This window comes from Nonomuraea sp. NPDC050680 (assembly GCF_040654555.1).
Classification (GTDB): Bacteria; Actinomycetota; Actinomycetes; order Streptosporangiales; family Streptosporangiaceae; genus Nonomuraea.
The window spans coordinates 1-57,671 of the sequence record NZ_JBFAIF010000020.1 but is presented as its reverse complement, the minus strand read 5'-3'; the positions used below and the strand labels follow the sequence as shown (position 1 = coordinate 57,671).

The 57,671-nt window shown below is 68.7% G+C and carries 48 protein-coding genes and 4 pseudogenes (1 of these 52 running past the window's edge); 34 read left to right on the top strand and 18 right to left on the bottom strand.

All coding sequences use genetic code 11. From position 1 onward, the window contains the following. Both AB0H88_RS41375 and AB0H88_RS41370 read right to left on the bottom strand, forming a co-directional pair. On the bottom strand, window positions 1-401 hold the start of the coding sequence (locus tag AB0H88_RS41375) for an alpha/beta hydrolase (protein ID WP_357654058.1). The gene continues 1,210 nt to the left of window position 1, outside the view; the window shows 401 of its 1,611 coding nt (coding positions 1-401); the start codon lies at window positions 399-401; its stop codon lies beyond the left edge, outside the window. A gap of 113 nt (window positions 402-514) precedes the next feature. Next, on the bottom strand, window positions 515-1,162 hold the full coding sequence (locus AB0H88_RS41370; RefSeq protein ID WP_357654057.1) for a hypothetical protein: 648 nt from the start codon (window positions 1,160-1,162) through the stop codon (window positions 515-517). Between the two features lie 131 nt (window positions 1,163-1,293). Here AB0H88_RS41370 and AB0H88_RS41365 point away from each other — a divergent pair, with 131 nt between their 5' ends. Next, on the top strand, window positions 1,294-1,905 hold the full coding sequence (locus tag AB0H88_RS41365; protein ID WP_357654056.1) for a TetR/AcrR family transcriptional regulator: 612 nt from the start codon (window positions 1,294-1,296) through the stop codon (window positions 1,903-1,905). 63 nt (window positions 1,906-1,968) lie between these two features. Beyond that, window positions 1,969-2,157 (top strand): annotated as a pseudogene (locus AB0H88_RS41360) (IS5/IS1182 family transposase); the annotation flags it as partial. A gap of 375 nt (window positions 2,158-2,532) precedes the next feature. Here AB0H88_RS41360 and AB0H88_RS41355 read toward each other — a convergent pair. From AB0H88_RS41355 to AB0H88_RS41345, 3 genes are all read right to left on the bottom strand, one after another. Beyond that, window positions 2,533-3,099 carry a hypothetical protein gene (locus tag AB0H88_RS41355; protein ID WP_357654054.1) on the bottom strand — a complete coding sequence of 189 codons (567 nt, stop codon included), beginning with the start codon at window positions 3,097-3,099 and terminating at the stop codon, window positions 2,533-2,535. An 85-nt stretch (window positions 3,100-3,184) separates the two neighbouring features. After that, the gene (locus AB0H88_RS41350) at window positions 3,185-3,352 is read right to left on the bottom strand and encodes a recombinase family protein (RefSeq protein ID WP_357654053.1); all 168 of its coding nucleotides are present in this window, start codon (window positions 3,350-3,352) and stop codon (window positions 3,185-3,187) included. Window positions 3,353-3,394: 42 nt separating this feature from the next. Next, window positions 3,395-4,048, bottom strand: a complete 654-nt coding sequence (locus AB0H88_RS41345; protein WP_357654051.1) for a TetR/AcrR family transcriptional regulator — start codon at window positions 4,046-4,048, stop codon at window positions 3,395-3,397. A 93-nt stretch (window positions 4,049-4,141) separates the two neighbouring features. Between AB0H88_RS41345 and AB0H88_RS41340 the strand changes: the two genes are divergently transcribed. From AB0H88_RS41340 to AB0H88_RS41320, 5 genes and pseudogenes are all read left to right on the top strand, one after another. Further along, window positions 4,142-5,371 (top strand): amidohydrolase family protein, encoded by a 1,230-nt coding sequence (locus AB0H88_RS41340; RefSeq protein WP_357654050.1) that lies wholly within the window; start codon window positions 4,142-4,144, stop codon window positions 5,369-5,371. After that, window positions 5,368-6,222: an alpha/beta hydrolase-fold protein gene (locus tag AB0H88_RS41335; protein WP_357654049.1), complete on the top strand. Its 855-nt coding sequence runs from the start codon at window positions 5,368-5,370 to the stop codon at window positions 6,220-6,222. The genes AB0H88_RS41340 and AB0H88_RS41335 overlap by 4 nt, the downstream gene beginning before the upstream one ends. After that, window positions 6,212-7,519, top strand: coding sequence for an FAD-dependent oxidoreductase (locus AB0H88_RS41330; protein WP_357654048.1), 1,308 nt, complete (start codon window positions 6,212-6,214; stop codon window positions 7,517-7,519). The genes AB0H88_RS41335 and AB0H88_RS41330 overlap by 11 nt, the downstream gene beginning before the upstream one ends. Window positions 7,520-8,752: 1,233 nt before the next feature. Then, on the top strand, window positions 8,753-9,211 hold the full coding sequence (locus tag AB0H88_RS41325) for a J domain-containing protein (RefSeq protein ID WP_357654047.1): 459 nt from the start codon (window positions 8,753-8,755) through the stop codon (window positions 9,209-9,211). Window positions 9,212-9,269: 58 nt separating this feature from the next. Further along, window positions 9,270-9,410: pseudogene (locus AB0H88_RS41320) on the top strand (Hsp70 family protein); the annotation flags it as partial. A gap of 53 nt (window positions 9,411-9,463) precedes the next feature. On the opposite strand, the gene speB reads toward AB0H88_RS41320, so the two are convergent. Further along, window positions 9,464-10,447, bottom strand: coding sequence for an agmatinase (speB, locus tag AB0H88_RS41315; protein ID WP_225301984.1), 984 nt, complete (start codon window positions 10,445-10,447; stop codon window positions 9,464-9,466). A 187-nt stretch (window positions 10,448-10,634) separates the two neighbouring features. Here speB and AB0H88_RS41310 point away from each other — a divergent pair, with 187 nt between their 5' ends. The 3 genes and pseudogenes from AB0H88_RS41310 to AB0H88_RS41300 all read left to right on the top strand — a co-directional run bounded on the left by AB0H88_RS41310 (window position 10,635) and on the right by AB0H88_RS41300 (window position 12,553). After that, window positions 10,635-11,678 carry a serine hydrolase domain-containing protein gene (locus tag AB0H88_RS41310; protein WP_357654046.1) on the top strand — a complete coding sequence of 348 codons (1,044 nt, stop codon included), beginning with the start codon at window positions 10,635-10,637 and terminating at the stop codon, window positions 11,676-11,678. Between the two features lie 238 nt (window positions 11,679-11,916). Further along, window positions 11,917-12,153: pseudogene (locus AB0H88_RS41305) on the top strand (M20/M25/M40 family metallo-hydrolase); the annotation flags it as partial. Window positions 12,154-12,271: 118 nt separating this feature from the next. Beyond that, the gene (locus tag AB0H88_RS41300) at window positions 12,272-12,553 is read left to right on the top strand and encodes a M20/M25/M40 family metallo-hydrolase (protein WP_357654045.1); all 282 of its coding nucleotides are present in this window, start codon (window positions 12,272-12,274) and stop codon (window positions 12,551-12,553) included. Here the strand turns inward: AB0H88_RS41300 and AB0H88_RS41295 are convergent. Continuing rightward, complete coding sequence (locus AB0H88_RS41295) at window positions 12,529-13,374, bottom strand: M55 family metallopeptidase (protein WP_357654043.1); 846 nt, start codon at window positions 13,372-13,374, stop codon at window positions 12,529-12,531. The genes AB0H88_RS41300 and AB0H88_RS41295 overlap by 25 nt on opposite strands. A 114-nt stretch (window positions 13,375-13,488) precedes the next feature. Here AB0H88_RS41295 and AB0H88_RS41290 point away from each other — a divergent pair, with 114 nt between their 5' ends. The 11 genes from AB0H88_RS41290 (at window position 13,489) to AB0H88_RS41240 (ending at window position 29,664) form a co-directional block, all read left to right on the top strand. Beyond that, the gene (locus AB0H88_RS41290; RefSeq protein WP_357654042.1) at window positions 13,489-15,117 is read left to right on the top strand and encodes a helix-turn-helix domain-containing protein; all 1,629 of its coding nucleotides are present in this window, start codon (window positions 13,489-13,491) and stop codon (window positions 15,115-15,117) included. Window positions 15,118-15,270: 153 nt separating this feature from the next. Continuing rightward, the gene (locus tag AB0H88_RS41285) at window positions 15,271-16,818 is read left to right on the top strand and encodes an ABC transporter substrate-binding protein (protein WP_357654041.1); all 1,548 of its coding nucleotides are present in this window, start codon (window positions 15,271-15,273) and stop codon (window positions 16,816-16,818) included. Next, on the top strand, window positions 16,815-17,843 hold the full coding sequence (locus tag AB0H88_RS41280; protein WP_357654040.1) for an ABC transporter permease: 1,029 nt from the start codon (window positions 16,815-16,817) through the stop codon (window positions 17,841-17,843). The genes AB0H88_RS41285 and AB0H88_RS41280 overlap by 4 nt, the downstream gene beginning before the upstream one ends. 14 nt (window positions 17,844-17,857) lie before the next feature. Continuing rightward, a complete protein-coding gene (locus tag AB0H88_RS41275; RefSeq protein ID WP_357654039.1) occupies window positions 17,858-19,717 on the top strand; it encodes a dipeptide/oligopeptide/nickel ABC transporter permease/ATP-binding protein in 1,860 nt (619 codons plus the stop codon). Next, a complete protein-coding gene (locus AB0H88_RS41270) occupies window positions 19,714-20,514 on the top strand; it encodes an ABC transporter ATP-binding protein (protein ID WP_357654038.1) in 801 nt (266 codons plus the stop codon). Before AB0H88_RS41275 ends, AB0H88_RS41270 begins: the two co-directional genes overlap by 4 nt. A gap of 215 nt (window positions 20,515-20,729) precedes the next feature. After that, window positions 20,730-23,825, top strand: coding sequence for a serine hydrolase (locus AB0H88_RS41265; protein WP_357654037.1), 3,096 nt, complete (start codon window positions 20,730-20,732; stop codon window positions 23,823-23,825). Further along, window positions 23,822-24,616, top strand: coding sequence for a GNAT family N-acetyltransferase (locus AB0H88_RS41260; protein WP_357654036.1), 795 nt, complete (start codon window positions 23,822-23,824; stop codon window positions 24,614-24,616). The genes AB0H88_RS41265 and AB0H88_RS41260 overlap by 4 nt, the downstream gene beginning before the upstream one ends. 2 nt (window positions 24,617-24,618) lie before the next feature. Further along, window positions 24,619-25,746 (top strand): o-succinylbenzoate synthase, encoded by a 1,128-nt coding sequence (gene menC, locus AB0H88_RS41255; protein ID WP_357654035.1) that lies wholly within the window; start codon window positions 24,619-24,621, stop codon window positions 25,744-25,746. A gap of 24 nt (window positions 25,747-25,770) precedes the next feature. After that, on the top strand, window positions 25,771-27,321 hold the full coding sequence (locus AB0H88_RS41250) for a GMC oxidoreductase (RefSeq protein WP_357654034.1): 1,551 nt from the start codon (window positions 25,771-25,773) through the stop codon (window positions 27,319-27,321). 30 nt (window positions 27,322-27,351) lie between these two features. Next, on the top strand, window positions 27,352-28,779 hold the full coding sequence (locus AB0H88_RS41245; RefSeq protein WP_357654033.1) for an aldehyde dehydrogenase family protein: 1,428 nt from the start codon (window positions 27,352-27,354) through the stop codon (window positions 28,777-28,779). A 183-nt stretch (window positions 28,780-28,962) separates the two neighbouring features. After that, on the top strand, window positions 28,963-29,664 hold the full coding sequence (locus AB0H88_RS41240; protein ID WP_357654031.1) for a hypothetical protein: 702 nt from the start codon (window positions 28,963-28,965) through the stop codon (window positions 29,662-29,664). Here AB0H88_RS41240 and AB0H88_RS41235 read toward each other — a convergent pair. After that, window positions 29,579-30,217 (bottom strand): DUF4158 domain-containing protein, encoded by a 639-nt coding sequence (locus AB0H88_RS41235; protein WP_357654030.1) that lies wholly within the window; start codon window positions 30,215-30,217, stop codon window positions 29,579-29,581. The two genes, AB0H88_RS41240 and AB0H88_RS41235, sit on opposite strands and share 86 nt — an antisense overlap. A 335-nt stretch (window positions 30,218-30,552) precedes the next feature. Beyond that, window positions 30,553-33,279, bottom strand: a complete 2,727-nt coding sequence (locus tag AB0H88_RS41230) for an AAA family ATPase (protein WP_357654029.1) — start codon at window positions 33,277-33,279, stop codon at window positions 30,553-30,555. Window positions 33,280-34,008: 729 nt separating this feature from the next. On the opposite strand from AB0H88_RS41230, the gene AB0H88_RS41225 reads away from it, so the two are divergent. The 6 genes from AB0H88_RS41225 to AB0H88_RS41200 all read left to right on the top strand — a co-directional run bounded on the left by AB0H88_RS41225 (window position 34,009) and on the right by AB0H88_RS41200 (window position 41,766). After that, window positions 34,009-35,046, top strand: coding sequence for an MBL fold metallo-hydrolase (locus tag AB0H88_RS41225; RefSeq protein WP_357654028.1), 1,038 nt, complete (start codon window positions 34,009-34,011; stop codon window positions 35,044-35,046). Between the two features lie 279 nt (window positions 35,047-35,325). Then, window positions 35,326-37,650, top strand: coding sequence for an FUSC family protein (locus tag AB0H88_RS41220; protein WP_357654027.1), 2,325 nt, complete (start codon window positions 35,326-35,328; stop codon window positions 37,648-37,650). 404 nt (window positions 37,651-38,054) lie between these two features. Next, window positions 38,055-38,969 (top strand): MBL fold metallo-hydrolase, encoded by a 915-nt coding sequence (locus AB0H88_RS41215; protein WP_357654026.1) that lies wholly within the window; start codon window positions 38,055-38,057, stop codon window positions 38,967-38,969. Between the two features lie 21 nt (window positions 38,970-38,990). Beyond that, a complete protein-coding gene (locus tag AB0H88_RS41210) occupies window positions 38,991-40,481 on the top strand; it encodes a carboxylesterase family protein (protein WP_357654025.1) in 1,491 nt (496 codons plus the stop codon). 44 nt (window positions 40,482-40,525) lie between these two features. Continuing rightward, on the top strand, window positions 40,526-40,909 hold the full coding sequence (locus tag AB0H88_RS41205) for a Rid family hydrolase (RefSeq protein ID WP_357654023.1): 384 nt from the start codon (window positions 40,526-40,528) through the stop codon (window positions 40,907-40,909). 161 nt (window positions 40,910-41,070) lie between these two features. Further along, window positions 41,071-41,766, top strand: coding sequence for a hypothetical protein (locus tag AB0H88_RS41200; RefSeq protein WP_357654021.1), 696 nt, complete (start codon window positions 41,071-41,073; stop codon window positions 41,764-41,766). A gap of 460 nt (window positions 41,767-42,226) precedes the next feature. On the opposite strand, the gene AB0H88_RS41195 is transcribed toward AB0H88_RS41200, so the two are convergent. The 6 genes from AB0H88_RS41195 to AB0H88_RS41170 form a co-directional block, all read right to left on the bottom strand. Next, on the bottom strand, window positions 42,227-42,970 hold the full coding sequence (locus tag AB0H88_RS41195) for a DUF6461 domain-containing protein (protein ID WP_357654020.1): 744 nt from the start codon (window positions 42,968-42,970) through the stop codon (window positions 42,227-42,229). Window positions 42,971-43,188: 218 nt separating this feature from the next. Continuing rightward, complete coding sequence (locus tag AB0H88_RS41190; RefSeq protein ID WP_357654019.1) at window positions 43,189-45,852, bottom strand: hypothetical protein; 2,664 nt, start codon at window positions 45,850-45,852, stop codon at window positions 43,189-43,191. Between the two features lie 10 nt (window positions 45,853-45,862). Next, window positions 45,863-47,416 carry a hypothetical protein gene (locus AB0H88_RS41185; protein ID WP_357654017.1) on the bottom strand — a complete coding sequence of 518 codons (1,554 nt, stop codon included), beginning with the start codon at window positions 47,414-47,416 and terminating at the stop codon, window positions 45,863-45,865. A gap of 1 nt (window position 47,417) precedes the next feature. Continuing rightward, on the bottom strand, window positions 47,418-47,924 hold the full coding sequence (locus AB0H88_RS41180) for a hypothetical protein (protein WP_357654016.1): 507 nt from the start codon (window positions 47,922-47,924) through the stop codon (window positions 47,418-47,420). Between the two features lie 9 nt (window positions 47,925-47,933). Continuing rightward, entirely contained in the window at window positions 47,934-49,202 is a 1,269-nt protein-coding gene (locus tag AB0H88_RS41175) for a CHAT domain-containing protein (RefSeq protein WP_357654015.1), read from the bottom strand. Window positions 49,203-49,505: 303 nt separating this feature from the next. Further along, complete coding sequence (locus AB0H88_RS41170) at window positions 49,506-50,876, bottom strand: hypothetical protein (protein ID WP_357654014.1); 1,371 nt, start codon at window positions 50,874-50,876, stop codon at window positions 49,506-49,508. A 250-nt stretch (window positions 50,877-51,126) separates the two neighbouring features. Between AB0H88_RS41170 and AB0H88_RS41165 the strand changes: the two genes are divergently transcribed. Next, on the top strand, window positions 51,127-51,477 hold the full coding sequence (locus AB0H88_RS41165) for a DUF4158 domain-containing protein (RefSeq protein WP_357654013.1): 351 nt from the start codon (window positions 51,127-51,129) through the stop codon (window positions 51,475-51,477). Here the strand turns inward: AB0H88_RS41165 and AB0H88_RS41160 are convergent. Together AB0H88_RS41160 and AB0H88_RS41155 are read right to left on the bottom strand one after the other, a co-directional pair. After that, a complete protein-coding gene (locus tag AB0H88_RS41160; protein ID WP_357654195.1) occupies window positions 51,381-51,839 on the bottom strand; it encodes a hypothetical protein in 459 nt (152 codons plus the stop codon). The genes AB0H88_RS41165 and AB0H88_RS41160 overlap by 97 nt on opposite strands. Window positions 51,840-51,888: 49 nt before the next feature. Continuing rightward, on the bottom strand, window positions 51,889-52,260 hold the full coding sequence (locus tag AB0H88_RS41155; RefSeq protein WP_357654012.1) for a hypothetical protein: 372 nt from the start codon (window positions 52,258-52,260) through the stop codon (window positions 51,889-51,891). A 256-nt stretch (window positions 52,261-52,516) separates the two neighbouring features. Here AB0H88_RS41155 and AB0H88_RS41150 point away from each other — a divergent pair, with 256 nt between their 5' ends. From AB0H88_RS41150 to AB0H88_RS41130, 5 genes and pseudogenes are all read left to right on the top strand, one after another. Continuing rightward, window positions 52,517-53,257, top strand: coding sequence for a DUF6193 family natural product biosynthesis protein (locus AB0H88_RS41150; protein ID WP_357654011.1), 741 nt, complete (start codon window positions 52,517-52,519; stop codon window positions 53,255-53,257). 39 nt (window positions 53,258-53,296) lie between these two features. Next, window positions 53,297-54,211, top strand: a complete 915-nt coding sequence (locus AB0H88_RS41145; RefSeq protein WP_357654010.1) for a recombinase family protein — start codon at window positions 53,297-53,299, stop codon at window positions 54,209-54,211. 80 nt (window positions 54,212-54,291) lie between these two features. Then, entirely contained in the window at window positions 54,292-54,441 is a 150-nt protein-coding gene (locus AB0H88_RS41140; protein ID WP_357654009.1) for a hypothetical protein, read from the top strand. A 63-nt stretch (window positions 54,442-54,504) separates the two neighbouring features. Then, on the top strand, window positions 54,505-55,551 hold the full coding sequence (locus AB0H88_RS41135; RefSeq protein ID WP_357654007.1) for a tyrosine-type recombinase/integrase: 1,047 nt from the start codon (window positions 54,505-54,507) through the stop codon (window positions 55,549-55,551). A 194-nt stretch (window positions 55,552-55,745) separates the two neighbouring features. Then, window positions 55,746-56,276: pseudogene (locus AB0H88_RS41130) on the top strand (DUF6247 family protein); the annotation flags it as partial. Here AB0H88_RS41130 and AB0H88_RS41125 read toward each other — a convergent pair. Then, entirely contained in the window at window positions 56,249-56,443 is a 195-nt protein-coding gene (locus tag AB0H88_RS41125) for a hypothetical protein (RefSeq protein WP_357654006.1), read from the bottom strand. The pseudogene AB0H88_RS41130 and the gene AB0H88_RS41125 sit on opposite strands and share 28 nt — an antisense overlap. Window positions 56,444-57,145: 702 nt before the next feature. On the opposite strand from AB0H88_RS41125, the gene AB0H88_RS41120 reads away from it, so the two are divergent. Beyond that, window positions 57,146-57,556 (top strand): ThiF family adenylyltransferase, encoded by a 411-nt coding sequence (locus AB0H88_RS41120; protein ID WP_357654188.1) that lies wholly within the window; start codon window positions 57,146-57,148, stop codon window positions 57,554-57,556. The last annotated feature ends 115 nt before the right edge of the window (window positions 57,557-57,671 follow it).

Genomic DNA, 57,671 nt, shown 5'->3' with positions numbered 1-57,671 from the left:
AATCGGGCGAGCACCGTGGGCGAGAAGGCGCCAGGAGTGCCAGCTGTTTTGGGCAGATTACGCAGTGTTTCGGTGGCGGGAACCCCGGGCCCGCCCGGGTTGAAGATCAGGCTGCCGATGCGCTGGTCGGGATCAGTGGCCCGGTGCCGCATGACCGCGAGCGGGATCTGCGCGCCATCAGGCTCGGTGTATTCCTGCGGCACCTTGATCGTGGCGCATTCAAGGTTCTTCCCGCACGCGCTCCAAGTGAGCGGGTCCGGGGAGGGGGCCGAGGCCGACGTACCCGCTGCGGACGTGCTGCGCGGGCCCGGGCCGCCGGACGAACACCCGGTCAGGACCATGAGGGCTGTGGCGAACGCCGCCCCGTACCGGGCGGCGGGCTTTGGCCTCAACTGGATCATGCTGATCTTCCTTTCACCGTACGCGTGTCATTCCGTGCGGCCGGGCCGTGCCGGTCGCGCAAGAAGCCAGCCGAAGAGGGCTGACGTGGTCGTGCCTTCCTCACTTCCAGGGGTCAGTGACCGGCCGTGTCGAGCAGAGAGGAGTAGCGCAGGCGGAGCGCGCGCTCCATGCTCGCCAGAACGGCCCCAGCCCCCAGTGCGAGGTTCAGCCAGATCGGCAGGTGTATCGGCGATTCGAACGTTCCGACCCGCTGCGTGACGGGAGGAATGTGAGAGACAGGTTCAGCAAGCTGCAACAGGTTCAGGCCCACACCGATGACAAGCAGCAACACCGATCCGATGCCGATCGCCCGGCTCAGCCCCGGATGGCGGGCACCGAAGCGCGCCCGCCGTCCCTCCGCCGAGGCCGGGTCGGGCGTGAGCTGACGCGGCTGTCCGCCCAAGGGGCGGTAGTGGCAGCGCCTGATGCCGTAGTTGCTCATCGCCACCTCGATGGCACCCCCGTCGACAGGAAAGACCGCGGGCAATTTCGACTCGGCCACGTACCTGCCGTCCAGGAACAGATGCGCCCGGATCTTGCTGTTGTCCAACCGCGCCCAGTGCCGTACGTCGACGGCGTGCAGGCGGGCGTGCCCACCGGCGCCGGGAAGCCGTAGCCAGAACAGGGAGCGCAGGGGGAGCTGCCACAAGCGGAACGGCTGCAGTTCCCTGCCGTCTCCCGGCTTGAGGCGCTTCGATGCCGTCCACTGCTTCCAGGCCATGCTCCGCCCTCTCCTTCACACATCAGCCGCAACATCACTAGTACAGCGTGTTAGAAAAAAGGCTAGCACACTGTACTAGTACGGCGTGCTAGTACAGTAAGAGGGCTGGGAGAAGTGAGGGAGAGCGGACCATGGAAACACGCGAGAAGATCCTCCAGGCCGCTGCGGAGATGATCGCCGAGGACATGGCGGCGAAGCTGAGCGTTCGAGCGGTCGCCGCGCGTGCGGGAGTGAGCACCGGCTCGCTGAGGTTCCACTTCCCCACCCAGCGCGACCTGCAGGACAGCTTGCTCGCACGGATCTACGAAGACCTGCTGCCCGGCGACCCGATCCGGGACCGGACACTGCCGCCCCGCGAACGGCTGCTGAACTGCCTACGGCAGGTTCTCGCACCGCTCGGCACCACCGAAGACGCGCGAACCGCATGGGGCACGATCTATCGGACCTTCATCGAACCCGAGCCGACCGAACAGGTACGCGCCGCGTACCTCGGCCATGAGCGGGAGGCGGAGCGCCGCGTCGAACACTGGCTGACCGTGCTCGCCGAGGAAGGCGCCCTGCCCCCGGGAGACCACACCCGCAAGGTCAGGTTCCTTCTCACCGTCCTCAACGGACTCTCGGTCGAACGCGCCCTGCCCACCCGCGAATCCGTCCTCATCGCCGAGATCGAGACCCTCAACGCCGCCGTCGACCATGTCCTCTCCACCGGCCCCGCACCACCCGCCGGGCCGACTGGGCCGTGAACCGAACCACCCACCCCTCTGCACCGGTTCCACCCGACGGTTAGGGGCGCGAGAGCACAGCGAATCAGCGAGTCCACCGCCCGCGCCTGCACCAGCGCGGTCATCCACCTGCTCGCCCGGCGCGCGCCGGGTCTGCTGAAGGTCCTGCGCGAGGCCGACCCCGACTTCATCCTGCTGTACGGCACCTTCGCCAAGTGCGACCGGGTCGGCGGCTCACGCGCGGACTGCTCCCACAAGCACCGCCGGCACGGACGACAAGATCGTGATCTTGGATGTACGGCCGATCACGGAAAGTGGGCCAGACCCACTTTTCTTTTACATGGCCACGGACAGTCGCGAGCAGTGGCCAGCGTGTGCGCACGGCGGGTTGCGGGGCGTTTCTGACCCTGCGCCGGGCCTTCCACGACACCCCCACCGCTCGACCCGCCGACACCGAGACAGCCTGACGAGATCACGGCCCATTCTGTAGGGATTTCCGGCCTGGAGCTTCGATGTCAAGCTGCGAGGTGTCGGGATCGGTATGACCAGGCGGTGGTTTGGTCGTAGTGGCTGCGGGTCTTCAGACAGCCGTGAAGGATGCCAACGAGGCGGTTGCTGACTTGTCTGAGCGCTGCGTTGTGCCCGAGGTCACGGGCGCGGAGCTCGTCGTAGTAAGCGCGGACCTCGAGGTCGTGCAGGACGGCGCAGGAAGCTTGGAGGCGAAGGGCGTCGACGCGCCGGTCGTTGTGCACGAACCGGGCGTGAACGGTGCGCCTCTTGCCGGATTGGCGGGTGATCGGGGAGGTTCCGGCGTAGTTCGTGCGTGCCTTCGCGCTGGCTGAGGATGACCTCAGCGTCCGGGTGCTGACCAAAATGCGCCTCGACCTCGCCTTCGAGTGTCTTGATCTCGGCGTTGAGGGTGGTGATGACCGCGGCCAGGGCCCGGACTGTCGAGGCACAGGCGTTGGTGACCAGGTCGGCCTGGCCGAGTTGCTCGGAGCGCAGCCCGTTCTGGATGGCCTCGGCTTTGGCCTGGATGTCCCGGCGACCCTTGAGCGCGGCGCCGATCTGACTGATCGTGAGCTTGGCCGCGGTCGCGGGGGTAGGCGCCTTGACCAGCAGCCGCAACACTGCCTCGGAGGTGAGGCCAAGGGGCTTGTAGGCCTCCAGCGCGGCGGGGAAGTAATCGCGCAAGGCGACCCGCAACCGCAGCATGTGACGGGTGCGTTCCCACAACAGCGTCTGGTGGGCCCGCGTGACGACCTTGACCGCCTCGGCGACCTCAAAGTCCCAGCCACCTTCAGCAACTGTTGGCGGCGGGTGCGGACCATGTCAGCCAGCGCGTGGGCGTCGCCCTTTGCGCTCCACCGGTGGCCTCGCGGCGCTTGGCGGCGGTCATGCCCTCGGACTGGCGCTCGGCTCGCAGTTCCAGTTCGTATTCCGCGGCCGCGGCCAGGACCGCGAACATGAACCGGCCCTCTTTGGGGCCCAGATCGAAGTTCGCTTCATCTCATGCACCATGACGATCACGCGCCGGTGCGGGACGGCCTGCTTGAGGGTGCGGGCGTACTCCATCGCCTGAGTGAACACCGGCCGCGTTGCCGGGGAGCATGCGCAGGATCAAGTCGACGGCGTCCTCCGAGTGGACTCCTGGAGTCAGGACTTCCTGTAAGAGCAGGCCGCGGATCGCGGCAACGGCGACGGTGGCCATGGTCAGCGCTTCCCCGGTGTCGTGCCCTTCGCGTTCCGCGAGTGAGGCCAGCATTTTGGTCAGGTCGTCGAGCGAGTCGATGAACTCGCGGAAGTCCTCCGGCCTGTACGCGGCCAGTCCTACGACGTGGAAGAAGCCGCGGACACGTGACAACTGCTCCGGGCGCGTGTAGGTCCGCCAGATCGCCACAACGAGGTTGGCGAAGGTGTCCTGCTGGGCGGCTGCGAAAAGGGCCTCGTTGTCACGAGATCGCTGTGCCTTGAGCATGGCCGCCAGGACGCCCGGGAGTGACCCGAAGTGGTATCGCAGGAGGGCGTGGCTGGTCTCGGTCCGGGCGGCGATCTCGCGGAGCGACACCTCCGGTGAGGGAAGGGCCTCGTCGAAGGTGTCGAGGAGCCGGGCCAGGAGGCGCTCGCGTGCGTCGCCTTTGCGTTCCGTGGTTGACAGGATCACTCCTACAGTTTATCCATTGGAAAAGATTTCTGGCGGCGCCGTGTTGCTTCGTACATGGTCGCAGTCAGCTCGCGACGGCGGAGGGAACGACTCGTGGGACGTTTGCAGGTGGTCGGCGCGGCGGTCGCCGACGGGACGGGGCGCGATCCCATAGACGTCGGCGTCACCGTCGAAGACGGGCGGATCACCCAGCTCGGGGCCTCCGGTGGCGAACCCGGCGAGCGGCTCGACGCCGGGGGACTGACGATGACGCCCGGCCTCATCGACGCGCACGTTCACCTGGGCCTGTCGAGCCCGATCCAGCCGCAGTTCTCGTTCCAGATCAGTGCCGCCGAGATCGCGGCGGACATCTTCGCCACGGCCGGCGCAGCGCTCGACGCCGGCTTCACGACCGTCCGGGACACCGGCGGGATCGACGGTGGCGTCGTCACCACGATCGCGAAGGGCAAGGTCAGGGGACCGCGCGTCCTGTCGTGCGGACCGGTGCAGTGCCAGATCGGTGGGCACGGCTACTACGGAGCCGACTGGGAACCCACCGAGCTGTGGAGCGGCCATCACCTTCCGGGTCTGTGTGCCCTGTCCATGATGTCGGGCAACGCGGACGAGCTGCGAGGCAACGTACGTGAGGCCTTCCGCCGCGGAGCCTCCTTCCTGAAGCTCTGTGTGACCGGGGGAGTGGTCAGCGCTCACGACCGGCTGACCGACACCCAGTTCACCGTGGAGGAGATCGCCGTCGCTGTGCAGGAAGCCGCGGCACGGGGCACTTACGTGACGGTTCACGCCCACAACAATGAGGGCATTCGGAACGCGGTCGAGGCCGGGGCGCGCTGTGTCGAGCACGGCACCGACCTCGATGAGCCCACGGCCACCTTGATGGCCACGCGCGGGGTCGCCCTTGTGCCCACGTTCGCCGTCGTCGAGCGACTGCTGCACGACCCCGCGGAAGCCGGCCTCGGCGAGTCGGTCCGCGATCGTGCGCTGGGTGTCCGTGAGCGGATGACCGAGGCGCTCGCTGTCGCCAAGGAGGCCGGAGTGCGGATCGGGCTGGGTTCCGATCTCATCGGTCCGGCTCAGGACCGTCGCGGCAAAGAACTCAGCCTCCGCGCAGCCCTCGAGACGCCGATGGAAGCGCTCGTGGCGGCGACCCAGACCAACGCCGAGATCCTCGGCCTGTCCGGCCAGGTGGGTGTCATCACTCCCGGCGCGCAGGCAGACCTCGTTCTTTGGAACGGCAACCCGCTCGAAGATCCAGAACTGTTCTCCGACCCCACCAGCGCCGTCCTCGTAATCCAGGCTGGCCAAATCGTAAAGGACCTCAGATGAGCACCATGTGGCAGGGCTGCCTCGCCCACACCGACTACTTCGAGATGCGCTCCAGCGGTGGGCACGACTACGGCGTCTGGGTCACCACGCCACCGCGCTACGACCCTGCCGCGGCGCAAGCGCCTGTCGTGTACGTGCTCGACGGCAATTGGGCCGTGGGAATGACCGCCCCACTCATCGTCACGCAACTGGACCCCATGCAGTCGATTCAGCCCTACGTCCAAGTCAGTGTGGGTTACGCAGGCGAGGAGGCAGAGCACTGGGAGCGGTTGCGCAACCGCGATCTCGTGCCCCCCGGCGAACCCATCGCGAAGGAGTACATCGATGCGGTGGAGATGGGGGTCGAAGCGGGCATGATGACTCGCGAGCAAGCCGACGCCTACCTCGCTGAATTGAGCGACAGCCGCGGGGATATGTTCCTGAACTTCCTTACCGACGACCTACACCCGCGGATCGAACGCGACTACGGCACAGCCTCGAGCGGTCACGGCCTCTTCGGCTATTCCTACGGCGGACTCTTCAGTCTCTACGCCTGGCTCACCAATAGCACCTTCTTCGAGAGCATCGGCGCGGGCAGCCCCGGCATTGTCGGTGCAGACAGTCAGGTCTTCGCTCGTCTTCAAGCGATGGGTGACACCCTGCCTGCTACCAAGCTTCACGTGACCTTCAACGACCGAGAGATCCTCGGAGACATGGCGGTCTACCAGAATCTCGCGAAGAACGCGGCCACGTTCCTTCACCGCCTCACCTCACGCAGCGGATCCGTCACCAGCGCACTCATGCACGAAACGCACGTGACCGGCCTGCAGGCCTCGTTCCTCAGTTATCTCAGGACCTGCCGTGCCCGGTAAGCGCACGGACGTCGTGGTGATCGGGTCGGGGGTGATCGGCGCGTCGGTCGCCTTGGAACTCGCCCGCCGTGGCTGGCAGGTGACGGTGGTCGACAAGGCCGGGGGCGCCGGCCACGGCTCCACGAGTGCGTCCAGCGCGGTGGTGCGGTTCAACTTCTCCACCGCCGCGGGCGTCGCCACCGCCTGGGAGGCGCACTTCGGCTGGAGGTCGTGGACGGAGCACCTTGGCCGCGACGTCGGGCCGTTGGCTCGGTACGTACGGTGCGGGATGGCGATGCTGGACGTGGACGTGGCTCCTCGGTCGGTGTACCTGCCGTTGTTCCAGAACGCGGGTATCCCGTTCGAGGAGTGGACGAGTGCGGACCTGTCGGAGCGGATCCTGGGTATCGACGTCGGCAGGTACTGGCCACCGAAACGTATCGACGACGACGAGTTCTGGGCCGAGACCGAAACCACGCTGGGTGCCGTGTACACACCTGATGCGGGGTTCGTGAACGATCCGCAACTGGCGGCGCAGAACCTGGCCGCCGCCGCGCGGGCACACGGTGCCGAGTTCCGGTTCCATACGTCGGTGCGCGGGATCGAGCGGGCTCATGGCCGGGTCACCGCGGTGACACTCGCGGACGGGAGCAGGATCCCCTGCGGCGTGGTGGTCAACGCCGCAGGCCCATGGTCGACCCGCATCAACGAGCTGGCCTCGGTCGGATCCGACTTCACCGTGGGATGCCGGCCGTTACGGCAGGAGGTCGCGCACGTCGCGGCCCCCGCGGGTTTCGGCGCCGACAACCGCGCCGGGATCTGCGTCGCGGACATGGACCTGGGTATCTACCTGCGCGGTGAGGCCGGCGGGGGACTGCTGGTGGGTGGTACGGAACCGGAATGCGACCCGCTGCAGTGGGTGGACGACCCGGATGCCGTCACCGCGCATCCGACGACGGCGGTGTTCGAGGCCCAGGTGACGAGGGCTGCGCGACGGCTACCGGCGTTGGAGATACCGAATCGGGCTCGCGGGGTCGTGGGAGTCTACGACGTCGCCGACGACTGGACGCCGATTTACGACCGTACAGAGCTGGACGGGTTCTACGTCGCCATGGGGACGAGCGGCAACCAGTTCAAGAACGCGCCGGTCGTCGGCAAGTTCCTCGCCGCGATCATCGAGCAGACCGAGAACGGCGTAGATCACGACGAACGGCCGGTACGATTCGTCGGCGAGCACACCGGCCTGGCCATAGACCTTTCGGCGTTCTCCCGCAAGCGTCCCCGCGGCACCGAGAACTCGGGCACAGTCCTGGGCTGATGCGCCTTCTTGACATCTCGTCCACTGATGTCATCCGCCTGGGATTCGTCGGCTGAATCCGTACGGTGTCGGTTGTGGCGCGTCCAGGACCGTCCGCAGTGGAGATCCATGAGGAGCCATAGCCGGTGCAGGACCTTGCCCGGCGACAAGGTCAGAAGCGCCCACGGGCAGCAGTCGCACTGCGGCGAACGTGTTCGTGACGGTGAGACAAGCCAGGCGAAGAGGCACGGTCGATCATTCTGCCGCTTGTTTTACACATGCGCTCCTTAGCACTCAGGTGCTGCTCGATCGCGGGCCATCGGGGCAGCTCGCCGTGCTCAGTCTGTCGTGGGCGCCCGGGTTACCCGGGGGGTTGGTGCCCGATCCGGCGACGATGACGCTGACCTTCGCGGACGCCACGTTCCAAGCTTCGCTGGCCGTCGCGTGGAAGACCGCCGGAGGTTCCTCGAGCGGTGCCGTTCTGCGCGTCGAAGTCCCGTTCGGGCTGCGGTTGATCCGCGCCACCGTCGAGGGAGCCGCCTACCGGCTGATACTGCAAAGCGCCGACATGCTTCTGGTCCTGCGCGTTCCGCCGCCACCCGCACATTGCTGGCAACCGCGCCGAAGGGCTCGGGCGAGTTCAGCGAGGCGTGCCGCCCCTTTTCAGGGTCCGATGTGGGTGAGCAGGGCGAGCAGTTGGAGCAGGCCGTAGGCGGCCGCCATCGTTATCGAGACAGTCCCGACCGCTGCAGTGGACCCATGGACTGGTGGGCGTTATGAAGGCCGTTGCCTGGCCCGAGTCTCCGGGGCCGGGCAACGGCCTTCGCGACGGGTGTGACGCTCAAGTGGCGAAGCCAACGGCGCGAATCGGTGCGATGGAGTCATGGCTGTTGACACATCGGCCGAACTCGGTGACCTGTGCTCTGAGTAATCCCGCGGCTTCGCGGTTACGGGACGGCCCACCAGCGGCTGTCACATGACCCAAGCCTCCCGATCCGAGGAACAGGTCCGGAGGAGTGCCTGGACTCCCGGAGGAGGCGTCGACGCTCCCGATTCTGCTACGAATGGTGAATTTGATGCGCATGGTGATCAGGAGGTTTTCCCTGCACAGCTGTGCGCTGCTATAGCATTCATATCGAGGTTCCGTTCATACCTGCAGGTCGCAGCGCATCCAGCTGATGTCTGCGGCGCAGGAGATGAGCACGGTGGCTGTACGGTACGGCGGCAAGCAGCCCCGGCGGAACCCTTACGGGGGTGCTCGGTGTGGAATCGTCGGCCTCTGCGGAGCAGATCACCTCCGCGTACCGCCGACTGGTGCGCGTCCTGCATCCTGAGGTTCGCCCCGCCGGGCCGGCGGAACGGGAACGGTTCGCTGAGGTGATCGATGCCTATGCCGTGCTGCGCGACCCCGCCCGGCGCGCAGCCTACGACGCCACGCGCGGAGGCGGCGCCCGACTCGAAGGGCGTCCTGTTTCTGTCCGGGTCACCCACACGCCGGACCTTGGCCTCGACGTGTCCGCGCGCGCCGGCCGCCGGCGTGTTCCTGCTCACGCGGCTGATGTGGCGGTCGTGATCGTGGAGCGTTCTTCTGCTGTTGCGCCGTTGGAACATGTGCTGCTGCGGATGGGCGCCACCCGGTGGGGCCTGACTCGCAGGGATACGCGTGAGGTGCCGCGGCTCGGCTGGCCCACGGCGCGCCTGTGGTGGCGGTGAACCGCGCAAGGCGGAGTTGGTGCCATGAGGAGGAGGGCCGCAAGGAAGGAGGCCGGTGATGACCCGACCCGTCGGTATCGACCTGGGCACGACGAACTCGGTCGTGTGCGTGCTGGAAGGCGGTGAGCCGACCGTTGTCACCAACACCGAGGGCTCGCGGACGACCCCTTCGGTGGTCGCGTTCGCCAAGAGCGCTGACAAACGGCGTGCCCGCCATCGAGATCGCGGCCCGGACTGGGGCCGTTCCGATGACTACCTTCCCCGGGCAACCATGGCCAGGAGGTCGAACGTGAGGCCGGCGGCGGCCAGCGCGGTGATCTGAGCGTGGTCGTAGGCGGGTGAGACCTCGACGACATCCGCACCGACGATGTCGAGGTCCGCGAGGGAGTACAGCAGCAGCTGAAGCTCCCGGGTGCTCAGTCCGCCGGGCTCAGGGGTGCCGGTCGCGGGCGCATGGGCGGGATCGAGCACGTCGATGTCGATGCTGATGTATACCGGCCGGTCAGCCACTCTCTCCCGGAGCCGGTCGGCGGCGTGCTCGATGCCGCGCCGCGCGACGTCGAGTGTGGAGATCGTCGCGAATCCCAGCTCCCTGTCGTCCTCCAGATCCTTGGCGGCCGGGGTTGTGTGGCGGATGCCCACATGGGCGCAGTGGTTCACCGCCAGCAGTCGCTCCTCGGTGGCCCGGCGGAACGGAGTGCCGTGAGTGAGCCGCGCACCGAACATGTTGTCCCAGGTGTCGAGATGGGCGTCGAAGTGGATGAGTGCCACGGGGCCGTGGTGCCGATGGGCGGCTCGCAGCATCGGGAGGGCGACGGTGTGGTCGCCGCCCAGAGTGATGATCCGGTCAGCACTTCGATAGAGCCGCTGAGCGGCCGACTCGATCTGACTCACCGCCTCAGCGATGTCGAAGGGAGTCACGCCGACGTCACCGGCGTCGGCGATCTGCAACCTCGACCACGGCTCGATCTCGAGCCCGAGGTGGTAGGGCCTCAGGAGTTTGGAGCCGGCGCGAATGGCCTCCGGGCCGAATCGTGCGCCTGGCCGGTAGGTGGTACCGGCATCGAACGGCACGCCGAAGATCGCGACGTCGGCCCGGGAGACCTCGTCGAGCCGCGGCAGGCGGGCGAACGTGGAGGGCCCCGCGAAACGCGGGAGCTGCCTGATGGAATCGGGCGGTCCGACGATCCCTGTGTCGCCGGACTCCGCGAGCTCGTCCTTCTCAACGCTCGACAACGCGATTCTCCTCCCAAGGTGACCGGCCCCCGTCTTCTGGGCCTCACAGTAGTCACAGCTCTCTCCCGGGCATTCGGTCGATCGCACGAGGGATTCGCGCCGCTTCCGGCCTTCGGCACAATGCGCCGATACCTGGTGAGGACAATGCTGCGAAGGTCGGCATAACACCCACGAGTGAGGATTCCGCTTGCCTGAGAATGCATCGGATGCGTATGCGTCCTCGACTCCAGACCTGCTCGGCGCCTTGGACGGAGAGCGCCGGCGATTGGGCATCCCGGGTGCCGTCGTCCACGTGAGCGGTCCGTCGTACGGCAGTTGGACCCGTGCGCTCGGCGTCTGCGATCTGGCCACCGGGGTGCGGCTCACCGCCGGCAGCCGCATGAGGATCGGGAGCCTCACGAAGACCATCGTGGCGCTGATCGTCCTGCGCCTGGTGGAAGCCGGAGACCTCTCCTTGGACGATGAGATACAGGTCCATCTGGCAGAGCCGCAGTTCCCGCGAGGAGTCACCGTTCGCCGTCTCCTCGACATGACCTCGGGCCTGCCCGACTACACCTCGGAGGAGTTCGTCGCCGGTCTGCTCCTCGAGCCCGACCGGCTCTGGACTCCCTCCGAGCTGCTCAAAGTCGCCCTGCGGAACCCGCAGCAGTTCGAGCCCGGCACCTCCTGGGCGTACTGCAACGCCGGCTACATCATGCTGGGAATGCTCATCGAGCACGTAACCGGCGCACGAGTCGAGGACGTCGCGCGCCGGCTGGTCTTCGACCCCCTCGGCATGCGGGAGACCGAGCTCCCGCCGCTGACGCACGACGCCGCCGCCCTGCCGGATCCTCGGCTGCGTGGGTACCACCGCCGGGACGGCGAACTCGTCGACGCGACGCGCATCAACCCGTCCTGGGCGTGGACCGCCGGTAACGCGGTGTCCACCGTGGGCGACTTGAGACTGCTCATCGAGGCATCGGTGCGCGGCGATCTCCTCCAGGAGCAGACCCGGCGTGAACACATGCGCACCCACCCGGTGCCCGACAGCACCATCACCTACGGCCTCGGCATCGCGAACTTCGACGGCATGTGGGGCCACAACGGCGAACTGCCCGGATTCCAATCGTTCGCCGGCCACGATCCGGCGACCGCGATGACCGTCGTCGTCCTCACCAACCTCGACGACCACTCCGCGGACCTGCTCGCCGCGTTCCTGCGCACCCGGCTCGCGAACGCTGCCGGCTCATGAGGAAAAGCCGACACCCGAGGATTCCACCGGGCCGGAGGCGTCCGGGAACCTGTCGCTCCTCCTCGAGGATCTGAGCAGACTCGTTCGTACCGAGTCGCCGTCGACGGACCTGGACGCGGTCGGCCGCTCCGCGCGGGTGGTCGCGGACTTGGTTCATGAGCGCTTGGGGCGTCGGCCAGAGATCCTGTGCGTCGACGGAGTCGAGCATGTCCTGCTGCGCGGGGCCGATCCGAAGGTCATGCTCCTCGGGCACCACGACACCGTCTGGCCGCTCGGCACGTTGGACGAGCTGCCCTACACCGAAACTGCCGGCGTCGTCAGTGGCCCGGGCTGCTTCGACATGAAACTCGGCCTCGTCCAGGCGATCCACGCTCTCGCGTGGCTGCGGCGATGCCGCGGCACCGGCGTCCTCGACCAGGTGACCCTTCTCATCACGGGCGATGAGGAGCTGGGGTCCACGACATCACGGGCACTGATCGAGCAGGAAGCAGGCCGCTGCCGGGCAGCCCTCGTGCTGGAGGCGGCCGGCCCGGGCGGCGCACTGAAGACGGGGCGCAAAGGCGTGTCCCTCTACCGGATCGAAGTGCTCGGTCGTGCCGCGCACAGCGTTCAGCCAGGCACAACGAATCGCACGCCGCCTCGGCCATCCTCCGCTGGAGGAGATGACGGTCGGCGGCGCATCGGACGGGAACTTCACCGCGGGTATGGGAGTGCCCACCCTGGACGGGCTCGGTGCCGTCGGCGGCGGCGCCCACGCCCGCGACGAGCACGCGGAGATCGCGTGGATCCTCCCGCGTACGCGACTGCTCACCACCCTCATCGAAGAACTCACAGGTAGGAGCGCCGGGCCTCAACGGCGGGCGGAGATCACCTGACGCGCGCGCTCGCTGCTCGCCGCGAGTTCGTACAGGACTGTGATGAATCCGAGGAGATCCGCCGACGCCGTGAGGACTGTCGACACCGTCCGGTCGGCCGTCCGGGCGCAGCCGGGGATGCAGGCGGCGAGCTCGGCGGCCACCGGCGAGGGCAGGTCGACCTGGACCTCGAACGACGGGGGCGGCGGCGGACAGCTCAGTGCCGACGCGCGGGCCACGGCATCGGCGGCCCCTTCCCGCACCAGGTTCCTCGCCACGCTCGGCGCGACGGAGTCCGTGGCCGAGAATCCGTGTGTCTTCTTGACGGTCACGATCGTGGCCTCAGGGAAGATCTCGGTCGCGATCGCGCCGATGACGTCATCCCCGGTGACCAGGCCCACCGGGACACCGAGGGATGCCGCGTACAGGGCATTGACCTCGGCCTCCGACACCGGTGATCCGTTGACTCTGACCTCACCGAAGTAGGCGGAGAAGGTGTGCGCCAAGAGCCCGGGCGTGCCGGCCGGCGCGTGGTAGCCCACGAAGAGCGCCACGGCGCAGTCCTCGGTCAGGCCCTCGGCCATGCACTGGGCCTTGGGCTGCCCGAAGACCAGCCGTGCCCTCGGGTCGAGGCGCTCGTGGATCAGGTTGTCCATCGTCCCGTGGGAGTCGTTCACGAGCACGCTCGTCGCTCCGCCGTCGAAGGCGCCCGCGATCGCGGCATTGGCCTCCTCGGTCATAAGCTCCTGGGCTCGTGGGTAGCCGTACCCGCCGCGCACGATCTGGTCGAGGGTCGCGATGCCGGCGACGCCCTCCATGTCGACGGAGATGTACGCCTTCATCGCTGAGCTGCTCCTTCGTCGGTGCCACGCGTCACTCCCATTGTTGTCGAGGCTTTCGCGCCAACACTGGGTCGATCGACCGAATCAAATCGGACACAGATGTACGATCACACAATGCAAGGCGGTACGAGCAGTCCAGCGGACCTGGGGCGGGTGGTCGAGCGGCTCGGCTCGACGCTGCTGACCATCAAGGCGGGGCCACGTCAGCCGGCTCGTGCCGTGACGACCGTCATCCTTCACGATCCTCTGGACCAACCCGACGTCCCGCCGGACGCAGTGGTGCTGGGCGTCGGCGTGGCGGCTGACGACAGCTTGGTCACCCTGGTCAGAGCGCTGGGCGAAGCCGGGGCCACGGCCCTCGTGGTCCGGGAGCCGCTGGCCGTCGACGAGGAGGTCGCCCGCGAGGCGGAGCGCGGCAAGGTGTCCGTCCTCGGCTTGGTGCAGGGCGCATCGTGGATCCAGGTGGCGACGTTGCTGAGCGGCGCTCTGCATCTCGGTGCCGATGGGGCGCCCGCTGTCGGCGGCGATGCGGACCGAGACCTGTTCGCCCTGGCGAACTCGCTGTCGGCTCTCCTCGACGCCCCGGTCACGATCGAGGATCTGTCGTCGCGGGTGGTCGCCTTCTCGGCTGACCAGGCCGGCGCCGACGAGCCGCGCCGCCTGACGATCCTCGGCCTCCAGGTGCCGCAGATCTACAGCGAATACCAGAGAGAACACGGCATGTTCCGCCGCGTGTACGCCTCGGAGCGACCGGTGTTCATGCAGGACCCCGCCCCCGGCACCCGTCCTCGGGCGGCGATGAGGGTCCAGGCGGGCAATGAGCTTCTCGGCTCCATCTGGGCCGCCGTGGCAGGGCCGCTCACCCCCGAGCGGGAGGCCGCCATGATCGAGGTAGCACGGGTGATCGCGCTCGAGATGCTGCGTGCCCGCGTCAGCGCCGATGCCTCCCAACGACTCGGAGTCGCCCTGCTGTCCATGCTCCTTGAGGGAGGGACCGGCGCGCGCGAAGCCGCGCAGCAGCTGGCCTTCGGTTCGTCGCCGGCCTGCGTCCTGGTTCTGGGGCCGCTCCAGTCCGACGACGAGGTCCGCACGGCGGCCGACATCCAGCGAATGGCCTCCGCGCTTCGGACGCACCTCAGGCCCACCTATCCGCGGGCCATCGTCGCCCAACTCGGCGGCGCGGTCTACGCCGTCGTCCCCGTGCGTGCCGCGGCCGCCCCGGCGCTGGCCGCCATGAAGGACCTGGCCGCCGAGTTCATCGCCCGTCTGGACACCGCCACCGAGTTCTGCGCCGGACTCGGCGGCATCGTCGAGGACGTCAGCGAACTCGGCTCATCCCGGCGCGATGCCGATGCCGCGATGCGGGTGCTGAGCTCCAATCCACGCGCGGGCAGACGCGTCGCGTCACTGGCGGACGTGGCGATCGAGTTCCTCCTGCTCCGCCTCGGCGACCTGATGGCAGCCGACCGCATCGAACTGACCGGCCCGCTCGCCGACCTGGAGGACTACGACACCGAACACGACACCCAGCTGGTGCCGACACTCCAGAGCTGGCTCGAGCACTTCGGGGACGTCGCCGCCGCGGCACGAGCCGTCCACGTGCACAAGAACACGTTCCGATACCGGCTCGGCCGGATCGAGACGATCGGCGGCGTGGATCTGGCCGACCCCGACGAACGATTCGCTCTGATGCTGCAACTCCGCCTCGGCCCCGGTCGGCGATCGCCGCGGCCACCCGCGTAGCGACCGGGACCGCATCAGCCGGTCCCGGGTTGGTCGATCGTCCAAGGTCAGCGCACGCAGATCAGGCGGACGTACGATGCGCCTCTCCGACCAGGCGGGTGAGTCTTGGTGTTCGACGTCACACCCCGACTCGGACCTTAAGGCGGGCCTGCCATGAATCGACGCGCCGCTGCTTTCGCAGCCTTCCTCATCGCTCTGCCAGCTCTTGCGGCTTGCGGCGGCTCGGGCTCGGGCTCGGACGGGGGCCAGGCGGGCTTCGCGACGGACGGCACGTTCGCGTTCGCGATCGACTCCGACCCAGGCGACCTGAATCCGCTCGTCACCAACCTCGTCAACGCGCAGATCGTCGGAATGTACTCCTACGACACGCTGATCTTCATCGACCCCGAGACGGCCAAGCCCGCGCCCTTCCTGGCGAAGAGCTGGACCGAAAGCCCGACCAAGGTCACCTACACCCTGAACGACGCCATCACCTGCGCCGACGGCACGCCGTTCACCGCGCAGACCGCCGCTGACAACCTCAACTGGATCGTCGACCCCGCCAACAAGTCGCCGCGCCTGGAATCCGTCGTGCCGGCAGATGCCAAGGCGAGCGCGAAGGGGAACGTTCTCACCGTCACCACCTCCAAGCCGCGGCCCTTCATGCTGTACGACATCGGCGAGCAGCAGCTGGTGTGCGAGCGCGGCCTGAAGGACCCCAAGAGCCTCTCCGCGGGGAGCGACGGCACCGGCCCGTTCGCCATCGATCGCGTCGTGGCCGGAGACTCGATCACGATGACCCGCCGAGAGGGCTACACGTGGGGCCCCAAGAACAGCACCTCGAACACGCCGGGGATGCCGAAGACCGTGACGACCAAGATCGTGCCGAGCCCGTCGACCAGAGCGAACCTGCTGCTGTCCAGTCAACTCAACGCGGCCATAGTGAGCGGCAAGGACGAGGAACGCCTCGCCGCTCTCAAGTCGCAGCCGACGCCGGCCATGTCCGGAATGATCGTCTACAACCACCATCAAGGTCTCCCGACCGCTGAGGCCGCCGTACGGCGCGCACTGACCCAGGCGATCGACCTCGACACCCTCACGAAGATTCTGACCGGCGGCAAGGGCGAACGGGCGAAATCGCTGCTCTCCGAACACCCGAGCCGGTGCGCCTACGACACCGTCCAGGGCAACCTGCCTTCCCACGACCCAAACGCCGCCGGCCAGGCCCTGCGCGCGGTGGGCAAGCCGGTCGACATCACACTTGTCTACGACAACTCCACGGACACGGGCAGCGCCGCCGCGGAATACGTCGCGAAGCAGTGGGAGACCGCCGGCGCCGCCGTGAAACTCGACGGTGGTGACGAGAACTACATCATCAGCCGGACCTTCGCGGCCAAAGACCCGTCGGGCTGGACGGCATCGCTGGGGCTCAACCTCCAGACGGGCACACCGGCCATCTTCCCGCAGTACCTCTCCGGACCTGCCGTCCCTGCGGGGACGAACTTCGCCTCCATCGACAACAAGGACTACAACCACAGCGTCGCCGCGGCCGGCGGCCGGACCGGTGACGATGCCTGCAAGGCCTGGGCCGAGGCGGAGAAGACCCTGATGACAAGCGCTGACCTCATACCGGTGTCCGTCACGCCGTACAAGATGTACTTCAATGGCGCGACGGCGCTCTACCTGCCCATCGGCGGCTCCGCGATCCGCGTGCTGAAGTGACCACGGAACCGACCGTCACCCAGCTGACGGGAACCGGGGCGGGACCGGATTCCGCGACCGGAACGTTCCGGGGCAGAGGTGGGCGACTGGGGGCCTTCATCGTGCGGCGGCTGGTGCGGCTCGCGTATTCGGTGGTCACCCTGGTGACCGTCGTCTTCCTGATGGTCCGGCTGATCCCAGGAGACCCGGTCCGCAATGCCCTCGGAATCAACGCGACGGCCGCGGTCGTGGAGGCACAACGCGAAAGCCTGGGACTGAACGACCCGCTGTGGACGCAGTACCTGAACTTCTGGAAGGGGCTGCTCACGTGGGATCTCGGAGACTCTTTCTCCCTTCACCTGCCGGTGACGACGATCATCGAGCAGCGCCTGCCGGCGACCCTGGAACTCGCGTTCCTGTCGCTGGCGCTGGTGCTCCTGGTGTCGATCCCGCTCGGCATCGTCGTCGCCGCGCTTACCCGAGGCGGCCGCAGACCCACCGTCGACCTGGCCTACACCTCGGCGAGCGGCCTGTTCGCCGTCATCCCCGAGTTCCTCATGGGAGTCGCTCTGGTGTACTTCTTCGCCGTTCAGAGCCACCTGCTGCCCGTGGCGGGCCGAACCGATCCGAGCTCGTACGTGCTGCCCGTCCTGGCATTGTCGATCGCGGTCGCCGCGGGCGTCTCGAGGATCGTCCGGGTCGAGGCGCTCACCGTGTTCGAGCAGGACTACATCCGGACGGCGCGGGCGAAGCGCATGTCGAGGTGGCGCCTGTACTTCCGCCACGCTCTGCCGAACCTGGTGACCTCCTCGCTCACCGTCGCCGGAATCGTGCTCGGCTCCCTCGTCGCGGGCACGGTGCTGATCGAGACCATCTTTTCGTGGCCCGGACTCGGGCTCACGATCGTGGACGCGGTGCGGAGCAAGGACTTTCCGCTCGCGCAGGGGATCGTCATCGTCTACGGCTTGATCGTCCTCGTTTCCAACCTCTTGATCGACATCGTCCTGGTCTGCCTTGACCCGCGCTCAGCGCTGAAAGACACGTGATGGCGGTGACAAGCATGTCCACTCCCGACTCCGCGCTGGCGGGGCCGGCCGCCGCGACGGCGGTGGGCGAGCCGATGCCCATGGCGGTCTCGTCTCGCCGCAGGTTCCTGGCCGTCCTGCGTTCTCCCCTCGGCATCGGCGCGCTGGCCGCCCTGATGGTGGTCGCGTTCTTCGCGGTGTTCGGACCGGTGCTGTGGGGCGAGGTCGCGCGGCAGGCCGATCTGACCCAACTGTCCGCGAAGCCCAGCGCGGACCACCTCCTCGGCACCGACGCGGGTGGCCGGGACGTTCTCGCGCGGGTGCTGACCGCGACCCGGCTCTCGATCGTCACCGCCGTCCTGTCGGCCGCCCTCGGCGTGTTCGTCGGTGTGGTCATCGGCCTGCTGCCCACGATCGCGCCCCGGCGGCTGGGGCGGTTGGTCAACAGCGCCATCGGCGTGGCACTCGCCTTTCCGGCTCTCCTGCTCGCCATCGTCGTGTCGATCACCCTCGGTGTGGGCGCCACCAGTGTCACACTGGCGATCGGCCTGGCCATGGCGCCGTCCTACGCCCGGCTCACTCAGACCCTCGGTGCGTCGGTGACCGGGCGCGACTTCGTGGCCGCCGCTCGCATCCTCGGCGTCAGCCGAGCGCGGATCCTGGTACGGCACGTCCTGCCCAACATGCGAGACCCGCTCATCGTCAACGCCAGCATCGGCGCCGGCACCGCGCTGGTCGCGGCGACGGGGCTGTCCTTCCTGGGCCTCGGCGTACAGGCGCCGGACTACGACTGGGGCCGCATGCTCAACGAGAGCATGGGAGCCATCTACGTGAACCCCGCTCCGTCTCTGGGGCTAGGCGCCGCCATCGTGTTCGCCGGCGTGACGTTCGCGCTCGCCGGCGAGGTGCTCGCCCGGGCATTCGGGCTGCACCGGCCCTCCGGCCGCCGCCGGCGGCGGAAGACCACCGGCTCGACGGCGGCGGCACCGGTCCCGCAGGTCGCGGAGGACCCCGTGCTCCGCGTACGCGGCCTGCGCGTGGAGGCGCCCCGGGGGGATGGATGGGCGACGCCGGTTCGTGGCGTCAGCTTCGACATCGATCGAGGGGAGATCGTCGGCATCGTCGGCGAGTCGGGCTCGGGGAAGTCACTGACCTGCATGGCGGTCGCGTCACTCCTGGAAGAGCCACTTCACGTGACGGCGTCATCGGTCCAGTTCGACGGCACGGAACTGGTCGTCAGGGGCAAGGTGCCCGGCAGACCGCGTTCCAAGTCGCTGGCCCAACAGCTCGGTACGCGGCTGGCATTCGTCTTCCAAGATCCCTCGACCTCGCTCAACCCCGCCCTTCACGTCGGTACGCAGGTCGCGGAGGTCGGTCTGCTGCACGGCGGCCTCAGCCGGCGCGAGGCACGCCGGCGTGCGGTCGACCGGCTTGCCGCGGTACGGCTCTCCGACCCGGCTCGCCGCGCCCGCCAGTATCCCCACGAGTTCTCGGGTGGCATGCGGCAACGAGCCACGATCGCGATGGGGCTCATGGGCGAACCGGCGCTGGTCATAGCCGACGAGCCGACAACGGCCCTCGACGTCACGGTGCAGCGGGAGGTCCTGGCGCTCTTGCGGAGGGTGAACCGTGAGCATGGGACGGCCGTCATGTTCGTCTCGCACGACATTTCGCTGGTCTCGTCATTCTGCACGCGGGTCCTGGTCATGTACCGGGGAGCCATCGTGGAGAGCCTGAGCGCCGAGGATCTCGCGAGCGGACGCGCGGAGCATCCCTACACCCGGGCGCTGGTGGCGGCGGTGCCGCACATGGACGCCGTCCCGGGCACCGAGTTCGCCACGATCACCGAGGGTGCCGAGTTTCCCCTCGACGCCGTAAGGGAGGGGTCGGTGTGAGCGACCTCGCCTTCGAGAACGTGGGAGTCAGGTACGGGCACGGACCCGCCGCCCATCAGGCGGTCCGTGGGGTGAGTCTCCACGTGCCGAGCGGCCGGACGGTCGGGCTGGTGGGCGAGTCAGGTTCGGGCAAGTCGACGCTGGCTCGCGCCGTCGTCGGCCTGCACGAAGCTCATACGGGCCGCATCCTGGTCGACGGCACCGATGTCGTCGGTGCCCGGGGGAGCGCCGCGTCCGTTCGCCGCACCGTGCAGCTGATCTTCCAGGACGCCAACTCCTGCCTGAACCCAAGGATGTCCATCGGCGCCTCGATCGAGGAGGCGCTTGCCGTACGCGGAAGATCCACGCGACGCGATCGCGCTCACCGGCGCGGCGAGGTGGCCGCACTTCTCGAGATGGTCGAGCTCGACCCGGCCCGTGCCGGCGATCTGCCCATGCAGTTGTCGGGGGGTCAACGCCAACGCGTCGCGATCGCGCGGGCGCTGGCCGCCGAACCCCGGGTGCTGCTCGCTGACGAGATCACTTCGGCGCTGGACGTCTCGGTGCAGGGGACCGTGCTGAATCTGCTGATGCGCGTCCAGCGGGACCTCGATCTGACGGTTCTCTTCATCAGCCACAACCTCGCTGTGGTCAGGCAGCTGTGCGACGACGTCGCGGTCATGAAGGACGGGCAGGTCGTCGAGGTCGGATCGGCGACCGAGGTGATCGACCACCCCGAACATCCCTACACACGTGAGCTGGTCCGTGCCGTTCCCCGGATCGGCACCCCTCTCTTCGGCAAAGGAACCACTCTATGAACTCTCGCCTGTGCAGTCTCGATGACGTCCGTCAGGTCGTCACCGTTCCCGAGACTGCGATCACGGCGGATGGAAGAACGGTCGTCTTCACGCGGCGCCAGGCGGCAGACCACCGCACGGAGACCTCGCTGTGGGCGGTTTCCCGCGGCTCTCAGCCACAGCCGCTGACCCACGGGCCGACGGATCGAGCACCTCGCATCGTCCCAACGGGGATCATGTTCCTGCGCGATGTCGACGGATTCCCGCAGTTGCATCTCCTGCCGCACATGGGTGAGCCGACGCGGTTGACCGAGCTGCCGCTGGGGGCCGGGGCCGCGGCCGTCAGCCGGGACGGTCGCCGGGTCGCGTTCTCCGCACCCGTGAACCGCGCGCCCGGCGACGCCGCTGCGCCCATCGTCATCGACACGCTCGACCAGAAGGCGGACGAGATCGGCTGGATCGGCAGTGTCCGCCGCCAGATCTTCGTGATGGACCTGGGATCCAGGCAGATCAGACAGGTCACCGACGGCGACTACGACGCGGACGGCCCGGCATGGTCGCCCGACGGCGACCGCCTCGCATTCACGGCCTCCATGGCCCACCGCGCGGACGTCGAGCTCGAACGCCGCGCCTACGCGGTCGAGGTCGACGACCCGCTCGCTCCGGTGCAGGTGCTCGGACAGGCCACAGGAGTGACCGGTCCGGTCATGTGGGCTCGCGACGGCGCGTCGCTGCTCGCCGTGGGATCACCCGCGATGGTGGCAGGTCATGCCCGGCTTCTCCGGCTGTACGGCGACGGCAGGCCCGACACCGACATCACGGCTGGGCTGGACCGCAATGTGCTGCCGGGCGCGACGGGCTACCCAGGTGGCCACCCGGCGCAAAGCCACGACGGCAGCGAGATCGTCTTCTGCCTGCGTGACCGTGGCTGGACCCATCTGTACGGGGTCGGTCCGGATGGCGGAGAGGGCAGGCCGATCGTCGCGGAGCCGCATCAGGTCGTCTCCGCGCTCTCGGTGGCCGCCGAGGCACCCCGTGCCGCGATCGTCCTGACCACTCCTGAGTCGTTCGCCGAGGTCGCGATCGTCGACCTCGCCACCGGCGAAGTCGAGGTCCTCACCTCGCTGATGGAAGAGAGCCTCCCCGGGGTCCAGCTCTGTCGACCGGAGCCACGAGAGTTCACGATCAGCGATGGCGTCGTCGTCCACGGGTGGCTGATGGCGGCACCGGACACGACCGGAACCGCTCCGCTCCTGCTCGACATCCACGGTGGGCCGCACAACGCCTGGGCCGGTGTGGCCGACGAGATCCATCTGTACCAACAGCTCCTCGCCGCACGCGGGTGGCGTGTCCTCACGCTCAACCCCCGTGGATCCGACGGGTACGGCGAGGAGTTCTACCGAGCCGTCGACGGCGGCTGGGGACGAGCTGATCTGGCGGACTTCATCGAGCCGATCGACCAGTTGATCGCCGAGGGGATCGCCGACCCCGAGCGACTCGCTGTCGCCGGCTACAGCTACGGCGGCGTCGCGACCTGTGTCCTCACCGCCCACACCGACCGGTTCTCGGCCGCGGTGGCCGGCGGCCTGATCTGCGACTTCGCCTCCATCGCCGGTCAGCGACTGCTGCCGGAAGGCTTCTTCGCCTCGGCGACCGCAGGTGCCGCGCCGACAGACGTGGTCCGGCTCATCGAGAGCTCTCCGATCGCACGCGTCGAGCAGGTGAAGACACCCACGCTCGTGCTGCACGGCGAGAACGACAACACCTGCCCGATCGGACAGGCGCAGCAGTGGTTCTCGGCACTGCGGATCCGGGGTGTGCCGACTCGCCTGGTGGTCTATCCAGGAGGCAGCCACCTCTTCATCGCCGACGGCGAGGTCGATCACCGCGTCGACTACCACGCCCGGGTCGTGGAATGGGTCGAGCTGCACACCCGCGCCGCCGCACGGCCGGCCGCGCTGTCGCCGGCCCCACGTGGGGAGCACTACTGGCGCCGCCGTCTGGACCTCCTCCGAGAACGGCACGGAGTCGTCGGGGCGCAACTCGGCATCGTGCAGCTCGATCGGAGCGGAACGGTCTTCGACCGCATCACGGTCAGCTCCGGGGTCCTGAACGTCGCGACCCGGGAACCCGTCATCGACGACGCCGTCTTTCAGATCGGGTCGATCACGAAGGTCTGGACGACGATGCTCGTCATGCAGCTCGTCGACGAGGGGCTGCTCGATCTCGACGCTCCCGTGCGCGAAATCCTGCCGGACTTCAGGCTGGCCGATGACGAGTCGCCCTCGGTGACGGTACGGGCGTTGCTCAACCACACCAGCGGCATCGACGGGGACGTCTTCACCGACACCGGGAGGGGAGACGACTGCGTCGCGCGGTACGTGGAGCACCTCGCCGCCGTCTCCCACATCCACCCGCTTGGAGAGAGGTTCTCCTACTGCAATGCTGGCTTCGTCGTCGCGGGCCGCATCGTCGAGGTGCTCCGCGACATGACGTGGGACGAGGCGCTGCTCCACTATTTGATCAAGCCGATGGGCCTGCGGCACACCATCACCCTGAGCGAGGACGCACCCAAGTTCGCCACGGCGACCGGCCACGCCGGCTTCGGCGACGAGTCGGCCCCGGTGCCCCAGTGGTCGATCACCCGATCCATGGGACCCGCGGGCCTGATCGTGGCGAGCGTCGGCGACCTGCTGACGTTCGCGGAGATGTCACTGCGCGGAGGGGTGACCCGGGAAGGCGTTCGTCTGCTGTCAGCCGGCAGCGCTCGCCTGATGACCATCGAGCATGTCGATCTGAGACAGAGCGTCGCCACCGTCCAAGGCTGGGGACTGGGCTGGTTCCTCGAGGACTGGCGGGGAACCTTCGTATACGGCCATGACGGCGGCACGATCGGCCAACGTTCATACCTGCGCTTGATCCCCGGTACGAACTACGCGGTGGCGTTGCTGACCAGCGGTGGTCAACCGGATGGTCTCTTCTACGAGCTGTTCGCGGACGTCACGTCGTCGATCGACGGCAGTCTGCCCCCGGTCCGGGTCCGGGCCGACATGACACGTCCGCCCGAACCGCTGGAGGGCGCCTGGGAGTGCGCCGGCTATCGCGCGGAGGTGACCCCCGACGCGGACGGTCTCAGACTGACACTGTGGGAGCGGAAGGGGCATCTGCGCGACGGCACGGCAGCAGAGCCGGAGTCCGTCGCGCTGCATGCCTCGAACATCCCGGGCGGCTACGCCTACACCACCGCTGAGCTCGCGGGGGAGAAGCAGTTCCGGCCCGTCGCCGGCGGCGTCTACAACGGATCCCGCTTCCTGCGGCAGGAGTGCTCATGACGACCCAGGCGCCGAGCTCGACCTCCATGGAGTTGCGGCTGCTTCACCGCCCGGAGGAGATGTCTGCCGCCTCCGAGCTCGTGGCGCAGATCTGGAAGGTCCAAAACACCCAGTCGCATGTCAGCCCGGAGCTCCTCACGGCGTTCGCGCACGCGGGCAACTACGTCGCCGGTGGTTTCCGCGGCCATGAGCTCATGGCGGTCTGCGTCGGGTTCTTCCACCCGCCCCGGGAGAATGCCCTGCACTCCCACATCGCCGGCGTGCGACCAGACGCGGCGGGCACAGGATGGGGCAGAGCCCTCAAGCACCACCAGCGCGACTGGTGCCTGGCCCGCGGTGTCACTCGCGTGACGTGGACCTATGACCCCCTGGTGGCCCGGAACGCGTACTTCAACCTCCACAAGCTCGGCTGTGAGGTCGAGGTCTACCTGCCCGACTTCTACGGACCGATGGGTGACGGGCTCAACCAGGGCCAGCACAGCGACCGGATCATGGTGGCCTGGCACATCGGGCAGGCCACGGCGCCCTCACGAGCCGAGAAGAAGCACGGCCCCGCCGTACTGAGGTCCGTGGACCGGCGACCCCAGCTCGACCTCGGCCGGGCGGAGTCGCTGACCCGATGCGTCGTGGAGATCCCCTCGGACATCGAGGCTCTACGGCGCCACGAACCCGAGCTCGCGATCTCATGGCGGCTCGCGCTACGACGGGCGCTGGGTGGGCTGCTGGAAGAAGGCTGGGTCGTCGTCGATTTCGACCGCCAGGGTCACTACTGCCTCACGAGGAGCACCTGAGAATGCACATCGAGCGTGTCGAGCTCATCACGGTCCGGATGCCGCTGATCCACCCGTTCACCACCTCGTTCTCCACCCAGACGGAGCGCCTTCCGCTCCTGATCCGGGTCACGGCCTCAGACCACGGCGGCACCGTAACCGGGTGGGGTGAGTGCGTCGCCCTCGCCGAGCCGTTCTACTCGCCGGAATACCTTGAGGGAGCACGAGAGGTCCTGCGGCGATTCCTCGTGCCCGCGCTGTTCGAGTGGCAGGCCGCGGGTCATGCCGTGTCGGCATCGACGGTCGGCGCGGCACTTGAGCACGTGGTCGGCCACCGCATGGCCAAGGGCGCTCTGGAGATGGCGATCCTGGATGCCCAGCTGCGGCTGCGGAACATGTCGTTCGCAGCGCAGCTCGGTGTGACCCGCGCCTCGGTGCCCTCGGGGGTCAGCGTCGGCATCGAGAAGTCGATTCCCGACCTGCTCGGCCGGGTGGCCGACTTCGTCGACCAGGGCTACGCGCGCATCAAACTCAAGATCCAGCCCGGGTGGGACCTCGAGCCGGTCAAGGCGGTGCGCGAGCGGTTCGGCGACATCGCGCTGCAGGTCGACGCGAACACCGCCTACCGTCTCTCCGATGCCCAGCGGCTGCGCAGACTCGACCCCTTCGATCTGCTGCTGATCGAACAGCCGCTGGGCGAGGAGGACCTGCGGCAACACGCCCTGCTCGCGGGCCTGCTCACCACGCCGATCTGCCTGGACGAGTCGATCGTCGACGCGCGGTCGGCCGCCGACGCGATCGCGCTGGGGGCGGCGAGTGTCATCAACATCAAGCCTGGAAGAGTGGGGGGATACCTCGAGGCGGCACGCATCCACGACCTCGCGCTGGCGCACGGCGTCGCGGTCTGGTGCGGCGGCATGCTCGAAACCGGCATCGGCCGAGCCGCCAACGCGGCGCTGGCCGGGCTCCCGGGCTTCACGCTGCCCGGCGACATCTCGGGCTCGGATCGGTTCTACGCCCAGGACATCACCGAGCCGATCGTCATGAAGGACGGCGCGGTGTCGATCCCCGGCGGACCCGGGTTCGGCGTCGAACCCCTTCCCGCGGCACTCGGCGAGATGACCGTTCACACGCTCGACCTCACCGCCTAGCGACGAGACCAAGGATCAGGCCAGATGGGATCAGCAGACAGCTACGACACCATCGTCGTCGGAGCGGGCTCGTCCGGCTCGGCACTCGCGGCACGGCTCGCCGACGCGGGACAGCGGGTGCTGCTGCTCGAGGCCGGCCGGGACTACGCGGCCTCGCAGCTTCCGGAGGCATGGAGGTCGCCGAATCCGTTGAACGCGATCCTGAACTCCGACTACAACGCGTTCTTGTGGGACGGGCATCTGGCCACCAGGACCGAGGCCCAGGAGCCCTACCTGTACTGGCGAGGCAAGGGCCTCGGCGGAAGCTCGACGGTGAACGGGCAGATCGCGATCCGGCCGCCCATCGAGGACTTCGACGAGTGGGCGGCCTCCGGTTGCACCGGATGGTCGTCCGCGGAGGTCATGGCGGACTTCGTCGCTCTGGAGTCCGACGCCGGCTTCGGCGACGAGGACTACCACGGCACCGCCGGCCCGATCCCCGTCTACCGGGCCCCGGTCGACACGTGGGGCTCGGTCGACCAGGCGCTCCGCGCGGCAACGCTCGCCTCGGGTTTCGGGTGGGCCCCGGACGTCAACGCACCCGGCGCGACCGGCGTCTCTCCCTACCCCATCAACTCGATCGACCGTCGACGGGTCTCGTGCCACGACGCCTACCTGGAGCCACGTCGCGACAACCCGGGCCTCACCATCCGCGGCGACAGCCTGGTCGACGTGGTTCTCTTCGAACGTGCTCGGGCAGTCGGCGTCCGGCTGGCCAACGGATCGGCCTTCCACGCGAACCAGGTCGCGCTCAGCGCGGGCGCCACGGCTTCGCCCTCGATCCTCATGCGCTCGGGCATCGGCCCCGCCGATGACCTCCGACGGCTGGGCATCGAGGTCCGTGCCGATCTGCCGGTGGGCCGTGGGCTCCAGGACCATCCGATGGCCCTGATAGGCATCCCGCTCACCGAAGCGGCCTCGGCCGGCCCCGCCGACCGGCACACGAACTGCTGCGTGCGCTACAGCAGCGGCACCGTGCCCGGCGGGAACGACATGATGCTGGCCGCCCTCAACCAGAACGCGCTGGCCATGGCGGCGGCCGAAGTGCGCGCCGGCGCCGGTGCCGTCGGGGTGTTCGTCAACCGGACCTACTCGCGCGGAACGCTGAAGCTTCGAAGCGCCGACCCGAGCACGCAGCCCCGGGTGGCGCTGAACATGTTGTCGGACGAGCGCGACATCGACCGCCTGGAAGCGGGCATCAGGTTCCTCGGCGACCTGGTGGCCCACTCCAGCTTCGCGGAGATCGCCGACGGCGATCTCTGGCGGGTCAATTCGTCGCTGCGCGATGCCCTGGACACACCAGGGCGACTGCGCGACTACCTGCGCGCCAGCGTGGTCGACACGCAGCACGCGACGAGCACGTGCCGGATGGGAGATCCGAACGCGCCGGAGACGGTCGTCGACCCCCGGTGCGAGGTCCTCGGTTTCGAGGGTCTCCGAGTCGTCGATGCCTCCGTCTTCCCCTTCGTCCCACGCGCCAACACCCATCTCGCCTGCGTGATGTTCGGCGAGCACATGGCCCGCAGGCTCCACTGAAGCCGGCTTCGATTCAGAAGGAACGAGCAGATGAAGCGCCTGAGCAACATCATCGACGGCACCCCGGTCGAAGCCGCGGACCCGGAACTCCACAGCGTCGTCAACCCAGCCACCGAACAGGTCGTCGCACTGATTCCGGCCGGATCGGCCGCCGACGCCGCGGCGGCGGTGGAGTCGGCGCAGGCCGCGCACGCGGGCTGGGCGAGGCTCGACCTCGAGGACCGCCTCGGCCGGCTGAGCCGCACCGCCGACCTCCTCGAACGGCATGTGCGCGAGCTGGCGGAACTCGAGAACCGGGAGATGGGCAAGCCTGTCCCGCTCGCCGAGCAGTTCATCGCGGGCGGAATCGCCTCGTTCCGGCTCGGCATCGAGCGGGCGCGGTCCTATCCGTTCGTCGCCGACGTCACAGCTCCGGGCGAGTCCGGACGGACAGTGGTCATCCGTGAGCCGCTGGGCGTGCTGGCACTCATCGTGCCCTGGAACTTCACGGTGACCTCGATCCTGGGAGCCCTCGGCCCCCTGCTCGCCGCCGGCAACACAGTGGTGATCAAGCCCTCGGAGAAGGCGCCGCTGTCCGCGGCCCGGCTCGTCGAGCTGTGCGACCTTCCGGCAGGCGTGGCGAACCTTCTCCTGGGCGACGCGCGCGCCGGCAAGCCCTTGGCCGAGCACGAGGCGGTCAAGCTGGTGCACTTCACCGGGTCTGTCGAGGCGGGCCGCAGCGTCGCCGTCGCCGCGGCCAAGCGCCTTCAGCGAACGATCCTGGAACTGGGAGGAAACGACCCCGTCCTCGTCGACGCCGACGTCGACGTGGCCGCCACCGCCAAGGCGGTCGCGACGTCGACGTTCCTCAACAGCGGACAGATCTGCACATCGTCGGAGCGGATCTACGTGCACCGCGCGGTCGCGGACGAGTTCATCGCCGCCCTCGTGGCCGAAGCCGAAGGCTGGACGATGAGCGACGACCCCTACTCCCAGGGCCTGGGACCACTGGTCGACGACACCCAGAGGAGGATCGTGCACGACCACGTCCACGAAGCCGTCGACCGCGGGGCGACGCTGCTCTGCGGTGGCGGGCAACCAGACCGGCCCGGATACTTCTACCCCGCGACGGTGCTGACCGAGGTCACCTCGGACATGCGCATCATGAAAGAGGAGACCTTCGGGCCGGTCGCCCCCGTCACCGTGGTCGACTCCTTCGCCGAAGCCATCGACCTGGCCAACACCTCAAGCTTCGGACTCGCGGCGACGGTCTATTCCTCGACCCCCGAGAACCTGCGGCGCTGCAGGGAGCTCAACGCCGCTCTCGTGTGGATCAACGAGTGGCAACACGGTGGCGTCAACATGGTCTACGAGCCGTGGGGGGTCAGCGGGATGGGTGCGACCGGGGCAGCGGCGTCGTTCGACGCCGCCACCCGCCCGGTGTCGATGCTCTACTCGCCGTCCACGAACCACGGGTAGTACGGGGCCGTGCTCCAGGCAGGGGTCGCGCCGGTCGTGGCGGCCTGAGCAAGGGCCCACTCCGGAGAGCCGAATATGAGTAGGGGCTACTCATGTCCGGCGGTGGGCCGCGGGACAGGATGCGATCACGGGGCTGGGAGTGCCCGCCCGCGATCATTCCTTGATCTCTCCCAGAGGAAGAACATGCTCACACGTTCCGGCAAGCTCGAGGCGATGACCGCGTCGGGATGCCTGGCGATGTCGGTGCTCGGTGTTACGGGGGCCGGCGCCGAGACCGCGTTCGCCCCTGACACCTGCGCCAGCGGGTACGTCTGGCGCGGCGCGCGGTCCAGCGACCACGTCTGCGTGGACCCGGCCGTACGCGACCGGACGCGGTCGGAGAACGCCTCCGGGGTCTGGCACGCGTGCACGACCGGGTTCGTCTGGCGGGAGGCGTACACCGGTGACTACCGGTGCGTGGTCCCCAGCTCCCGCTCCCAGGCGCGGCAGGACAACGGCAGCGCGGCCCGCAGGCTCGCCTGGGTCGTCATGATGAAGCGCAACCACGCCGGTAACGGGCCCTCGTGCGACGGTGAAACCTGCTCCACCACCAACGAGGGGCCGTACCAGACCGTGGGCGTCCGCGGCTACTACCTGACGCCGGGCACCCAGGTCGCCGTCCAGGTCAGGCGCGCCTCGGATGACCGGGTGCTGTGGCAGGGCCGGGCCACGGCGCAGCCGGGCGGTAACGGACCGGCGGGCAACTACTCGGTCGACACGGGGCGGGTCCTGTGCGGTGGCAGCTCGTTCGCGGCGCCGCTCACCGCGTACGTGGTGGTGCGCGGCGACGGCGGGCAGTGGTCGCCGCGCGTGCCGATCGCCTGGCGGTCCTGCGGACTGGTGTGATCAGTGTGCCAGGGGTTCCGGCCGGGGCCCGGTGAGGATCCTCGCGTTGAGCACCGTGGTGACCTTGAGGGCCCATGCTGTCCAGCGTCGAGAACGCCGGCAGCTCCAACCGTGCCTGCGCCAGCCGCTCCAACGCCACGTTGATCAGATCCGGCGGATGGTTCTTCACCCAAGCCGCCCGGGTCATCGCCTTGGCCGCGATCTTGCGGGCCTTGCCGGGCGCGTACGCCACCCCTTCCCGGCGCCGCACCAGCACCCGATGGGACTCGGCGGTGCGCGCCGAGGCGTACACCGGCGCGATGTCGTCTTTCAGCTCCAGGCATCGCCGTACGTGCTTCACCACCACGACCGGCACCTCGCGGGCCTTGGCGAAGCGGCCCAGCCGCTGAAAGCACTTCAGCGCGAGCGTCAGCGCCAGCAGGTGCTCATCGGTGTCGGTCTTCTCCCGCGCCCACGCCATCTCCTCCTGCGAGGGAGAGAAAAACAGGTACAGCTCGCGCGTCATCATCAACCGCGGGAACACCCGATAGGCGGTCCGCTCCACCGACGTCACCGCACACGCCTCCCGGCCGGCTCTCCCGCTCAACAGACGAGGCACACCGTAGCGAGACGAACACGCACACAACAGGCGAAGAAGATCACAGCTTGATCAAACCCACGCTCAACCCTTATAGCTGAGCCAGCCCACCGTATCCGCAGTTAAGAGGCGGGTTCGTTGGATTTTCGGCCAAGACTACGGGCACCCCAATTCATCCCTTATGCGGTTCGACGAGCCGATTTGGTCGCTCGTCGTCGCGCTCCACAAATCTGTCAGCCCGGAACTCGGTCGTGGTATCCGTCAGCCGACTGCACCTCGGTCGTCAGCCTGCGGTCGTCCATAGTCGGCTCTCAGCCCTGGACCCCGGCACCCGGCAGGGTGCCTTCGACCACGTCGCGGAGTTGTGACCGGGCGGTGATGCCCAGTTTGGGGAACACCCGGTAGAGGTGGGAGCCGACCGTGCGCGGCGAGAGGAAGAGTCTCTCTCCGATCTCACGGTTCGTCAGGCCGCGGGCCGCGAGCTGGACGATCTGCTGCTGCTGGGGACTGAGTTCGGTGACGGCACTGGGCACTACGCTGCCGGCGGCCTCGATGCCGGCGGCTCGCAGTTCTGCCTTCGCCCGCTCGATCCATGGCCGCGCGCCAAGCCGCTGGAAGGTGTCGAGTGCCGTGGTCAGCAGCGGGCGGGCCTCGGCGATGCGACGTTGCCTCCTGAGCCACTCACCGTAGTCCAGCCGTGTCTGTGCCCGCTCGAACGGCCACTGCTCGCCCGTGTCGTCCGCCAGCGCCGCCTGGAAGTACGGTTCCGCGTGGTCCGGTTCAGCGAGCAGGGCGCGGCCTCGGTTGAGCAGTGCGGTGATCCGTGCCGACATGCCCGTACCAAGGCGCCGCGCCGATCGCTCCAGCAGTTCGGCGGCGTCCTCCCGTCGCCCTCGGCGGACGGCCGCCGCGGCGAGTTCGGCCAGGACGGTGTAGGACACGTGGTAGTGAACCGGATCGCCGTCATTGGTGAAGGCGGAGCGGAACTGCGCGTACGCGGTGTCGTAGTCGCCCTCGGCCACTGCCGCCAGGCCCAGGGCCCGACGTGCGAAGACCGCGATGGAGCGGCTTTCCAGCGGGTCGACGAGGACCAGCGCCTGCTCGGCACCCCGTCGCGCGTCAATCGGCTCGCCGAGCAGCGCGAGCACCGTCGCGTCGAGCGCATGCGCACACGCCTCGGCGTGGTCCAGCCCGGCCGCTGACGCCACCGCCGAGATCTCGGCGGCCACCGAACGGGCGTCGGCCCATCGGCCCTGCTCCAGATAGGCCCAGCCGACGGCGCATCCCAGGCCGTCCGGCAGCGAGCCACGGGCCTGCCACCGGTCGAACGCTTCGTCGAAGGTCCTGGCGGCCAGAGCGGTCTGGTCCAGGATCCAGGCCACGATGGCGAGCGCAGTCAGACTGCCGGCGTCGTCCTTGGCCTCGGCGATGAGCCCGGGCAGCGCCGGGGCGAGGGAGGCTCCCGCGCCGTTGGGGTCGGAGACTGCCAGTACCCAGGCGCGCAGGGCGCCCCTGGCGGTGGAGTCCGGCATGGCGGAGAACAGGCTCTCGATCTGTTGTCGCTGGGACTCCTCGCCCGAGTAGTAGCGGACGGCCGCGGCCGCAGCGAGCGCCTCCAGCACGCGGGGCGAGTGGGCGGCCGCCGCCTCGTCCGCGATGCGCGTCAGCAGGGCGAAGGCCGCCGCATGGTGCCGGCGCAGGGTCATGAGCTGCCCGGTGGCCAGCGAGGCCCTGTTGATCAGTGCCGGGTCGTCAGCGCGCTTGCGGACCTCGGTGGCCAGGTGTTCCACCCAGCCGAGCTGACCGGTGAAGACGGCCATGACGGCGGCCTCGGTCAGCAGCCGCGCCTGGTCCGCGTGGCTCGGGCTCAGCTCCGCGGCGCGCTCCAGGGCGGCGGCAGCGGCCGCGTATCCGCCCCGGCGCCGGCCCCGGTCGGCCGTCTGTTGCAGGGCGGCCGACACGTCCTCGTCGGGACGCATGGTGGCGGCGGCGAGGTGCCAGGCGCGGCGGTCGGGCTCCTCGCTCAGCAGCTCGGCGAGAGCGAGATGTGCTTCCCTGCGTTCCTCGAAGGACGCGGCATGGTAGATGGCCGAGCGGATGAGCGGGTGGCGGAAGGAGATCCGGGGGCCGTCCTGGCGTACGAGACCGGCCCGCTCCGCGGGTGCCCACGCCTTGTCGTCGGCCTCGGGGAGTCCTCGAGAGGCCGTCGGCGCGTCCATCGCATCAGCGGCCGCGAGCAGCAGCAGGGGGCGGCGAGTTGCCTCCGGCAGGAACTCCGCGTGCTCCGCGAAGATCCGCTCCAATCGGTCGGTGACGGGCAGCGGGCCCTCCACGCTGCTGCCGCCGGAGTGCCTGGTCGCGGTGGCGCGGGCGAGTTCGACAAGGGCCAACGGATTGCCGGCCGCCTCCTGCAGGATTCGCACCCGGGTTCGGCCGGTGGGTGGTGTCGGCTGCTGGTCGAGCAACCGGTTCGCCGCCTCACCGCTCAGCGGACCGATCTCGAGGCGCTCGTATCCCTTGTCGAGCCCGGGCAGCGCAGCCGCGGCGCGCACACCAACCAGCAGCGTGACGGGTTCGCTGTCCATGCGTCGGGCCACGAAGGAGAGAACGTCCAGCGATGCACGGTCGATCCACTGGGCGTCATCGACTACCACGAGCAGCGGCGCCGGTTCCGCCAGGTCCGACACCAAGGTGAGAACCGCCAGACCTACGAGCATGCCATCAGGGGCCTCGGTGCATTCGTCCAGACCCAGGACCGCCCGGAGCGCGGTGTGCTGCCGCGGCGGCAGGCTGCCCAGCTCACCGAGCACCGGGCGGAGCATCTGATGAAGGCCCGCGAATCCAAGGTGTGCCTCGGACTCGCTGCCGACCGCCCGCAGCACCCGGCCGCCCTCGCGCCGCGCGTGGTCGGCCGCGAGGTCCAGCAGCACGCTCTTGCCGGCACCAGGGTCGCCCGTGAGGATCAACACCTCGCTGTGGGACCGGTCAGCGGCGACCCGCCGCATGATTTCCGCGGTCTCGGTTTCCCGGCCCACCATCGGCAGACCAAGATTGCGTGTCGAGCGCTGGTTCCCTTGAGCGCTTCCACCATTTTCCACGGATGCTCCAGGAATTGGGATTGCTCAGACAATAGCGCGGGAGTGTTTCTGTCCCGCCTATGGGGCAGGGCGCCGGTCCTGAGCTGTGTGTTTGAACTGGCTTTTAACGCATGCGCCGCCCGGGATATTCCGGCCGCCCGATCTCTGTTCGGCGCCGTGCCTGTCTCGTTCCCGTGCCGCATGGCCGGCCGATGGCCTCGCCGACGCCGGCCACGGCAACGAAGGGAATCGGCTCGGCGGCGGCGGGTGGCGACGGGCAGGCCCGAGAGGAGGCTCTTGAGAGGAGTTCCGCCCCAGGTGAACGCGCGGCCCGGGACTGATCTCCGGCTCGTCGACGGGTGAGTCGAGGTACGGCGGGTGATACGCGATCCGCTGGGTGTCCGACTGCTGTCCGCCCCAAGCCCGTGCCCGGCGTGAGTCCACCGGCAACCGTGCTGCCACCCCACGCGCGTGACCATTGATCGCCCTGTGATTTCCGTAACGCGTTTCTGTCCGCGAATCCAACGGTGTTTCCTTTGCAGTCACGTGACTGATACCGGTCGGTGCTTGCAATGCGCACAATGGTGGGTATTCGGCCGCGTCGATCCATCAGCGGCCAATCACGGTCCTGCCCTTACCTGATCGCAGGCGCTGCAGGACCGTGATGAGTGATTCCATCGGAGTGCAGAAATGGACAGCGTAAATCTTTCACGTTCCCTGAGCCGGCGCGGCTTTGTCGGAGTCGCGGCGGGCATCGGCGCCGCCGGGCTGCTGGGGAGCCAGATGGTCAAGCCGGCCGACGCCTCTGCCGCGGCCTTCACCAAGACCGAGACGATCCAGCTGGGCAAGGTCACCGTCACCCGGGTCGTGGAGTTCAGCGGCCCGGTGGGCCTGACGTCGCGCCAGTTCTTCCCCGCGAGTTCGAAGGAACTGTGGGAGGAGAACAAGGACTGGCTGAGCCCGGACTTCTGGAAACCGAGCACGGACATGGTCAACTCAGCTCTGCAGACTTGGGTCCTGCGCAGCGAGGGCAGGACGATCCTGATCGACACCGGCGCCGGGAACGACAAGTTCCGGCCGTACGCCAAGCAGTGGCAGTACATGGACACGGACTTCCTGCGGCGTCTGTCCCGCGCGGGAGTCAGGCCGCAGGACGTCGACGTCGTCGTCAACACGCACCTGCACAACGACCACGTCGGCTGGAACACCCGGCGTGAGGACCGTGACTGGGTGCCCACCTTCCCCAACGCCACCTACCTGATCCCGAAGATCGAATTCGACTTCTGGAACCCTGAGGGTCCTGTGCGGCCGAAGTACTGGCAGGGCAACCAGAACGTCTGGGAGGACAGTGTGCTCCCGGTGCAGGAGGCGGGTCTGGTGAAGATGTGGGAGGGCTCGTACACCCTCGACTCCAGCCTGAAGCTGAGCCTCGCCGCCGGGCACACTCCAGGCTCGTCCGTGATCCGGCTGGAGTCGGGAAGCGACAGAGCGGTGTTCATCGGCGACCTGCTCCACACCCCGCTGCAACTCGAACACCCCGAGTTCAACAGCTGCTTCGAGGAGGACGAGAAGCAGGCGCTCGCGACCCGGCGCCGCGAACTGGAGTGGGCCGCCGATCACAAGGCCCTCATCCTGCCCGCGCACCTTCCCGGTCACGGCGCTGCCGAGGTGGAGCGCAGCGGTGGCAACTTCAAGATCAAGGACTGGGCGGGATTCAGCCGCAGCTGACCCGGCCACCAGTCGGCTCGCGGGCGGTCGGCGCGGCTGATGGCCGCGAACTTGCCGCACCCTGCGAGAGCAGTCACCTGACGCATACCGGACGGATTGCCGACCCGCCGAGACTGGTGACGCGGCAATGGTCCGTCGAGGGACTCCGGCGCCCCTCATCATCATCATTCGGCTTGCCGCGGCGACGAAGGACCGGGGCGGACATTCCGGGGGCGACTGCTCCACGCCGTCGGCCGGAGATCACCCCGTTCGCTCATGGAAGGACGTACGGAGACCGTCATGGTGGCAAGGAAGACGGCGTTGCTGTGGGACCGCTTCGCCGCCGTCGACCCCGGACTGATGCGTCTGGCCTCCGCGATGCGCGCCGTCCTCGGCGCCGCCGCGTCCCTGACTGTCCTGGCGGCCCTGGGGCAGTCAGACACGGCGTTGCTGGTCGGCGGGTTCACCGCGATGGTGACCTCGCTGGCCATCAGCGACCTGCACCCGCGCAACCAGCTCATCACGCTGGGACTCGGAGCTCCGCTGTCCCTCGCGGCCCTGGCCGCCGGAGCCGTGCTGACGCCGTACCCGTTCACGGCGGGGATCGTGTTCCTGCTGCTGATCTACGTCGCCGTCCACGCCCGTCGGTACGGCGCCAGAGGGCAGGGCATGGGCGTCTTCGGCTTCATGGCCTTCTTCCTGGCGCAGTTCACCGGGGCACGAGCGGTCCAGCTGCCGCAGATGGGTGCGGCTGTGCTCGTCGCGTTCGGTGCCGTCGTGGCCGTCTGCCACTGCCCGGGATTCATGACATCGTCCCGTGTCCTCGCCCGTTTGCAGCGCACCTTCAACGGACGGCTGCGCGACGTCCTGCGGGACACGGCCGCCCTGCTCACCGCCGGACAGGACGCCGACACACTGAGTCTGTCGTTGGAGCGCCGTCTGGACAGGCTCCACGCGGCCGTGCTCCTGATCGAGGACTTTCTCGGTGAGCGCGCGGTCGACGAGGCCACCGACGGACAGATCCTGAGGCACATCTCACGCGCGGAGGTGGCTGCCCAGCGGCTGACCGTACTCACTGTCCGCGCGGCCCGTACACCACCGGCCGCCGACGATCTCGCGGAGCGGGCCACCCGGCAACGGCTCGCGGCACAGATCCGAGTTCTCCGCCACCAGTTCACCCCGGGAACGCCTACCGCCCCCCGGCAGCGGAAGCAGGAACGTGAAGACGACCCGGCGATCCTGCAAGACGCATCCGCCTCGTTGCAGGACTGTCTCCAAGGGATCGACGAACTGGCCGCGGCCATGCACCTTCTCGGTCCGCGCGTCAGCTCCCCGTCGGCAACCGGGGCGGCTCCGCACGAGCCCGCCACACCGCAGACACGGGCGTTCAGCGTCAGGCAGTACCGCGAAGCGGACTCCGAAGACCGCAAGCGGGGAACGACCCGGCAGGCCCTCCAGGTGACCGCCGCCTCCGCGCTGTCCATCCTCGGCGGTCACCTGTTGTCCCCGGACCACTGGTACTGGGCCGTCGTGGCCACGTGGGTCGTGTTCATCAACACCGAGAGCACCGGCGAGGTCCTGCTGCAAAGCGTGCGCCGGCTGGCGGGCACGGTTCTCGGCGCGGTGTTCGGCTACGGCCTCGCCACCCTGGTCGGACCGTACGGGCCGCTGCTCCTGGTCCTGCTGCTGGTGTGCATGTTCGGGATGTTCTACAGCCCGTCCGATGCCTATTGGGTGGTGACGTTCTTCATCACCGGCATGCTGAGCATGCTGCTGGCACTGCTGGACACATTCTCGACGGACGTACTCGTCCTGCGCGTGCAGGAGACCGCCCTGGGAGTCTCCTGCGGTGTCCTTGCCAGCGCACTCGTCCTGCCCATCACGGTCCGCCGGGCCAGCGACGAGGAGCTGGTCCACTTCCTGCTGGTCCTCAGACGCCTCCTGCACACGACGACGCGGAGCCTGAGCACCGACACCACGACGAGCCTGATACGCGCGGCCCATGATCTCGACCAGGTACTGGAGTCCTTCCGCAAAGCCTGTCTGCCGCTCACCCACCCGCTCAATCCCCAGCGCGGCCGTCGTGATCGCGCCCGCCACCTGCTGGAACTGCTGGAAGCCGGTGCCTACCATGCACGGAGTCTGGCCGCCGTGGCCGGGCACCTCCCGCAGGGCGACGACGCCGAGTACACCACCCGGATCACGTCAGCGGCCGACCGCGCGCAGGAGAGGACGACGCACCTGATCCGCATCGCGAGTCGTCGGCCGGGCACCGCCTCCCACTCGGCACGTCCCAAGGTCACCAGGGCACTGTCCCTGCTCTCCGGCGAACGGCGTATGCGTCGCGGCCGACCGTTGCCGCAGCAGCGCCTGCTGCTCCACATCAACCGTCTCGACATGACCTTGATCGCGCTCGCACAAGCCTTGGACCCGCCCGCACCGGCCGCCGAACACACCGTGTCCCCGTTCGCAGGCGGCGAGGTCTCCTCTCCGCCCAGCCCCGTCACGGACACCACTGCGCCGATCTCACCGACCGCCGCGCACACGCACCCATCGGCCAGAACCTGCCCGGCCGATCACGCCGCGGACACCGCGACCAGCCCGGGACGAGCAGCCGCCTGCTGAGCGGGTCGGTGTCGGCCGGTGGTGATGAACCAGAGGCTGTTCCCACGCTTGCTCAGGACCGGCCCAGCGGCTGACACAGTCCCGCGACCACCGGTTCGGCCCTGACCTCATGCTCGCGCACCGAGGTACCTCCCGTCACAGTGGGGCCCACTCATGCGTCCAGGTGCAGTCACGTGACTCATACCGCAGCACGCCCCGAGCGGCGCACCATGGTTGAGCAGGGTCGTTCACAGAACGGACGCGTACCGGGCGGCCCTTTTCCCACCGGCGAAGCCCCGACGGTCTGATGCCCGCACCCGATCTCGGCGGCGGGGCCGCCCGAGGCCGGCATGAGCAGCCGCTCATTCGCGTCTTGCCCGCGCCTGTGGCCCGAGGACGCGAAACCGATCGAACTGGAGAGAATCATGGACACCATCACCCTGGGCGATGTCACGCTGACCCGTGTCTGGGAGTACTTCGGTCCTGTTGACATGACGCCCGAGGCGTTCTTCCCGGAGAGCCAGGCGGAGGCGTGGGAGGCCCACCGCTCTTGGCTGGTTCCGGACTTCCTGGACGCCGAGACCCGGATCGTCAACTCGGCCATCCAGACCTGGGTACTGCGCAGCGAGGGCAAGACCATCCTGGTCGACACCGGCGTCGGCAATCACAAGGACCGCCCGTACGCGCCGGTGTGGAGCCGGCTGGACACCGACTTCCTGGGCAACCTCGCCCGCGCCGGGGTCCGCCCCGAGGATGTCGACATCGTGATCAACACGCACCTGCACATCGACCACGTCGGCTGGAACACCTACCTCGACGGCCGGACGTGGGTGCCGACGTTCCCCAACGCCACCTACCTCATGCCCAAGGCGGACTTCGACTTCTGGAACCCCGCCAACGAGCACAAGCCCCTGCTCGGCCGCGGAAACCAGAATGTCTTCGAGGACAGCGTCGCCCCCGTGCATGAGGCCGGCCAGACCCAGCTCTGGGAGGACGGCCACCGGATCGACGGCAATCTGCGCCTCGACCTCGCACCCGGCCACACCCCGGGCTCGTCGGTGCTGACGCTGGAGTCCGGACCGGACCGGGCCCTCTTCGTCGGCGATCTGCTGCACAGCCCGGTCCAGATCCACGAGCCCGACACCAACAGCTGCTTCTGCGAGAACCCCGCCGAAGCCCGCGCCACCCGCCTCAAGCTCCTGGGCTGGGCGGTCGACAACAACGCCCTCGTCATCCCCGTGCACCTGGGCGGCCACGGCGCCGCCGAAGTCGTCCGCGAGGGAGACAAGTTCGCCATCAAGGGCTGGGCGCCCTTCGCCCCGTACACCGAGCAGGTCTGAGCCCTGCGGAAAGGCACCGCCGTGAACCACCACCCCGACCCCGTCGTGACCACCGCCCAGGGAGCCGTCCGCGGTCTGCGCCGAGGCAGCACCCTCACCTTCCTGAACATCCCTTACGCCGCCCCGCCCCGTGGCGCCGGCCGGTTCGCGCCACCGCAGCCGCACGAGCCGTGGGACGGCGTACGGGACGCCACCGTGCCGGGACCCAACGCCCCACAGTCCGAACGCAAGCTCGGCGACGTGGACATGAGCCCCTACTTCGGCACCGGCTGGAGCCGAGGCGAGGACTACCTCACCGTCAACGTCTTCACGCCTGCCGTCGGCGGTGACGAACTGCCGGTCATGGTGTTCGTCCACGGCGGCGGATTCGTCGCCGGGTCGACGCGGTCCACGATGTACGACGGCTCCGCCTTCGCCCGCGACGGCGTCGTCCTCGTCACCCTCAACTACCGGCTCGGCATCGCCGGGTTCCTCGACATCCCCGGCGCGCCCGCCAACCGCGGCCTGCTCGACGTCGTCGCCGCACTGCGCTGGGTGCGGGAGAACATCGCCGCCTTCGGCGGTGACCCGCGCAACGTCACCCTCTTCGGCCAGTCGGCCGGGGCGACCATCGTCGGCGGCGTCCTCGCCACCTCCGAGGCCGCCGGCCTGTTCCGCCGGGCGATCGTCCAGAGCGGCAGCGGCCTGGGCGCGTTCACCACCGAGCAGGCCGCCCGCGTCACCAAGGCAGCGGCCGAGGCCCTGGGCATCGAGCCCCACGTCGGCGCCTTCGCGGACATCTCCGACGAGCGCCTGGTCGAGGCCGCCTCCCAGCTCGCGGGCATCGACCTGCGGACCGAGACCCACGGCGACCCACTGATCGGACTCAGCCCCTTCAGCCTGGTCCTCGACACTCAGCCCGCCGAATCCGTCGCCGCCGGCCTGAGCGCCGACGTCGACCTGCTTGTCGGCACCAACACCGAAGAGGGAAACCTCTATCTGGTCCCGGTGGGCAAGTACGCCACCTCGACCGCCGCCGACGTCGACGAGGCGGCGGCACGCTCGCACCCGAATCCGGCGCAGCTCGTCGAGACGTACCGGAAGGCACACCCCGCGGCGTCCTTCGGCGAGCTGCGCTCCGCCCTCATGGGCGACGCGCTGTTCGGCGCGGGCAGCTGGGCCCTGGCCGGCGCGCATGCCGCCCACCCCGAGTCCGCCACCTACGCCTACGAGTTCGCCTGGCGCTCCCAGGCCCTGAATGGAGAGCTCGGCGCCACCCACGCGGTCGAGCTGCCCTTCGTCTTCGACCTCGCGGACCGGCCCGAGCTGAACGGCCCCAACGCCCTGCTCGGCCCCGACAAGGCCCCCGCGGACCTCGCCGCCCGCGTGCACGAGACCTGGATCCGGTTCGCCAGGACCGGCGACCCCGGCTGGGACCCGTACGACACCGAGCGCCGGGCCACCATGCGCATCGACGCCGAGTGGACCCAGGGCGACGACCCCCGCGCCCAGGAACGTCAGGTCTGGAGCTGACCCCGCACATGTGTCTCGCCTGCTCACCCACTTCAAGGAACACCATGACCAGAACCGTCATCACCACCGAGAACGCACCCTCCTTGCCGGCCCCGCTGTCTCAGGGCATCCGCAAGGGCCCCGTCCTGCAGGTCTCCGGGCAGCTCCCCTTCGACCCGGACACCGGCGAGGTCGTCGGCACCTCGGTCGCCGAGCAGACCGCGCAGACCCTGCGCAACGTGAATGCCGTGCTCAAGGCGGGCGGCGCGGATTTGGCGGACGTCGTGATGCTGCGCGTGTATCTCACCGATCCCGCCCACCTGGCCGATATGAACGAGGCTTACGCGGCGGCTGTCGGTGAGCCCTTCCCCGCCCGCACCACCGTCTACATGCAGCTCCCGCCGGGACTGCTCGTCGAGGTCGACGCCCTGGCAGTGCTGGACGACTGATCAGAATGGCCGGTCATTTGACGAGGGCGTGCACCAGCCTGAGGGTTCCGCCGGCGGAACTGCTGGACGCTCTGTGCGCACTGGTCGGACGACCGGCACCTCCCCTCGGGCCTCATCCCGTACGTCGCATCCACGAGCGGGTCCTCCAGGCAGTGGGGTCGGTGCCGCCAGGCGTGCTCGAGCCGGGCGATGTCAGCGCGGCCACGGACGTGCGCGCGGGCCTCTTGAACGCCGAAATCCCGGCCCCCTCGGACATGGCAGTCCTCTGCATCCGGCGCACGGTCGACGACCTCGGACCGGCCGACCTGTGGGAACTGGCCCACGGCGCCGCGATGACCCGGGACGATCTCTCGCGGGGCGCTGCCGCGGTCCTGGCGGAAGGAGCTACCGGCGCCGGAGATCTTCTGCACGAACTCGCCGCGCACATCCTCGCGCAGGAGGTCGCCGAACGGTCCCCGTGCCACTGGGGCCGAGACCACACCGAGGTGGTACGAGCCGCGTTGTACCGGATTCTGGCCGACCTCGCGGACGCCCTCCTGGAGGTGTCGGAGTCGACCCCAACCCCTCTGGACTGGACCGTTCACGACAACGGCGGGAGGTATGCCGCCACCGCAGAGGGTGGCGGGGTGACCTACGACGTACTGGTCCAGACAGCGCAGAACGCTCCCCGGGCTGCGGTACCCGTCTGGCATCACCCCTCACGCCCCGCCGCACACTCCGCCTGGCAGTGGAGGATCACTTGCGGACCGGCCGACCCCGCCTCTCGCAGCTGTGCACCCTTCCCCTCCGCACTAGCGGCACGGCACGCCGCCGAATGCGTAATCACCGCACTCACCGCCGGGAGATGTGGCCTGTGATCAGCGTCGGCACGTGGACCTGTGCCGAACACCGCGCTGTGTCGCCGACAGGCGCCGCCGCCGATGGTCTTGCACTCCACGGCCAACTCAGCAGGCGAACTCAGCAGCGGAAACACCGTTCATGACCATCCCGATGTGGGTTTTGGGCTTGTGTGGGCTGACCCCTCTCTAGACGTGGCAGCATTGCCAGGCGCTTCTTGTCGGTCGCCCGCCGCGCCGGATTCATTAACTTGGTGGCCATGAGTAGCACGAACAGGTCCAACGCGTCGTCGATCGCCAGGGCCTCCAGATGTCGCACGATCGCACACACCATCGCCGTCCGCTTGGGCTCACCTGTCCGGGCACCGGTACGCCGCTGGAGAGCACGGACAGTCATGGTGAGGCTCGTCTTCACCGAGAACTCGCAACAGCTCAGTAGACGAGTTGACCAGTAACCAGTAGTACCGGAGGCCCATGGTGGTTAAGCGGCGCCGTGATCAGACTCAGGGCCGCTTACCGCGTTCAGTTGCTCGAGTAAAACACCGAGGCTCTTCCCGGGCTGAGGCTCTTGTGACGGTGGCAGGTCGGCTATCGCGCCCACCAGGAGTGGTCCGTCCAGCAGGTCTGCGGTGAACGTCACGCCGGTGAGGCGGGCCGCCATCGCGAACATCCGCGCGAGGCCGTGCTCGGACAGGCCGTCCTGGCGCTGGTCCCACTCCTCGTCCGAGCCCTCCTCCAAAGGCAGGCCGAACTCGCGCATGAGGCCGGCAAGCCGGTCGGTGTCGGCACCAGAGCGACACTCGGGAAAAGTCGGGTCGAAAGCCGTGATCACCATGCCGTCCGCGGCGTAGTGGAAATAGTCGCAGGCGTAGTCATGCCGTAAGACGGACACCACGTCGGTGCCGACCGACAGCCGCGCCAGCGTCCAGTTGTCCGTCCCCGACCAGCCGTACGGCTCCACCGCCGCGCACCCGTCGCCGGTGGCGACCACTCCGACATAGCCACCGCCGTCACCGCCGTCGGTCGCCACCGTGAAGTCGGAGACCGCCAGCCCCAGCTCGGCGAAGCTCATCTCCGTGCTCGTGCGGGCGCCGAACCGGCGCAGCACCTCGGCCGGGTCAAGCCCGCGCAGCAAGGTCACGCAGTAGATCTCGCCGAGCAGGTTGCCCCGTCCGCCGTACGGCGGTTGCAGCCAGCGGAACGGCGTCAGCGCCTCGATTGTCATATCGCGATCTTGGCAGGCCCTACCGACATAGTCAGGTCCACTTCACCCTTCCGGGCGCACCTGCTGCCCGAGAGCCCGGCTTGTTGCCGCCGACATCACGGAAAGTCACTACCACGGCCCTCGGCATCGAGAACTCGCGATAGTCGAATAGGCGACTCCACCAGTATCAACCCCGAAGTCCCAGAGTTTCGGGCGTTTCTATGACGGTCAGCTGCCGCTCAGGGTTGGTTTCCTCGTCCGGGGGAGGCGAGCTGGGCGAGCAGCGCGGGCATGCGCTCCAGCTCGATGGGCAGGCCCGCCCGCAGGGCCGCGTACTCCGCGCCGGGCCCGCCGAGCTCGATGAGCTCGCCCCAGCAGTGTTCGAGCTCCTCTCTGGCCTGCCGGAGCCGGTCGTGGTCGCCCGCGTCCCGCGCGTCCTGGTAGCGCGCGCGGGCCTCTTGCTCGCGCCGCATGAGCGCGTTGTCGCCCGGCGCGGGCACGGTCTCGCCGAGCAGCTCGGTCAGCGCCCTGGACTTCACCGTCCGGACGACGTGGGCCGCGAGAGAGCCCGGCTCGGGTTCCGCGCCGGGCGGCAGCGGCTGGGTGGCCAGCGTGGCCAGGTGGTCGATCACGACCTCGGCGAACCTCTCGGCGGCGCCCCTGGCCGCGCCGCGCAGCTCGTCGTCGATGATGGCGAAGTGCACCGTCTGCAGGTGGTCGAGCGCGGCGACGAGGTGACCCGCGGCCGGGTACGGGTCAAGCTGGCGGAGCATGAGTCCGAGCAGCTCGTGGAACTGGGCGCTCATCGCGAACCCGCCGCGCTTCTCCGTGCGTTCGATCCACTTCTCGATGACCATCGTGTCGGGGATCTCCACGGTGAAACCGTCCGCCTGAGCGACGCCGGTGATGCCCCGGACGAGCCGGCGACGGCCAGGCACGGGGACGCCCCCGTTGATGAGCTCGCGCAGGATCCAGGGGTTGCTCAGGGAGGGCTCGGGCAGGAAGCGGTCCACGGTCACCTCGCCGCGCAGCAGCGGCCCGTAATCGACGGGGTTGCGTGACAGGCGCAGGTGATGCCTCCCGACGCTGCTGCTGATGGTGTCCGCGTCGGCGACGATCCGCTCCACTCCCATCGTCGTCGCCCCGGGCTGGGTGGGCGGGATGGCGGCGGCCCGGCGTACGAGCTCCTCGGCGGACCGGAGGTCGCCGTAGGCGGCGTGCATCAGCGCGGCGGTCGCCGCGACCTCCCGGCGCACCTCGGGGTGCACCCGCTCGTCCGTCGTGGCGCGCACCACCGCGGCATCGGCCTCGGCCAGCGGCAGCGTACGCCGTGCGGTCGGCCGTGCGGGATCGATACCTGGGAAGGTCGTGAGGATGTTCACCAGGGCCATCGCCTCCGCGTTGACCGCCCCGATGTCCCGGTACAGCCGCGCGGCGGTCCAGTAGCTCATGACCGACTCCTCGTGGCGGCCGTGCAGCCGGTTGGCCAGCCCGCGGACGGTGTGGAGATAGCAGCGGTACGCGGCGTACGTGGAACGCAGCGGCTCCTCCATCGCCAGCAGCCACGGGTAGGTGCTGTCGGCCAGGTCGAGCAGGGACAGGCCCTCGTCCGCCCACTTCAGCGCGATGTCCAGCAGGGGCGGGCGGCCCTCGGCGCGTTCGAAGGGCAGCAGGAGCGTGTCGTCGACGTCCCCCAGAGCCGTCTTCTCGCTCTCGTCGGTGATCACCTCCACGAGCTGGAGGGCAGAGTTGACGTGGATGTTCCACATGCGATCGAGCTGCAGGGCCTTGCGCGGCCGCCCCGGCCCCAGCAGGTCGCGGGCGACGCGGATCCGCTCCATGAGGGTCAGCGCCCGGCCCAGGTCGTCGGACCAGGCGAGGCGGAGCTGCTCGCGGCGCAGCTGCACGGAGAACAGATAGTGCGCGGCGTCGAGGCGGTCGATGGTGTGGCGCAGGGGGACCTCGAGCCGGCTCTCGGCGTAGGGGGTGGAGAAGAGCACGAGGGCGAGGGCGGAGCCGATCAGAGCGCCCAGGTCGTCGTGGACGGCTCCCGCCGCCGTCACGCAGAACCAGGCCAGGGCAAGCTCGGCTCCGTACAGGCCGGAGAACCTGTCCCGGTTGAGCCGCATGCCCGCAGGGGCCTTGATGAACGTGACCTTGGCCAGCGAGCCCCGTCCGACCAGCAGGTACACGAACCTCAGGGCCAGCATGGCCGCCGCCACGCACACCGTGCCCAGGACGAATCCCAGCACGCCGGGCGGCCAGACCCGGACGAACCAGGCACCCGCCGGGCCCAGGGCGAGCAGCGTCGCGCCGAGCAGCCAGATGACCGCGCCCAGCCAGATCTGGCCGCGGTGCCAGCGGGTCAGCCCGGCCGTGGTGATGCCCACCAGGCCGAAGTGCGGGCGGATCAGCAGCACGTACATGATCAGCAAGGTACACAGGGCGGTGGGCCACGAGCGGGCGTGCGCCCAGAGGGCGGCGATCGGCGCGATCGGCGCCAGGATGCAGAAGGTCCTGGCGATGCGGAGCTTCGCCGACGGTAGCGGCAGCGCCCCGAGGACCCAGCCGGCCAGCAGCGGGATCGTCCACCAAGACAGGTCCGCGAACGGCACGCCGCCCGCCACCATGACGGCGCCGCCGGTCAGCGCCGCCAGGCAGCCGAGGAGCCCGAGCGCCAGCCCGAGCGCGACCACGCACGCCAGCGCGCCCGGCCCGGCCCGCAACACCGCGGTGTACGGCTCGACGGCCACCAGGCCGACCAGCGCCCACCACACGACCCGGCCCGCCCGGAAGGCGACCACTACCGCGCCCTCCTGCCGCACGCGCAGCGCCAGGTCGGCGTTGATGAGCGTCTTCTCGATGAACTCCGGATACCGGTAGAAGTTGAGGTTGACGGGCATGAGCCCCTCCCTACGGGAGTTCGAGCACGAGGTGGACGGTGCCGTCGGGCAGGGCGGCCGTGAGCTCGGTCAGCTGGTCGCGGGTCACCGCCAGGACGACGCCGCGTTCGCCCAGCACATCGAGGACCACGGCGCCCGGGACGGTGGCGGAGGCCGCCCCGGGGTTCTTCGGGACGACGTGGATCGTGACAATCCCGCCCCGGCCCAGCGCGGGCGTGACCGTCAGCTGGGGCGGCCCGAGCGCGAGGGCCGAATGCCCCGACAGGCGCCCGGCGGGCAGGGCCGGACCGAGATCCCCGGGCGCGATCGGCGACCTCGCCGGGACCGGCCGCAGCGTGTACCGGCCGAGCAGGCGGTCGGGGGCGTCGCCGGTCACGTCGCCGGCGGTGAGCACGTGGTAGGCGGGCAGGTCGCGGGCGGCGGTCCCGGAGCCGGGGGATCGCCGGACCGCGGCGACGCCGAGGGCGGCGCACCCGAGGAACACCACGGCGAGGAGGGCGACGAGCACCGGGCTGGTGCGCGAGCGCCGCACCCAGGAGGGCGGGATCGGCCTGGTGGCTACGCTGGGCGGCCGCTCGATCTCGGGCTGGGGTTCGCCGGTATCGGGTGGCCGTTCGTCGGTTTCGGGCGGCGGTCCGTCGGTTTCAGGCGGTTGCTCGTTGGTTTCGGGCGCTGGGGGCAGGACCTTCGGGTAGCCGAGGTGGGCGGCCCGGTCGGTGCTCACGCTGCCGCGCATCCACATCTGGTCGAGCGCGGTCCACTGCTTCAGCTCGGCGTCGAAGTCGGCGGGGCGGTCGAGCCCGATGGCGTCCAGCAGCAGCCAGCGGTGCACGTCGAACGCCGACCGGTAGAGCTGCCCGTACGGCTCGGCGGCGCGGATCACCGCCCGGTAGCCGCCCCAGGCGACCAGCAGACCGCCGGACAGGCAGAGGAGCACCCCGTACCAGGGCAGCAGGAACGCGCCCAGCAGCCCCCCGACGACCGCGAACGCGCCACCGAGCGCGCTGATCGTGATCGCGAGCTCCAGATCTGCGGTGGCCAGGGCGAACGCCTGCCGGAACGCCTCCGGCAGCACGGGGTAGAGGCGCGGCCAGGCGGTCGAGGAGTCGAGGCGGTAGCGGTCGGCACTGTGCTCGGCGGCACCGCGCAGGATGTTCCCGAACGTGGTGGGCATGAGCTGCCGTTCGCTCACGGGGTAGGAGGCCCACCGGTCGTCCTCCTCGGTGAGCCACCGGAAGAACACCTCATGCCGGCGGGTGAGCCGCCCCGCCAGCCACTCGCCGCCGGGCAGGTCGCCCCACTCACCCTGGTACCGCTTGATCAGGGCGGGCAGCCGTGCGGCGAACAGCTGGGCCGACAGCAGCACCAGCACCAGTGCCAGCAGGGTCAGCAGGACGCGTGACTCGGCGTTCAGACCGCTCCACCAGCGCAGGGTCTCCGTCCAGCCCACGCCCGCGGCGATCAGCGCGCCGAGCGCGGCCAGGAAGATCAGGATCGGGATGAGCACCGTGGAGAACAACCGGCGGTCGAGGGCGCCGAAGAGCGCGTCGAACAGGCCACCCACGTCAGCGCGCCCCGTAGAACGGCACGAAGTCGTGGCCCGAGACGCAGTCGTAGGTCTCGGTCTGCTGGAAACGGGTGAACGTGTTGACCTCCCCGCAGGTCCGGCAGCGGATGCGGAGGGGCGGCGCCAGCGACCTGGGCCGGCCGAGCCCGTCGCCGGCGCCCAGCTCATGGGGGTCGGCCAGGGCGCGGGCCAGCTCGGCGCGGACGGCCGGCACGGGCACGACGCCGACGGGACGCTCGCCGGGATCGATGAGGACGAGCGCATCCGCGCCGGCCAGCAGCGCGTCCAGCACCTCCTCCGAGCTCAGGACCACCGCGAGCGGGGTGTCGGCGGGGATCGCGATCGCCGGGCCCGGCCCGGCAGGCCCTACGAGGCCGGCGGTGCGGCCCTGCGCGTCGACGAGCACGAACGGCAGCTCTCCCACCTGCTCGGGGACGCTCTCCCCGCGGAGGAAGCCGGTGTCCGCCAGCTCGGAGACCGGCCGCCCCGAGGTCACCTCTCCCATCTCCACCTCTCAGTACCAGTCGCCGACGAGGACGAAAGGAGCCCAGTAGTAGGGATCCGCGAACACCTGGGACCCGGGCCCGCCGTCGACGGCGGGCCCGGCGAGCATGATCCGCTTCTGGGCCACCCGCAGCAGCTCCAGGTCCGGGGCACTGAGACCCGGCGTCCTGAGCGTGTCGGCGAGCAGGCACAGCGCCGCTTCGACGTCGCCGGAGCGGGCCAGCATGCGGGCCTCCTCACGGGCCAGGGTGGCCGTCGTGGCGGGTTCGTCGCCGAGGCGTTCGCGTGACTCGCGGGCACGGACGAGCACGTCCGCGAGCGTCCGCTCCGACAGCAGGGCCTGCGCCTGCCGCAGTGCCTCGGCCTTGGAGGTACCGCCGGCCAGCGCGGCGTAGAAGTCGCGCAGCAGCATGCTGGTCGACAGCTCGTCCACGCGCCACAGGGTCACCAGCGCCGACGGCGCGCCCGCGTAGAGCAGGGCGCGGGTCAGCCCGATCAGCTCGTCGCCCGGCCGCCGGTCGCTGACGCCGGTCTCGCACGCGCCCAGCGTCACCAGGTCCACGTCGAGAGTCATGCCGAGGAGGTCCTCAGCGGTAAGGCGGCCGTCGGCCAACTCGATGCCGGACTTCATGGGCTCGTCGGGATCGAAGACGCCGTGCGCGCTGAAGTGCAGGATCCCGGGGGCGGCGTCGTCCGCGGCGAGCGCAGCCAGCAGCTCCGCCCGTGAGGCCGTCTTCCCTACCAGCGTCCGGGTGAGCCCGAACTGCGCCGCGACCGCCCGCGCCTGCTCGCGGGCGAAGACCAGGGGCCGGTCTGAGGGCGGATCCGCGACGATCAGCGCGGAGTCGCGCCGCCGTTCGGCCCTCTTAGTCAGGCAGTACTGCAGCACGGACGCGCTCGGCGTCACCACCACCGGATTGCGGCGGGACAGCGGAACCCCGTCGTCCACGGGCACGGCGTGCAGCGGCAACCGGTGCAGCACGTCATGCGGGACGAGATACACCAGGTCCCCGGGGCGTGCCCACCGCGTCACGGGCGCCACCAGCCGGGCCAGCGGCTCCTCGCGCAGCAGCGCGCCCAGCGCCGGACGGCCACCGCCCAGCTCCACCCGGATCCGCTTGGCCAGCGCGCGGATCTCGCCGCGGGAGAAAGGGACGGTGACCAGGTCCGCCTCGGAGGAGTCGGCGGTGACGCCGAACACCAGGGCGCGCTCGTCGCTCAGGAAATATTCGACGAGGACGATGCGCGACGTGCCGGTCACCCCCGTCGCTCCCTGCATGAGACCTCCAGCGCGGTGGATGTCACAACGAGCTATCGATCAGATTGTGACAGCGACCATGCCGCAGGGCCATCCGGTATTCGGGGTCAGTCCACGGAGGTATCCCAGCCATCAACGCGGTATCCCGAACGCAAAGGGTTGTGAGCGCTACGCACGGCAAGATGGCTACGGCAACATCGGGTGCTGAACGGGATCTGCCATCCCTGGCCGGGAAGCGCTCATGTGCACTCACCGGACATCCCACCCGGTCACTGTGCGGACCGGTCGCCTCCTTGACGGCGGCGGCCTGGGCACCGCGAAGATCTACAACGGAGTGACCTTGAACTCTCGGAAGAGAGTGGCGAAGAAATCTTGAAGCAGTTCTTCTGCAGCGTCGAACTGATCCAATTCTGCGGTGCTAAAGCGAAAGATCTCGTATCCAGAAAGTTTGAGGCTGCGGTCGCCGCGTACCATCCGCGCATACTTGCCCTGATCCGCCCTCGCGTTCCGCCAGTCCCCATCCGTTCCGGCGGAACTGTAATGCTGGACCCCGTCGACTTCTAGAATCACACGGCGTCCACCGGGTAGCAGGAGTAGGAAGTCCATGCGGTGATGAGACATCGCCGCGGTGCCACGAGCACTGATCGTCTTAGGGTCCCAGTGCAGCCAGATTTCAGGCAAAAGCGCGGGAAGGCCGGGCACGTCCGGGCCGTGAAGCTTGTGGTAAAGCGTGAACAGGTTCCATTGCGCGCGGTGCCACTTTCCGTCCGCATTCCTCGGCAGACACGCCTCAAGCCGGAAGTACAGCGACTTCTTCGCCGCCTCATCACTGGCGATCTGGCGGGTGTCCTTCCACCAGGCGTGCAGGTCACGCCAGAGCAGCCCGTCCGTGCCGATCGGCCGGTCGTAGACCAGCACATTGTCCTGATCACTGAGGACCTCAATATCGAGGTTAAGGACGTCCTCGATTCGGATATCAGGTTTGGACAGCGTGGCGAAGATCAAGGCCCGTGGTGGTCGGGCGTGACCTGAACGCGTCGACACCACGTTGAATACCGGGTAGCCATCTTTAATGTCGGTCTGGCGCAGTTCCGCTCCGACGGCCCGCAAATGAGGACCGATGACCTCGACCAGGCGTCGTTGCATGGGCTCATCGGGAACGACCTCTGCGGAGACCAGTCCGTTGAGGAATCGGACGAACCTCGGATGCCCTACGCTCGGGGCCCCCAATTCTTCAAACAACTTCTCCAGGGTCCAATCTCCAGTGAAGCGGAACACATGCCTGTCGATCTGCGCGCGCAAACCCGTCTCCGGCTCCAGGAAGAAACCGAGCGGCTCGGTATCGAGAACCCAAAACTGATCTAGTAGCGCGGCAAACCGATCGCCCTGCGCGACGAAGTTCTCCACCTCCGGCTCCAAGGCCCGCGCAATCTCCCGCCGCGTCCGCTGGGGGATCTCCAGGACGTGCTGCGCGGCCCACAACACGTCCTGGATCGCGTTGCGGCTCACCGCATGCAAAAACTGGCCGTCCAACTCGAGAACTCGCGCGGCGACGGCCGGCAGGTCGACGTCCGGCAAGGCCGCGAAGCTCCGGTCGAACCGCTGACGTTTCGTAAGACCTTCCTCAAGCGGCAGGACCGGCAACCCGATGTCCCGGCACGCTGCATCGAGCCTTGAGTGCGAAGCCTCTGTCACGGGGTTCCCGTAGCAAACGGCGAAAATCCAACGGATACAGCGCTGACCTGCGGTTGTGGAGGTTTCGGGGACGGTTGTTGATCTCCTCGGCTACGGTTCGTCATGATTCGTGTGTTCTGTGACGTCCGGGGTGGTTGATGTCGACGCGGTTCCTGTCGGACGAGCAGTTGGAGCGCCTGCGGTCGTTCCCGGACATCGGGCGTGAGGAGCTGAACAAGTACTTCACGTTGACGTCGCGTGAGGCGGCTTCTTGAACGCGCCTGGCCGCGGTCCCGACGCCCGGCTGGGGTTGGCCGTTCAGCTGTGCACGTTGTCGTGGCTCGGCTTCGTCCCTGATGAACTGCTGCAGGTTCCGCAGGCGGCGGTGCAGCGGTTGGCGACCCAGATGGCGGTGTTTCCCGGGGTTCGTCGAGGTCGACATCGAAGGCGAGATCGCCAAGCTCGACGACGGCTGGCGGCCCCTCCGCCCGACCCTGGTGAACGAGGCCGGCACCACCTTCCTTCTCAACCCCTGAGCTCGTCCCGTTTTGAACGGTCGGGCAGCGGTCCCCAGAGTCCCTGCTCCTTCAAGAGCTTCTTCGCGGCGTGCTGGGTTCGCTGAGAGGCAGCAGTCTGAGCTGTGGCGATCTTGTGGAGTATGTCGGCGAACAGTTCGGCTTCCTCGGGCCTCACCCAGCGGAGCGTGTGTGAGATCCAGTGGTCTGACCATGCGCTCAACCCGGTGCTGATGACGAATCGCATCGGTCCGGCAAGGTCGGGGGCAGTGGGGCCGAGCCCCGCGCGAGCCTCGGATTCGACCTCGTCACGTGGTCGTTCGACCAGAGGAAGCAGCCCGATGGACGCCTTGCCGAGCGGCACCGCGTGATGGTTGGGCGGCGCTTCGTAGGCCCACCGTCCGTCGAGGATGATCAGCCACGTGCGTCCCGGCTTGATCTCAAGGATCTTGCGCATTTCGACCGTCATATCCAGAAGTATGTCGGTCTGCTGATGATGCTCGGCGGAGCATGGCCGCTCACGATGATTCGAGAAGCCGTCTGGTCTCCGGGCCTGCGAAGGCGTACCCAGGAGACTGTGCGTCCAGGTATTTGAGGACTCGGATGATCACACATTCTCGGATCATGTTCGACGGATCGTCACACGTGAGAAGCGTTTCCGTCACTGCGTAGCAGCGTTCAAGCACCGGGACGTTCGCTTTGGAGACGGCAGGCTCGAACACCTCCCACCAGAAAACCTCGGACATCAACCCATACACGTTGTCGAGGAACGGCTCATGGTCGTAATCGGCGGCGTCCGCGATCTCCTTCGCTTCCCACGCAGCTAGAACCGGCCGAGCCTCGGGCAGTTCCGACCGGAGGAACTCGCGCAGCGTCGCAACATCAACCATGGCGCGAAGCTACCTGATCAGACCCGGCCGAACTGATACGCATGCCTGGCGGCCCGAGCCAACCGGCACCCCGTAGTCCGATCACAGGTGCGGGCGCAATCGGTCGACTCCGCACCAGATCCAATCCGAACGCCTCGTCCGACCTGCTGGAACAAGGCAACGATCCAATCGGAGCCGATCCGCACTTCCGCCTCCCCTTTACGCCCCCTACGATGGCCATCACAGCACCGTCGGACGGGCAGAAGATCGGAAATCCATGAGCCGCGAACCAGAGCCGGCTGTCCTCTACCCCGACGTCGCCGCTCACGGCAGCCTCGCCGCAGCACTCCAAGCCGCAGCCGCCGGCCAAGGCATGACCCTTCCCTTGAACGTCACCCCGTCTGACCTGCTCCGGCATGCCACGATCACCAGTGTTGTTCCGCATCGCCACTCGTCCTACGTCTCAGCGTGGCACCACGAACGGGCCTGGACCATTTGGGGGTCGTCCAACGACAGGCTCATGATCTGCGGCTCCACCAAGGACCTGAGTGAGCTTCCCGAAGTGATCCGCAACTGGGCCGAAGGAGCCAGCCTCGACGAGATCGACCAAGCCGCACCCTTCGATCTCCGGACCGGGCGCTTCGAGGTGCCCGACAACAACCTCGCCGAGGTCATCGCCTCCGAGTGGCAGTACACGTTGAAGGACGCCCGCGACGCCGACTGGCCTGAATACCAAGCACTCATCGAGGCCGCCTACGCCGAGCCGAAGCTGCGCAGGTTCTATCCCTTCACCAGCCACTGGACACTGGGCTTCTCGACCACTCCCTACCCGTTCAGCCCCGAGTTCGTCGGGGTGAGCTCGCCGCGCGGAAGCGGCCCCTACACCATCAACAACCGGGCGAACGGGCACGCTCTCACACAGGTCGCCACGCCTGCCGAAGCGATCGCCATCGCCGTGGCCCGGATCCCCGCCGATCTCCTCGAAATGCCTTCGGAGACCTCTGCGGAAGACTCCTGACCTGGAAACCAGACGACTCGGGAAGGGACATGCTCGGGCATGGCCGACCGGATCTACCTTCGGCACTCCACTGACAAGCAGACCGACGCCCGCCAACGGCACGCCCTGGCCTCGCTGCTGGCCGCCGGCGCCCGCTCTTACGAAGATCCCGCGACCTCCAGCCGCCAGCTCTCCCTGGACCGCGCGGGCTTCACGCGGCTCCTCCACGAGGCCGCCGTCGGCGACACCATCCGCATCGCCGACGCCGCTCGCCTGTTCCGCTCCGTCGCCGACATCCTCTCCCTGCGCCCCGTCCTCATCCGCCGCGGCCTGCACCTGCGGGTCGAATCCGGGCTCCTGTCAGGGATCGACCTGGCCAGCGATGACTCCGGCACCAAGATGATGGTCTCGGTCCTCGCCGCAGTTCTGGAGTTCCAACGCGACATGATCAGCGAGAACACCCGGGAAGGCGTCGCCGCGGCCGAAGCCTCCGGCAAGACCCTCGGCCGCCCATCAGCCCTGGACCCCGACCAGACGTCCGCCATCGTGGCGGCCTACCGCGAAGGCACCGCAGTCAAAGCCCTGGCCCGGCAACACCAGGTCGCCCCCAAGACCATTCGCCGAGTCCTCGACGCCGCACGCGCCCGCGAACTGCCCAACCAGATCTACACGCACCCGAACATCTCCGACCCAGAACCCGACCTGCCCAAACCCGACCAACCAGTCGCGCTCGACCTGCCCGGCCTCCTCGCTGACCACCTACGTGGCACAGGCGACGAAGCCGTCCGCTGTGCCATCGACACCGGACGCACCATCCGCCGCGGCCAGGGCCACACCGTCCGCGTAACCGCCCCACTCGCACTCCACCAAGCCGCACTGGAACAGAGCACAGAACTTGCAGCCAGCACCGCGAGCCCAGCCGCCCGCAAAGCACACCGCGTGTACGCCGCCCGCGTTGCAGCAGCCTGCCCCTAACCCCATCAACCGCAGGTCAGAGCCATATCCGTTGGATTTTCGCCGTTTGCTACGGGGACCCCCTCTCGTACGAAGGTTCCGTGTCCCGGCCCTCCCGGGCCGTCGTCACGCGCGGTGTCGTGCAGTCCGCGTCGGCGCAGGTGATCACGGACAGGGCGCCGTTCCTGGAGTTGAGCCGCGCGGCCACCGGACGGTCGTCCGCGCCGACCGCCACCGCCGGGCTGCGATAACTTTCCTTATCGCGGGTCAGAGTGGACTGAGTGCAGCCTCGTCGAGAAGGGCGTAAACCGGACATGAACGAGGACGGGCGGGCGCTGCCGGAGCCGACGGCGGGGGAGCGGCCGCCGATTTACCCGCTGCCAGAAAATACCGGCGCACACACCGCCGCCGACTACACGCTCAGCGAGCAGACCCGCAGCCGGATCGCCGACGGGGTGCCCGCCAACACCCGCCGCGCCTACGCCCGGCAGTGGGCCGCCTTCACCGCCTGGTGCGCCGGCCACGGCCGGGTCGCACTGCCCGCCACCGGGCACACGCTGGCCGAATACACCTCGCAGCTGTGCGAGGCCGGGCAGGCGCCGGCCAGCATCGAGCAGGCCATCGCCGCCGTGCGCACCATGCACCGGCTGTCCGGCCACACCGGCCAGCCCGCCACCGAGGCCGCCCGGCTCGCCCTGCGCGCCTACAAGCGCCGGCGCGCCGAGGACGGCGGCCGCGGCCAGCGCGAGGCCCCGCCCATCACCATCGACGCGCTCCGCGCCATGGTCGCCGCCTGCGACCTGACCACGCCGATCGGCCGCCGCGACCGGCTGCTGCTCGTGCTCGGCCTGGCCCTGATGGGCCGGCGCAGCGAACTCGTCGCCCTGACCAGGGACGACGTGCGCGAGGTCGCCGACGGCCTCGAGGTGACCATCCGCACCTCCAAGACCGACAAGGATTCCATCGGCGAGACCATCGCCATCCCGCGCGGCAGCCACCCGCTCACCGACCCGGTCGCCGCGTGGCGCGACTGGCTCCACGTGCTCGACCAGGCCGGACACCTCACCGGGCGGCTGCTGCGGCGGGTCAACCGGCACGGCGGCATCGGCCCCTCGCTCGGCGCGGACGCGGTCAACGTCATCGTCCGCGACCTGGCGGTGCGCGCGAACGTGCCGTACGCGCACGCCGTCACCGCGCACAGCCTGCGCGCCGGCGGCGCCACCGTCGCCTACGCAGCTGGCGTCCCGGTCGCGGTCATCGCCAAGCACGGCCGCTGGGCGCCCGCCTCACCCGTGGTCTTGCGGTACATCAGGGCCGTGGACCGCTGGCGGGACAACGCCATGCGCAACGTGGGCCTCTGACCAGCACAAACGCGAACAGGGGCAGGCGCGCAAGCCCCTGCCCCCCTCGTCCGCCACGCACCCGTAGATGCGACCATGGCGCGTGCCCGCCTGGCCGGGACGACCACCGAGGACCCAGCTGACCAGGCGTTAGGCTACCCCGCAGGAACCGCCGTGCGAGGAGACACCAACAGTGATCGGACCCGCGGCCGGACAAGTCACTACCGACGATCCGCCAGGCGCTGTCTCATCCACGCGACCGGGAGAGGTTCGACGCAGGGCTGCCGGTGGCCGTAGAGAAGGCCCGAGCCGCGGGCGACTGGCGCGAGGTCGAGGAATTCACTCATTTGTGGTGGATCATCGCGTACGTCAGCAGGCAGAACCCCGAGGACCGGCAGCGGCTCTGGGCCACGACCGACGACATCCGACGCCAGATCGACAGCGGCGAGAAGATCCCCCGGCGTCCCCCTGGAGGAGGTGCTCGCCCAGCGAGCCGCCCGACGACAGAGGCCACAGTCGGAGGGCAAACGCCCGTGAGACGTCAGTCGCTCGAGCGTACGACCGCCCTGCCTGCGGACAGGCCGGGGCACTACTGGATGAGAGCCGTGACGGACGGCCGCCCGCGTCACCCGGTGGCCATGCGGGTCCACCTGCGTGAGGCCCCGGCGGAGCTGCCCTCTCCCCGTTTCGCCACGGCCATCAGACAGCCACCGGCACGTCAGACCTGGTCGTCGGCCCAGCGATAGCGCCCGCGCAGCAGTTGCTGTTCATGATCCGACAGCCCGGACACGGCCAGGAACTCCTCCGGATTCGTCCGCACCCGGCCCGGGCAGTGCCACCAGGCGTGCATGATCGAGTCGTCCCCCAGGACGGGCCCCTGCTCGCCGTCCGAAGGCTCCACAAGCTCGGTCACGAAGCCAACCGTGGCGGACCAGCACAGCGGTGCCCCGGGACGCGTGAAGCCAGATTCGATCCCGGGCTCATGCCGTCCACGCTAACAGCCACGGCAGTCTGCGCCTCACATAGTGATCAGCAACAGCGACAGGTCATGACCAACGTGCAGGTCAGCCGCTTTGGTCACCAAGCTGTCGCGAGATTAGTCATCAGGGTGTCGTCGCATTGTCGGCCGCCCCGTGATCTGCGGTACGTCTACGGGTGATCGGCACGGCGCCAGCGCACGATCCGACAGTTTGATGAAGAGTGCGCCAGGCGCCCCGGGCGAGCGCCACCGACACCATCACCGCGGGGAGGCGGTTCCACATAACCGCAGGCCAGAGTGGCTATCGCTGCGGCCCTCGACCGAAGACACCAAGTTCGGGGAGCAACCGAGCAAGGGGCCCTACGGGAGGGACATAAGTGGAGGGAAAGAGGAAAACGCTAGTACCGCTCCCAAGTCGCGAGCGGCCGGAATACAACAGAGAGGGGAACCATCTGCAGGTCCTACAGGTTCTTGGGCTGCCATCAAGAACCGGAAAGTCGCCGTAGCGAAATTGGGTCGTATGCGTCAAAAGTGGAGTAACTGCCCGCCAGGGGCGCGGCGAGAGCGACAAGAGGTGACCAACGCTGCGACAGGCAATGACGAACCCGCAGGACAGTCCGATGACAAGTCACAACCATCGGCATCACGCAACTACAGCCATACTGGCCCGTCACCGACCTTGCGTCCGTCACCGCCATGGTGGTTGGCGTCGGCAGCATCGGCGGGGCAGCAGCAACCGCACTCGCCGGCTACGGCCTCGGACGGCTCCTGCTGGTCGATCCCGACCGGCTGCTGTGGCACAACCTGGTCCGCCACGTACTGCCCCGCCGCTACATCGGCAAGTTCAAGGTCGATGCCCTCCGCGACTATCAAGCGCTGACCCCATGTGGCAAAACCGCAGGTCATGGCCGGGCTTACAGCTGTCGCTACGCGGCAATATTGCCACGTCTGTCACCGCAGGAAGCTAGTCAGTCGTCCAGCCTTGGTCTCCAAGGGCGCCAGGACAGGAACGGCGACACTCGACCGCTCAGTTGCCATCGGCGATGATGAAGGAGTGACGCTGGGCGGGCTGCGTCCACGGAAGTGGTGTATGAGTTTGGCCTGGTGACAGGCGTGGCGTCGTGAAATGAGGACGGCCATCGCGTGATCCTTCGAATGCGCA

Excerpts from the sequence above, each read along its gene's own strand:
- AB0H88_RS41370 (WP_357654057.1), bottom strand. The coding sequence starts at position 1,162 with ATGGCCTGGAAGCAGTGGACGGCATCGAAGCGCCTCAAGCCGGGAGAC.
- AB0H88_RS41365 (WP_357654056.1), top strand. The coding sequence starts at position 1,294 with ATGGAAACACGCGAGAAGATCCTCCAGGCCGCTGCGGAGATGATCGCC.
- AB0H88_RS41355 (WP_357654054.1), bottom strand. The coding sequence starts at position 3,099 with ATGCTGCGGTTGCGGGTCGCCTTGCGCGATTACTTCCCCGCCGCGCTG.
- AB0H88_RS41350 (WP_357654053.1), bottom strand. The coding sequence starts at position 3,352 with ATGTTCGCGGTCCTGGCCGCGGCCGCGGAATACGAACTGGAACTGCGA.
- AB0H88_RS41335 (WP_357654049.1), top strand. The coding sequence starts at position 5,368 with ATGAGCACCATGTGGCAGGGCTGCCTCGCCCACACCGACTACTTCGAG.
- AB0H88_RS41295 (WP_357654043.1), bottom strand. The coding sequence starts at position 13,374 with ATGAAGGCGTACATCTCCGTCGACATGGAGGGCGTCGCCGGCATCGCG.
- AB0H88_RS41290 (WP_357654042.1), top strand. The coding sequence starts at position 13,489 with ATGCAAGGCGGTACGAGCAGTCCAGCGGACCTGGGGCGGGTGGTCGAG.
- AB0H88_RS41285 (WP_357654041.1), top strand. The coding sequence starts at position 15,271 with ATGAATCGACGCGCCGCTGCTTTCGCAGCCTTCCTCATCGCTCTGCCA.
- AB0H88_RS41275 (WP_357654039.1), top strand. The coding sequence starts at position 17,858 with ATGTCCACTCCCGACTCCGCGCTGGCGGGGCCGGCCGCCGCGACGGCG.
- AB0H88_RS41265 (WP_357654037.1), top strand. The coding sequence starts at position 20,730 with ATGTTCCTGCGCGATGTCGACGGATTCCCGCAGTTGCATCTCCTGCCG.
- AB0H88_RS41260 (WP_357654036.1), top strand. The coding sequence starts at position 23,822 with ATGACGACCCAGGCGCCGAGCTCGACCTCCATGGAGTTGCGGCTGCTT.
- menC (WP_357654035.1), top strand. The coding sequence starts at position 24,619 with ATGCACATCGAGCGTGTCGAGCTCATCACGGTCCGGATGCCGCTGATC.
- AB0H88_RS41250 (WP_357654034.1), top strand. The coding sequence starts at position 25,771 with ATGGGATCAGCAGACAGCTACGACACCATCGTCGTCGGAGCGGGCTCG.
- AB0H88_RS41245 (WP_357654033.1), top strand. The coding sequence starts at position 27,352 with ATGAAGCGCCTGAGCAACATCATCGACGGCACCCCGGTCGAAGCCGCG.
- AB0H88_RS41240 (WP_357654031.1), top strand. The coding sequence starts at position 28,963 with ATGCTCACACGTTCCGGCAAGCTCGAGGCGATGACCGCGTCGGGATGC.
- AB0H88_RS41230 (WP_357654029.1), bottom strand. The coding sequence starts at position 33,279 with ATGGTGGGCCGGGAAACCGAGACCGCGGAAATCATGCGGCGGGTCGCC.
- AB0H88_RS41225 (WP_357654028.1), top strand. The coding sequence starts at position 34,009 with ATGGACAGCGTAAATCTTTCACGTTCCCTGAGCCGGCGCGGCTTTGTC.
- AB0H88_RS41220 (WP_357654027.1), top strand. The coding sequence starts at position 35,326 with ATGGTGGCAAGGAAGACGGCGTTGCTGTGGGACCGCTTCGCCGCCGTC.
- AB0H88_RS41215 (WP_357654026.1), top strand. The coding sequence starts at position 38,055 with ATGGACACCATCACCCTGGGCGATGTCACGCTGACCCGTGTCTGGGAG.
- AB0H88_RS41205 (WP_357654023.1), top strand. The coding sequence starts at position 40,526 with ATGACCAGAACCGTCATCACCACCGAGAACGCACCCTCCTTGCCGGCC.
- AB0H88_RS41195 (WP_357654020.1), bottom strand. The coding sequence starts at position 42,970 with ATGACAATCGAGGCGCTGACGCCGTTCCGCTGGCTGCAACCGCCGTAC.
- AB0H88_RS41190 (WP_357654019.1), bottom strand. The coding sequence starts at position 45,852 with ATGCCCGTCAACCTCAACTTCTACCGGTATCCGGAGTTCATCGAGAAG.
- AB0H88_RS41180 (WP_357654016.1), bottom strand. The coding sequence starts at position 47,924 with ATGGGAGAGGTGACCTCGGGGCGGCCGGTCTCCGAGCTGGCGGACACC.
- AB0H88_RS41175 (WP_357654015.1), bottom strand. The coding sequence starts at position 49,202 with ATGCAGGGAGCGACGGGGGTGACCGGCACGTCGCGCATCGTCCTCGTC.
- AB0H88_RS41160 (WP_357654195.1), bottom strand. The coding sequence starts at position 51,839 with ATGACGGTCGAAATGCGCAAGATCCTTGAGATCAAGCCGGGACGCACG.
- AB0H88_RS41155 (WP_357654012.1), bottom strand. The coding sequence starts at position 52,260 with ATGGTTGATGTTGCGACGCTGCGCGAGTTCCTCCGGTCGGAACTGCCC.
- AB0H88_RS41150 (WP_357654011.1), top strand. The coding sequence starts at position 52,517 with ATGAGCCGCGAACCAGAGCCGGCTGTCCTCTACCCCGACGTCGCCGCT.
- AB0H88_RS41145 (WP_357654010.1), top strand. The coding sequence starts at position 53,297 with ATGGCCGACCGGATCTACCTTCGGCACTCCACTGACAAGCAGACCGAC.
- AB0H88_RS41135 (WP_357654007.1), top strand. The coding sequence starts at position 54,505 with ATGAACGAGGACGGGCGGGCGCTGCCGGAGCCGACGGCGGGGGAGCGG.